Origin of the sequence: Bacillus cereus group sp. BfR-BA-01356 (genome assembly GCF_022663635.1) — a bacterium.
GTDB classification, from domain to species: domain Bacteria; phylum Bacillota; class Bacilli; order Bacillales; family Bacillaceae_G; genus Bacillus_A; species Bacillus_A cereus.
Genome location: NZ_JAKUFX010000032.1, coordinates 1 through 46431, shown reverse-complemented (window position 1 = coordinate 46431; position 46431 = coordinate 1). Strand labels below are relative to the sequence as shown.

The window sequence follows — 46431 nt, the reverse complement described above, 5'->3', positions numbered from 1 at the left end:
CTCACCATTCTTATAAACACGCACAAACAAATCTGGAATAGTATCCTTACCTCGCTGATTTATATATAAACGAATGCATTTCTGCACCCGGTGATTGTAATATAATCTAAATTTCTTACCACGTTTTCCTCGTACCACATTTGTATAATATTGTTCTGTCAGTCCTTCTTTTTGAACTTGGTAAACTTCATTTTTTCTCGCTGCACTAAAATATGATAGTGCTAAATACGTAGCTAACATATATCTTTCCTTTGCTATTAACTCATCGATTAACCACTCAATTTGTTCTTCAGCTATAAAAGTTATTTCTTTAACTGGATTCTTAGGTAAACCACGAACCCGTGAACCTACATTAAATTCATAATCATAGTCGTCATCATCCGCACAAAATTCTAATGCTGATCTTAAGGCACTCATTAATCCATTTACACGAGCATTAGACATTCCCATCTCTTGAAAGATAATAGATAAATTCCGAATATCTTTACGTGTTAAATCAATAAGCTTCTTATTTTCGAAGTGTTCATGTATCAGAAACAGAATAATTCGTAAATCCCAATTGTATTGCTGTAAAGTGCTGGCCGCTTTTCCTTGTGCTTTCTTTTCAATGAGAAAATCTTTGACTAAATTTTTATTTTCTTGGCTAACATGCTTTTCATGAATTGCTTGGTCTACTATTCGTTTCACACTAATCATCTCCTCAAAATAAAAAGAGCAGCGATATCGCCCCTCTTGATCTATGATTTGAATTTATTCAAAGCCGTAATTTATACAAAATAAACAGCTTATGGCTGCTTTGGTTCCTCATTTATTAATTGTTGTACTAATACCTTTAATTCATAAATTTCAGCTTTCATTGAAACTTTCTCAAGTTTTTCTGCTTCAAGTTGTTCTTTAAGAGTGTCAACTTCCTGCTTCAACATACCGTGGTCAAATTGAAGATTTTTAACTTCAAAGTCAACTTCTTGTATTGCTTGAATAGAAATTGAAACCGAGCTATAAAGTGTTACAGCGTCTTTCTGTGGTGTGGTGAATACATCGTCAGAGTCCTCCGCAATCATACCGTAATTAATTGGAAGTATAATAGACTCCCCTGACTCGAAGCGTTCAACATCTCTTATAAAGTGATACTGTTTAATGTTTACAGAGTTGATTTTATCTAAAGCAGAGAATGGAAGGTCTTCTATGTCCGTTTTAAGCTTACGAGAAGAATTAGGGATAAATTCTTGCGCCCACATACGCCCTGTAGCGCTAATATTCTCTTGCGCTCGTAATGTTCTTAATTCTATATCTTTCCATCCCTTACCCATCATATCTTTAATCTGCAAGCCATTGTTATAACCTTGTACAAAACTTGACCTTATCATTGCATTACCCATAATTAAATCATGATCGGTGGCGCCGTTTACGAAATGTATTTTATAGTCACTGCCTTTTCTTTTGAAAGTAAACTGCCCAGCGTTATTTGTAAAAATATGTGGTTCAGTTGTAGTTACAGAGAAGTAACCATATCCTGGAGCCCATCCTTCAGATTCAAAAATAATATTATTCAAGTTTTGAAAACGAAATTGTCCATCTGAATATACGCTCAGATGTCCACCGTCATTCTGCATTTGAATATAATTTGACCAAATATTAGTTCCTTCTGCATTTTCTCCTTTAGAAACCCCAAATTTTGCATACGCTTTAGAAGGTTGATCAACTCCATTAATTCGCGGCATGACTTGATAAATATAAAATGATCCTGTACCAGCGTATTTTCTATTATCAGAACCAAGGACTAATGAAGGTTGAATACTTCCATCATTTGTCTCCATAAATCCTATATAACCACGTGGCTTATCTAAATCGAAAATCTTCATGTCTTGTTTATTTATTTCAACAAATCTGTTTCCACTCGTTTTAAGTGTTACTCCTTCTAAAACTTTTCCTTTGATATGATTTGCTGTAATAAAACCTACTAAGTTAATTCTGTTCGCATTCAAAGTAATGTTTTCTTTACTCATATTGAATGCGGCGATTACATCATTTTCTTTTACAGATATACTAACGCCTTTTTCAGTTAACTGAAGACGGGTTTCCATATCTCTTACATAAGATGATGTGGCAAATTGCCCATTTGCTTGCTCTTTTGTATATACCTCTGTCTTTTTGGCTGAAGCATTTATACCCTGTTCATTGATAATAAAGCGGTTATCAATCAAAGTCATTTTTTGATTAAATTGCTCAGTTGCAAGTTTGTTAGCTAATTCGCCCAACAAATCTTGTTTATTTTTATCAACTGTTTGCTTCAACTCAGGTATCTTAAATCCAGCAACATAATCCTCTACTTGTTTAAGTTCAACTTTTGCTCCAATTGCTGTTGCTTGTTGTTCGAGTTTTGTATTTGCATCAGTAAGCTTTTTCCCTTGATCTGATACTACATTATTTAAATCGCTCACTGTGGAAGATAATCCAGTTGCTGTTTGTTCTACTGTAGTCATGCGTTTTTCGAATCCGGCTTGGCTATCCTGCACCTTAGTTACAGTAGATTTTACACCATCCACACTTTGCTCTAATTCATATGTTGATTTGCTGAAGTCTGTTGGAACAGATCCTTTTTCGAGTTTAGCTTTCTTGAAACGGAACCTTTTCCCTTTAGATGCTTCATTTCTAGCAAAACGAATTCTAAATCCCCAACCAGTAGCACGAACATCGATTTTAAACGTCCATGACTCACGACGCCAGTCTTTAGCTGGCACAGGCTTTTGTACTGACTCACTCCACGATCCGTTGATGTATTGGAATAAAATAAAATCTAAAAGCACATCATTTTGAATGTCTAAAGATATTGTTATATCTTTCCCTTTTTCAAAGTCTCCTATCTTAGTGTTATCTAGATGGAATTGATAAAAGGCGTCTGTATGATCTTGACATTCAATCGCTACGTATTCGCCAGGCTGAACAAATGATGTAACTTTATTCAATACCGCGCCACCGATCATCCCGATTGTTTGAGGTCTTTCGTTTGGACCTGTATTAATTAGCCAGTTTTCAACGCCTATAGTACGAGCCTCAACCTGTTCTAACTTTGTCGAGATTTTCCCAGCTTCTGCTTTAATTTCAGTTGTAACTTTGATAAATTCGTTACTGTCTGCCTGGTCTTCAGGGGCAGGTCTCCACGGATAAACTTTTTTAGTTAGGGATAGCATAGGTGAAGTTTGTTGGTATAAAGCACCTTTAGGTATTGATTCAGCTTCGAATCTATATACAACATTTGAATCAGTGGCATCAGAGCCGACTGGAATTGTTACCGAAACCCTTTTCCATTCTCCATTAACTGTTGTTTTACCAGCACTATTAGGAAAGAATACTTGTGTAGATTCCCCACCTATCATTCTAGCTGTTACAGAAAATGTTACAGTATCACCAATTTTTATTTTCCCTTGCTTAATTAATTCACTGGGTTTAACGGCTATACCTTGCCATTCTGTATCTGTTTGCGCGATAGCATTTCCATTGTACGTGTCTTTGATGACAGATAGGCGCCCACCTTTCAAAGATAACTCTTCGTTAGTAGTTGTTAAAGTCTTAGTTCCTCTTACAAGGTTGATAACATCACCATCAAGGTTATTTACATTCTTTTCGATTCGTTCGATGGTTTGCTTTGTTCCATTTGCATCTTCTTCAACTTTATTTAACTTTTGAACTGTTTGTGATGACGTTTTGTTGATTTGTTCAATGGAACTGGAAATACCATTAATGTTTTGTTCTGTTTTTACTACACGGTCTGTAATACCGTTTTGATCTTTTTTGATATCGGATACAGTATTTTTTAACCCTTCAACGCCTTTTGTAGTCTCAACGATCGTTTTGTTCATATCTTCTTGAGTACCTTGTATACTTGTGATAGTTTCTTTAGTTGCCTCGTCACTTTCTTCAAGCGCCTTAGTTACCTGACTGACTCTTTCTTGTTCTCCTTTAACAGCATTGAAATCTTTTTGTAGATTGTCCGCTTTCGTTTCAGCTTCTTTAACCCTAGCATCTAACTTTTCCGCACTAGCATTAATCTCTTTTGTCACCTGTTCCAAGGTTTCTTTCTTAACTGATTCAACATCAGGTACAACCGACTCCCAAACGGTACCTGTCCATATTTTTAAAATACCAGGCTTTCCATTGCTAATATCACGCCAAAGTGTTTTATAAGGTTTAAGTCCTGTTGTCGGTGGATTCTTAGCTTCAATGATGTCTACCGTGTTATTTTTAAGATTCTCTTGAACCTTTTCAGCCAGTGTTTTCGCTGCTTCGGATTCTTTCTTAGCATTACTAGCTGTTTCATTTGCATCTTTCACTAATTCATCTAACTGATTTATCAGTTCTTGTTTACTACCTAGTGAACTAAGAATACGATTATATATCTTTCGTAGTTCTTCATTTGGATCCGTAATTTCGCGATAATCACCAAATACATATTTATCTTGTGTAGGATCTGTAAAAGATTCATCACCAGCAATTACACGTGCTTCCAGGTATAACTTAGGCGTGAACCCTGTATCTTTGATTCGGATTGTGTCACCCTCGTTAATTAATTCATGTGCTAGTCCGAAAATACGTCCAATAGATTGTGCCTCTACTTCATAAAAAACGGAAGTATTAACGCGTTTTCGTAATTCTGTTTTCATGAGAGTCATAAGCCGCTCTGGAGTCATATCTTGGTCTGATGTTTCTGGTGTATAGAAACCAAATTTATGTTTTCCTCGCTGATTCCATCGCTGAAATGCATCATTATCGACGATGTAAGGTAGTCCCTTATTTATGCTCTCAACCGTGATAAGTTTGTCACCTTCACCTCGTACAAAACCAACAAGTGCTGTGCAAATATCCCTGGAATGTTCAATCCGCCTAACGCCTACTAAGTCTTTTCCCAGGGTTACTTCCTTCCCTGTTTCTCTCCCTCGTTTATTTATCATATCGACGTACCATCCAGTAATTTGAGAACCAGATACTTCAACACGATATTGTATTTCCAACTCAAACAAAGCCGCAATTTTCTTTAAAAAAGTGAGGGGATCGATGAATTCATCAATAGTCATCGTGTGGAATGAAGAATAATCCGTTATTCCACGTTGCCATTTTGAATCGGCAAGAGCGATATCAATAAACGTATTAACTGTTTCGCTCTCTATACGTTGAGGTTTAATAATCCCATCTTTGGCAATTTGAACCCAGGCACCAGAAGAGTGTACAGTTAATGATCTATCCTTTGAATCTTTTTCTACTTCATTATTAATAACATACGGAACAATTCGGCCATCACGTACTTCCTTTAAAACCAAGTTCTGCTGCTGTAATGTAACTGCATGTGGAGTGCCGTCAAAAGTTTTGAAATCAAATGTATCAATGTTACTTTTGATTTCCCAATGACGGTTATCAGCCCAGTAGTCCTTTGGTTGAATAGCTGATATAATTTGATCTGTTTTAAAATCAACAACATGAAGTAATCCGCTTGGTGTTCTCATCTAAAACGCTCCCTATATGTAACCTTTGCCGTGCCAATATCAGAAGGCATGATTTCTAATGTATTATTCCCTTTATTAATGACAGGGAAATTACTGAAAAACTCTTTAATATTAATCGCGTTCTTCCCTTCAATTGTTACATGACTATTTTCTGTATCAATTACAACTTTATCACCAACATCAACTATATAAGGCGGTGTATTTGAAGTATTTAAATTTACTTTCCAAAATTTCAAATCAGAAACTGTCATCGCTTCTACTGGTGGAACATCTTGCCACTGCATAATGCTAATCTGAATTTGTGCTGCTTTTTCCATATGCTTATTGTCTTTATCAATCCATCGTGCAAAGCGCTCTGAATCATCTTTTTCTGTTCCGGGAAGGAATTTCGAAATATACGCTTCCCATACATTTCCGGTCCTAGCTATCCACACTCGTCCAAAATACTGATTCCATGTATTCGGGTAATCGCCACTCTCATAGATCAAACCTATTTTGCCAGGCTTATTATCGTATCCAATAACCATCGTTCCGAAATTTTGTTCGGCTTGCCAATAGAGATCGTTCATAGCGATTTTTGAAAGTACCTTACTATTTTCATCGAGTATTGCTATCTCAACTCGTCCCATTTCATTAATTTTCTTGCTCTTACAAGTAACGTAAGCTTGCATGATAAAATCTTCTACTGGGCCACCAGGGATACTTTTTTTGACAGCGGCGCCATGCCATCCTTTACCTGTTCCTGTACCAAAATCAGAACAATAAAATTGATATTTATCTGATTTCATTTCGCCGACTGGCTCACCATCTTCCATTGAGCTGACTTTACTCCATCCAACAGTAGTAGCCATTTCATCCCATACGATACGTTGATTCCTTTCTACAGGCTTTTCCACAGTTTTTAGTGGCATCCCGATACGAAAATAATCTCGATCGCTTAAAGATACCCCACCAAACCACACATCTAAAAAAGTGTTTGGCTTCGTAATTTCAATCTCAACAATAGGATTAGAATGAACAGTTCCTTTGTTTTGAACATTTGCTATTAACCCACGTCCATCCATTTCAAATTCTACCGTTTTAGTAGGACCTAACTTATATGGCATTTCACAAACAAAAGTAAGGACTCCTTCTCCTAAATTCACTAATTGCTGTGGGTCAAAAGATTCATCAATCACAGCCAAATACGTGCGATCTTTTTCATCATCAAAGATCAGTTCCTGAGGTTGGTCTGTAATAAGCCAATTAGCTATTTCTTCCTTTAACTTTTCTGCCTCTTCCATAGATTCATAAAATAATGAAACTGGTACAATTATTTTTCTCATTTTTGTCTGTGTTCTTATCAAACGTCCACCTGGATAGTGAGGAACTTCCAAAAATGTACGTTCCAAAGGAGCCCATGCAGGGCGTTTTTTACCCTGCAATGGGATTACATTCGGATTTCTTTTCCCGTTAAAACTAAAGAAACTAATTCCAGTCATATCATCACCTACCTAAAATACTCTCAATCTTTCTTTCTCGCTTTCTTGAAACTTGCTAACATCTGAGTAGATTTCTTTCGCTATTTCTCTGCCGTTCAAATTAACTTGCAAGATAGTTGGGCCTTGTGATGCATATTGTTGCGCTCCAGCTTGTTGAGTTAATGGTAGCGACCCCATTATTCCATTAGCAATTGCATCAAAGGTTTGTTTGCGCAGGGGTAAAACCGTTTCGTCATATCCTCGCGCATCCCCAACCCCGATTAACGTAGGGTTACCAGGTTTAATTAAAGCGCCGTTCGCAGCCCACTTAACACTGAAAGATGGTAAACCTTCACTTGCCCAATTAACAGGATTTAGTGATCCATTTACACTAATCTTTGGAACAGGAATGTGAATACCACTAAACATATTTGCTACGCCGTTTTTAATTTTATCAATCCATCCCATAATCCCATTCCAAGCTTCTTTAATAGGATTAATCAGTTTGTCTTTAATTTTCATAGCAGCTTCGCCTATATCAATTGCCATGCGAACTACAGAGGCAATCGGTTCCTTGATAAACGTCTTGAAATATCCAACGACAGTAGACCACATTCCCTTAATTGCTGATCCGAAGGACATCGCCAATCCTTTCGCTGCTCCTAAAATCTTAGTTACAAATGATAAATTAATAAGCCCCCAAATTAATTGGATAGCTCCACTGAAAATTTGTTTCGCTGCATCCCACATACCGCGGAAATCACCTGTCAATAGTGCAGCAAAAAATTTAATAATACCCATGATGATATTTACTCCGCCTTGGATAATATCTTTAATAGCGTCCCATGCACTTTTTACAATCATCATGACAACTGGCATTACAACAGAAATAATAGATTGAATGATCGAAAATGCATTTTTTACAGCTTGAACAATTTGATCTCCGTTTTCTTTCCAAAACGAAGTGATTTGAGATATAATCCCGTTTACAAACGACATTACGTCTGTCAGTAAAGGCATTAAATAAGGAGCGAATGTATTGAATACACCTTTAATAAATTCCCAAGTAGCTCCGATTATTCCCATAATTACAGGAGCTGCTGCGGAAATTAAAGATTGTATATTCGCTATGAAATTACTAATTTGTAACTGAACATCTTGAACAAACATTTGTATATCAGCTATTTTCTCAGGTGAGAATCCTAATTTTTCTAGGAGATTATAAGCCGAACCCCAATCACCAGCAACAAGACCTTTTATGGTTTCTATACCAAATCTTACAGCTTCAGTGATACTCTGTATTGTTTGAATCGCATTAGCAGAGAAACCTAATTTAGTAAGAATATCGTAACCTTCCACCATGGCATTCCTGTCTCCGGCTGCAGCTTGCCACATAGCTTTTAATGCTTCAGATATTCTTCCTACATTTTCTATATAAGAATCTAAAGGAATGATAGATTGAATGAACATATCTATACCGTTTACAGCATCTATCGCACCTTGAAGAATCGCATATAAGGCAGGGGCAATAATGGTGAATATAGTAATACCTAAACCTTCTAATTTAGATTTAAATTCATCCCATTTACCAGAAAGGTTGTTTGACATTGTATCTGCCATTTTCTTAGCGGCACCATCGGCATGAACAAGTCCATCTGTCATCCTCCCTAACTCTTCACCGCCAACTTTCATTAATGCGGCCCAGTTTTTAAATGCTTCTGCGCCAAATAGTGTCGATAATGTCGCTGCTTTCTGTTGATTCGTCATACCTGCTGTTTTCTGTTCTAATTCACTAACAAGTTGGGGTAATGGTTTAATTTTCCCTTGTGAATCAAAGAATTCTAAATTCAATTCACCCATAACTTTCTTCATCTCTTTTGTTGGCTTCGCTAAGCGGTTTAATGAAGTTCCCCACGCTTGCCCTGCAACAGAACCTTGTAATCCAGCATTCGCCATTGCCATCATTGCAGCAGATGTTTCTTCCATCGTAAAACCAACAGTTGAGGCTGAACCAGCAGCATACTTCATCGCTTCACCCATTTGTTCTACATTTGTATTAGAGCTAGAAGCAGCTTTTGCTAACACATCAGCAGAATGAGTCGCTTGATCAGCTTTTAATCCAAATCCCGACATGATATTTGATGTAATATCAGCAGCTAATCCTAAATCTAATTGACCAGCTGCGGCTAATGACAGCATGCCCGGCATAGCTTCCATGATTTCGTTCGTTTTAAAACCCGCCATACCAAGGTATTGCATGCCTTCAGCCGCTTGTGATGCACTGAATTTCGTTTCCGAACCCATCTTCTTAGCAAGTTCAGACATTTTTTTCATGTCCTGACCAGATGCACCTGTTACAGCTTGTACAGCCGACATTGTCTTTTCAAAACCTGCACCAGCCGATACAATCCCCGCTAAAGCAGCACCAGCTCCTACCGCTATTCCCGCCATACCGCCAATAGCTAAAGCAGAAGAACCAACAGCAGCTCCCATAACTCCAGCTGCTTGTCCCATTCGGCTAAAACCTCTATTTAAAACGCCGGTCGTACGCTGACCTTGCTGTTCTGCTTGGTTCAATCCCCTTCGTAATTCATCATCACGTAAGAATATTGAACCGAACATACGAAATAATTCCATTTATTCACCCGCCTTTCCGCGGATTTTCGCAACTCGAGCAAACACTTCTTCTTTTGTGAGTTTCTTTTTCTGTGATGGTTCTATTAAGTTGTTATACTTTTTAACTTGTTCACTCGTTGGATTCATACGTTTATGTTTGAAAGTTGGAAACGCATCCTCACAATACGGTTGTAAAGCGCACCATTCTTCCCATAAAAGGCGATCAATCTCTTTTTCTTTCGCCTTTTTAAACATTTCCATGCCTATGGATATTGGAAGGTTCATAACGTACTCCAAATCTCCATATCTACTTGCAAACGTGTCGTAGAATTCTATTTCGTCAACCCAACGAGTTTCGAAAAAACTGGTTTAAAACTTGTATCAACGTTTTTGAATTCCATTACGATGTCATATAACTCGCTTAAATCTAAATCTTTAATTACATCTACATCGATACTGGATAGATCAGCCAATAGTTGATATACTTCTTCTTCCGCTTCGCCTAATCCAGCAAACACTTCTATAAATAAATTGATACCTAACGCCTTTTGCTGTAGACCTAAGTTTTTTAACTCATCTAGCATCTTGAAGTCAGGTTTTATATCCATTTTCTTTACAATGCGTGATAAACGAGGGATGTCTCTTGTTTTGATACCTCGCACTACGTATTCTTGACCTTTAATTTTGACTGCCATATCGATTCCTCCTTAAAATAAAAAGAGCAGGGATTGCCCCTACTCCTTAACCTTCTGGTATTAATTTTGCTGCTTCTGTCGCTGTTAAAATACGTTTTTTCCATGGTACTTTTCGAATGTTTTCTGGATCACGATGTCCAGTGAATGTTACTTCTGGAACAACTTCACTTTCATTTTCAAATCCTAATTCTAATGAACCGTCAGATAATGCGTTATATACGATAATTTCAACGATATCACCACCTAAGGTTTCGCCAACCCATGCTACATTTTTCAAATAGCTATCTTTAGTTAGACGTTCTGTCGCTTCAATTACATCGTATTTGATAGTTTTTCCATCTTTCGTAACAGTCTCTTCTGATACTTTCAATCCAGCAATAAAGTTTTTAATTTTATCTTTATCAAGGAATTCAAGCGTTTTAAAACTGATTTGAGTTTTTGATTTTGTAATACGTTTCATCCCCATAGTGTCACCAGGAGAACCATCATACTCAATTTCTTTAAATTCTGGTTCATACTTAAAGGAACCACCACCTTGCGTAGCACCTACTGGTAATTCATCAGTTTCTCCGTAATTAAAGAAGAATGCCCCCCAATCTCCGAAGAGGACATTCTCTGGTTTTGGTTGTGGAGCTGCCATACAATCAACCCTTTCTATTGTTTAAAATAAGTTCGTAAAACGAACCGCACTTCTTTGCGTCTTATATTTGGATCTGGATCAGGTACTTTCTGACTCGAAAGATAAGAAATAGCAGCGCCAAATTCAGCGCTGCTTAATCTCTTTCTATGAAGGTTGTTTTCTAAGTCTGTAATTAGTTGATCAATCTTTGCTATATGAGCAGAAGTACCATAAATATCAATTGTAAGCATGATATTCTTTCTTCCCCACGGTTCTTTATCATCACCAACCGCATATACCAAATACGGCATAACGGCTTTAGTAGTTGCATTTTCATAGTATGTTTCTTTATGAATCTGTTTTAATTCACTGTGTACTATATTTATAAAATCATTCATGCTATCTACCTCATTAATGACGAATATGTTCGTGTGCCAACTTGTGTAATTTGTGGTTTGTTATTCTCCGCTGCTGGTCTAAGGTAAGGTTGTGCGTGTTGCCCTTGCGTTTTAACCATCTTCCCACTTTTTGGGTCACGGTACATCCATGGAGTTTTCCTCCCGTCACCATCAACCGCATAGATTCCTGTACCTTTCTCAACGTAAATTCCGTAATCAGAAGATGTACCAATAACAACCTTTTCTTGTTCTGCTTTAGAACTAATACTTCGTCTTAAATTTCCAGTATCTACAGCAGCGAGTAATTTAGCTTTAGATGATACAAACTGACCAATAGCGGTATGAGCCGCTTTCTTAGCTGCCATATGTTTAACCATCACTTGAGCTCTATTGGACCTAAACTGCATGCTCATAAGGTAACATCTCCAATTCTATTTGTAGGAATCTTCCTGCATTCATTGGATCACCAGGATAAGTGACACTGTATACCCTCTTATCAATAACTAATCTATCTTGAATTGTTACATCAAATGGGAAGCAGTAAAAGAAATGCGTACTCTTCTCTTCTACCTTCTTATTACGAGCGTCCTTTGTTCCTTGTATAGCATCTAGTACACCTTTAACAGTGTTAATTTGTTCCCATTCTTCTTTTGGATATGGTCCATCATCAGAAGCAGAATTACGAAGTACTGAAGCATCTTTGCCAAACTTACGAATCATCGATTGAATCATAAGACACGCATCCTCACTTTCAGTCCTTTCGTAACACTTGCAGGATAATCTCCAACATCGTCATAAGTAACAGAGTAATTTCCTAATGATTCACTTTTCTTCCCTTCTCTTTCATGCTCCTTATACTGATGAACCACCATTTTAGCGATGATACCAGGATAAGCAGGAGGGAATTCAGGAATAGTTCTATTGGTGTACTCAGCAACCATCAACATTGTATCTTCAATGTCTATTAATAAATTCTCAGGGCTTATATTAGGCAGTTTAGTTTGTACACGTTTCAGAATTTCTGCTTTCATATCCATTTACTCACTCGACTTTGCAGGGGTTTGTCTTTTCTTTTTAACCACTTCTTGTTTTGGTTCGTCTACTTCTTCATATATAGGATCATTCTTGCAACGTTTTACATGATCTGCATCCGTCACTTCCCAAGTAACCCCTGTATTTGTATTTAAAAACCAAGGCATACTATCTCTCCTTTCAAAAGAAAAGAGGAAAGGCTTAAGCCTCTCCTCCTGCTGGTGGTGTAGTTGGTGCGATTGTTGCTGTAAGTACCGCTAATGACTCTTGACGTAGTACGCCAGCACCATAAACCATAAGGCCACGAACCCCATCTGCAAATGAATTTTGAAGACGTTGTGCTTCCGTTTCATTTAATTGTTTACCGTGACCAATTGCTGATTTGTGAAGTCCAAGAATTTTGTATTTACCAGATGTATTTGGCGTTTCTTCTGACACGACTATTTGAGACCCATTGATAACTTGTCCTTCAACAACACCATTCTCTAAGATGACAGGTTGTTTAGTGAAACGGTCGTCTTTAGATAGTAATCCAAGTACTTGAGAATTGATGATTGTAAAACGCTCAGTTTTAGGCACTTTTTTCATATTTAACTTTGTATTAAGGTCAACAATGTAGTCGTATGCATTCTTAGGTGATAATTCAATTGGAGCAGAGTCAGTTCCGATTATGTTGTCTTTATGAGCACCTGTATAAAGACCTAACACAAAAGTATCTACTGTTTCTTGAAGTACTGAACCAGCTTCTTGTGTATGCGGGTCAATTAAATCCCCAGCAGCTTGTGCAGCATCTACATCATCTACCTTGAAAGCAAAGTATTTCTTTTGGTCCATGTTAATTTCTACTTTAGAAGGGTTTGTATCATCCCATTCAACTGAACCGGAATAGTCTTTTACATTTACAGCTCCAACACGGTTAAAGATAATTTTGTTACCTTCGATTTTTGTTGGTTTTGTTGTGATTAAATCAGCGATAGAACGCTTGTGGAAGTTCGCCATTAAGCGCGCTTCCCAAATTGTTGGAATAAAAGTTACTACTGACATATATTAGTTCCTCCTTAGTTTGTCCAGGTACGCATGTCCTTTTGAATCTGCGTCCAGTTTTCATTAATTTCAGATTGACTCATTGATGCTACTTGTTGGCGTGTGAATACAGCACCAGTACCACCACTAGCATGAATTTCGCGCCCAGCTGCTTTAAATTTCTCAGCTACTTTAGCTTCTAATGAAGTATTGAATAACTCATTAAGCTTCGCTACACGCCCTTTTGTATCATCTGCATCAGCACCAATAACAAAGTCTACAAATTTGAGATCTAATCCTACTTCGGATAGCGCCTCAGTTGCAGCCCATTGCATTTCTTTTTGGTGTAATACCTTTTCTCGTTCATCGTTTTGCTCCTGGAGTTGCTTCATTTCATATTCCGCTTTTTCTTGAGCGGTCATAGAAGCAGTACGGAAGCTTTCTAACTCTTTTTTAGTAGCGTTCAATTCTTTCGTATATCTGGTACGTACTTTGTCTTCTGCTGATTGAACCATTTTCTCGATAAATGCTTTTGTCGCTTCATCTAACTGTGGTTCTTTTGTATCATCAACAGGTGGTGTTTGCTCATCTGGTGGTGTATCATCTGCAGGTGGCGTAGGATCAGAAAAGAATTGCAGATTTGATAAACGTAACGGTAATTTCGTTACTTCCTTTTCTTTGAAAAACTGCAACTGCTTATGTTTTTGTAAAATATTCATCATTTTTCCTCCTTTGAGTTCCTATGAATACGCCCTATTTAGTTCGTAATCTATAAGCCCTCAAGTGTTTTGTTTTTATCAATTTATAAATTATCGTTTTCGACTGTTCCTCCGGTTGAAAATACTTGTATAGATTGAATTTCATCAACACAAATAAACAGGTGACCGACATTAATAAAGGATTCTGTTATTAAAGAATTTGACAAACAAGAAAAATACTGTTCTCTATTTAGCTTTATCATGTTTTCTTCTACTTCTAGGTATTTACCATCTTTTAGAGCAATGAATACTTTGAAACTGTTCATTCTAAACCATCCTTCCATTCTTCATAACTAACTGCTGTAATAACTTCATTTCTGCCTGTTGTTGGATTCCTAGCCCTTCTCTCGATGAATGGACTAACATCCGCTACTTCAGTAATGAATGTACAGCGGCAACGCACAACTTCTTTAGCAGGTAAATTACTGTCATGTGGATATTCACAGCTATAACCACCAACTTTAAATAATCCTTTAAACGGTACTTTCTGATGATCTGCTGCTTGATGAGTAGGACGTGTACGTTTATCTAATGTAGAAATCCAAATTTTCTCCATTGATACGCCTTCATCGAAAGCTTGAGATGCACTGTCATAAGTACCTAAGTTTTGCACCCTCGCACTTTCTGTCCATGCAACCATTTGTGCTTTCTTTGCATCACCATCTAGAATCGGCTTAATACGATTAGCCATTACCGCATATCCTTCACCTTTTCTAAGGCCAATGGATAATTCTTTACGTATTCGGCTAATTATCTGCACTCGATGCGCACTTAACCTTTGATTGAGTGTCATTTTATCGATTGGCATTTGTACCGCACGTTTAATAACGTTCGGGTCCAGAAGACCATACGAAAGAGCTACACCAACTTCTTGCTCTATAAGGTAACTTGTATAATAAAAAGACTCCCCATATTGTGCGGAGAGCTTTTCGTTGAGAGTTTTCTTTTTCTCATATGTTATTTCATTAATAACTTGTTGTAGCTCACTTTGCAGGTTCTTATATCGATTGAATCGACGCATTTCCTGCATGCTCAACTGTTCATTCACTGCATATTTCGCATAATAAAAAGCCAGTATTCCTCTGACTTCTTCCAAAGCATCTTTATACAGGTAGAGAATCGCCTTTTCCAGCTCGTCCTCTATCTTTTGAAGGTGTTTCTGCTTCTTGTCCCATTCCAATATCTTCACCGCCTTCATTTACAGCGTCAAGATCGATAGAATCCGCTTCTTCTTCCTTCATCTTTTGTAATTCTGCTTTTGGATCATGAATAGCAGAGAATAAAGATAAACGAGTTTCTTCGCTGATTAAACCTTGTAGTTTCGCCTGCACTTCTGCTTCATCTGCTAAATTAACAGGAATATTTCGTGTGAACTGGAATGTCATGCAAAGATAGTCTAATTCTTCTTTATTCGAACGTAAATTCCATGCATCAAATAGTAACTTAAATTGTTGACGCAATGACTTAGTAAACTTAACTTCTAATGTGCCAGATTTCGTTTCTAACGCTAGTAATTTGTAGCGAATAGCAACACCAGTGAGGTTACCTCCGAATGATTCATCAGAAAGATTGACGTGCTTTGTGAAGCGGCATATATTCTTTTCTAATCTGTCGAGATGGTGTTCCAATATGTTGTCATTAAGGTCCTTAGTTAAAAAATTAGCCTCGCCATTCTCGCCTACATCCAGAGCTCCAGTTTGTTTTAATTTCTCAATGGTATCATCATCTATATCGACACCTTTGAAAATCATATAAGCCAAACGAAACTGCTCAATCTCACTATTTACATCAGAGATAGCTCTATCATATCCCTCGATAAGAGAAATAGCTTTATCTACATCACCTTGTAATTCCTCATTATTAGGGAATCCAATGAGCGGTACACCTTTGTATAAATTAGTGATTCGATTCGTTTCTTTCAACTTATCTAAATCTTCACCTGTGTACTCAATGATTTGCGTATCATTGTAAAATTCCACTTTATATCCATCTTTAAAGTCATCACCGTCAATTACTTTGATGGGATAGCAGCGGATGGCGTATTTAGGCTCTGCAATGCTTGAATTCGTAAGGAAGATAGCTTCATAAGGTTTTATATTCATAACCTTTTCTTCACCATCTTTATCATGATACAAAAGCCTTGCCCCGTAACCACAAATAGAAGCAAACTTTCCTGTCTCTGCATCAGCATCTTCAGTATGATTCGCTTTTAAAAAGTCCTGAATACGTTTCAATACTTCATCATCTTCATGATCTAAGCTGTATGAGATAGGCAACCCGAACATATAACCGATTTTTGTATCGATAATTTCAGAAAAGAAATCATTATTTAACTTATTGTTCACCTTATCTTTATTACCATCACCTTTAAACTCACGAGTAAAGATAGGTACACCTTTTTCGCTTGCTTTGTATCGCTCGTACCTGTTAATCATGCGTTGTTTTAATGGTTCAAACTCATCAATAATCTTTTTGAGCAGCTTTGGTGTAGGTTCTCCATTTTGTTCATCCAGTAACGGAATGTAGTGTTCAAACATCGTCTCACCTCCTTAATAGATTGACTTAACAGCTTTCGCTTTGTTGTTACTTACAACAACTGTATTTACAAAATAACGATCACCATCCATCTGGTGGTCATTTTCTTTATTCGGTTTATCTTCACCACGAGCTGTAGCTTTTTCATCCCAAGTATAAGAAGCGTATTCACGAAATGTTTCTTTGCAGCAGTCGTTATATTTTATTTTCTCTTCATTTAGTAGTCTCGCTACATTACGTATACCATCTATAACTTCATTCTTAGCTTTAATAACTTTGAAACGATTCTTCTTTAATAAAGCGATAAATGAAGCTGCTGAAGGGTCAACTATAATCCCACGAATAGAAATATCTCCAACAAATTCTTTTAGATCATCCAGATACTCATCATCTGTCTTTTGTCGCGAGTTCTTACGACCGTCATAATGATACTCTTTTGTTTTGTACCATATGCCATCACATAAGCCCCATAATCCATATGTCATAGGGTTTTGTGTACCATAGTCACAAGATACATAATACTTCTCATATTCTCTTTCTAGTGTTTCTACAACATGCTTTTCTTTATTAAACATGTCATATACAATACCTTCTGCAAGCACCCACAGTCCTAAAATGAATCGTTGGAAGAAAACTCCGCTATACATGCGATAATATCTTTGCTTCACTTTTTCAGATAAAGAAAGATTATCGTCCATTGTAAAATGAATATGTAGCAGGTTCTTATCTTCCTTGTTATCTATCCATTCAAGTTTAAACCAATGATAAGGGCCCGCTGGGTTGCAGTTAAACCAATACTTCGAACCATCAATAGAACAACGTCCTGTTGCTTGGTTTACAAAGCTCTGCGGCATAAGAGCAACTTCATCAAAAAACATACCAGCTAATGTAATACCTTGGATAAGTTCTTGTGATGATTCATCCTTACCACCGAATATATAAAAATGATTTGTGCGGCCATCTTTGCTAATGGTAAGCATGTTATCCGATAAGTGATCTTTCACTTTATATTTACGTGATTTCAACATTTTCTTTAATGGAGTAATAACGTTACGTCGCAGGGATCCAATCGTTTTACCTGCCATGCCTAAGTTTTCTCCATTAAATGTTTCTGTTCCCCACATAACATAAGAAAGAGCCATCGATACAGTTTTGCCCGCACGAATAGAACCATCGCATATAATGCCGTCATGGTCCTTCACAGGTGAATCTTTTCTCCACCAAGTAAGCACTTGTAATTGTTTCTTAGAGAATGGTCTGAATTTAAAAGGAGCAGGTTTAAGTTTCATCTTCCCACACCTCTGCTGTTTTACCTTCTAACGCATCGATAAATCCATCATCTTCATACTCCTCACCTTCATCACCTTTAATGCGAGAAGTATCTGCTTTAATTTTATCAATTTGAGCTTTTTGCACTTCCATCTGCATTTTGTGGCGTTCCTCTTCGATTTTCCGTTTGAAGTTGTCAGGTACCAAATCAAAGTATTGTGATAGTTTGTCCAGTGCTTTCATCTTGTCAGCAAGCTTAACTGATACACCGTCTTTCCCTTGTTTAACTTCGGTAATAATAGAACCATCTACCAAATCTGCCTCTTGTAAATCAACGAAGTTCATCATTCTAGTGAATTGATTTCCTTCATCATCTTGAAACTCAACTTCTCTTTGACCAAATGTCACATAGTTAGTAATATCAGCAAAAGCAATCTTAATATACTCTTTCAACACATCCATTGCTTCTACAAATACATTCTCGACTAACTCACCTTTAAGTTCTTTTATATAAGAGGAAACGCGTTCACGCCTTAATAATCGGCTAGCTTGTACATGAGCACCATCTTTGGAGTAACCAGCCTTTAACGCAGCTTGTGTACCATTGAAGTATTTCACGAAATATAAACAAAAGAGCCGTTCCTTTTCGGTCAGCTCTTCATCTTCTAAAATCTCTTTTAATTTTTCTTTCGTTTTGGGATTTTTAACATTAGTAACGCTCCTTTTCGCAATAGTAACGTTACCATTCATTTGTTCATCCCATTTGTCTTGTGATTTCCACTTTCTGATTTGCGAAGGTTTGAGATTTAACTCTGCTGCAATATCAACTAATGGCTTCTCACCTTTACTCGCTTTATATATTTCAAATGCTTTATCTCTGTCTGGGCTACGTTGTCTAGCCATAACCACCACCTCGCGGTAATCCCTAATTTATTTTACAAAAGATTCAAATTACTCTTTTACAAATATGTCCAAGTTGTTATAATAGAATTAACATTGCCATCAGGAAAAGTAATTCGTCCCCAATACGAGTTACTTTTCCTTTTTTTATGGCTACTTTTCCAAGAATTCATCCAATGTTTTACCTAACAAGCTGATCATCGCTTCTCGCTTTTGCTTTGGTGTTGTATTATCTTGCATTTCATTAAAAATAGGAAGTACACTTTCTAATTTCTTTTTATCAATGCGTTCATTTACAACGTCCTGTCCTAACATTGAAATGAATGTACCAATTACAACAGCTTGTTCTTGTTTATCTAGTTTCATTTATCTCACTCCCTTTAATTACGCCACATTTGATTGAATCGGCTGTATGTTCAACTATAGATTCCGCTACAACTCTTCCATCTAATGAAACTCCAACTTTACAATCCATAGAAATAGATTTACTATCGTTAATCTTCTTAATTATTTCAGATTGTTTATTTGTCAATTGAACATGAGTTATATCCGCTTTCGTTGCTAATCCCTTTTCTAACATACTAACCTTTTCACCTAATGCTTCTACCGTCGCTGAAACATGAAGTAATGTTTGTTTTAAACCATCATTATCTCTTTGTAAATCGTTAACGCTTTTTTCTAAATTAGCAATTATTTTTGTTATAGACTCCATCCTTCATCCTCCTCCAAAATAAAAAGCACCTATTCCAGTGCTAACATTTCTTTCTCGTATTCTTCCATTAAGTAGAGCAATACACAATAACAATGTCCGCCTACAAGCTTATGAGCGAAGGAAGCTTTCTCTGGTTTGCTTAGTTTCCTCATCACATCGTAAATATCTGCCTTTACTTGCGAGTAAGAAGCGTCGTCTTTTCGTTTATAAAACATTTTAGTTATTATAATTCGGAAATCACACATAACCATTTCGTCATCTATTCCAGAACTGATAATTACCTTTTCTATATCCCGCCCGACTTCATCCATGTTGATATTAAAGTGCATGCATAATGCTCCGAGATATTTAAAAAGTGATTCTCTGAAGTGTTCACTTCCAACTTTAACTAGCATTTTCTTCAAAGCTTCACCAGCTATTTCACCTTGAGTTCGTTTTATTTGTTCCATACTCACACCACCTCACACGAAATAAAAAACAACGGATTTGCTACTTAAGATGTTTTTCGTGTATCCTATTAATTAAATCTTCATATTTCATTTCTTTATATTCATCGAATGGTATCGAGAATGATCCCGATAAGAACGAACCCTCTTTGGTTAAATCAAATTGAATTCTTACTGTCTTTGGTTTTGAGCATTGTTCGATATCTCCTAATCTTGTTATGTCAACGTATTCAAAAGTAACTTTAATTTCAACCTTCAAAAAAATCACCTCAAAGGATCTTATTTTAAAAATCCCATAACAAAACTTGTTGTATGCATGGGAAATGAAATAATATTCATAATTAGTTTACATAATTATTCCTATAGGAAGTTGTAGGTTTGGGAAATCGTTGATAACACTGGATTTCCTAACTATCAAAAATTATCAAATATACACGTTTTTATACATTGGCTTAAAAACGCCATTTCCAGCGCCTGATCACCGTTATTTCCTGCATAAACTTCATCTTGTTAACTATCTCTATTTTTACTCAGTATCAGGAGCAGTTTTATCGAAACAAGTAACTAATCTTCTTGGCTCGCTTTTTGTATCGATATGCACACCAGGGACATAAGTTAGTGCTTCTGCAACAGAATAACTTCCATCCGGATTCTTTTGTTGTGTTGTTACTTGCATTACGCAGCCACCAATCACATTACATACTTTTGTAGACTTCATCCATCCTTGTTCTTGAGAACTTGCTTTGCAAAGTAGAGCGAATGTATCCCCATCCCCGTATACTTGCAAGTCAGAGATATTCTTTTTAGCTCCACGTACTTCTGAAATATTTAAGTCTTTTTCTTTCATTATTATTTCCTCCTCTTTTTTCATTCGTTGTGTTCGTTTGTTTTGTAACATGCAACACGTTTGCGCTTATCTTTCCTTAACAACAAACAAGACGCCACCCAGATCACGGAAGCGCCTACGATAATTGCTATTGGTTTAATCAAAAATGTCTCGTTCGAACAGTACCAGCTGAGATTATTCCTCCACTCGCTAAACCAGAAAACTTATTTGTTAATCTCTCCAAGGGGTACGGCAACGATTCCTTCTTTTTGGAGCCACTTACAAAACTAAAATAAGAATCTGTACCAAAAAGATTTTTTTGGTACAGATTCTTATGTAGAAATATTAGTTTTTATTATTAATATAAAATGTCCATTTTGTTCAAATCTACGTTTAATGTGTAATTTCTATATAACAAAGAAAAAAGCACCCGTTATGGATGCCTTCTCTTAAATATCTTCTTCAATTGCTCCAGCAGAAATACAAACCGAATTGTATTTGCCGTCTGCAGGTATTAATATTTTGTCTACTTTAGCCATCCCAGGAATCACTTTATCTGATTTTTTAGCAGCAATGATATATTGAACTAATACATCAGCATCTTTATTAGGGATTTCTTGTAGATGTTTTATTAACTCGCTTACTTTCATACAATCCCCTCCTCTCCCACTCTATCTATTCGACAGAAAAGAAGAATATCCTACAAAATAAAAGAAGCCATCAACGAAATGACGGCTCTTTTACGGCTTATAAAAATATTAAAGGGGATGGGAGAAATTCACGTTCGAACATAGGGGATATGTCTATGTGAATCGAATGTCAAGATCACTCTTAACATTCTCTCAGCCACTGCATTTCCGTATTCTTAGCTACGCGCTTTACGTTCAGTGACTGAAAGAAGACTAAGAATAGTCCTCTCTCTGAATAGGAATGGTCAATACTTCGGCTGTCGCATGGCCTTCGCTGACCGCTATCGAATTATAAAGGATTTATATCAAGACGCTTGCACTTCTTCCGACGCCTTTTTTTAATAGGTGGCAGGATTTTTATTCCTTACTACATGAGAATCACCTCCATAATTAAATGATTTGTAACAATGAGATTCGCAACATCCCATCGCACATTGTGTATTGAAAAAAACGTTCCTATAGAATCTATATACGAGCAAACACCGGGTCACCCAAAACAGATACCACCGGAACAGGTCTCGGTAACCTTTCATATATAGGGGGCATTTGTACCACAAATTTCGACATTTTTCGCAGAAAAAAATTAAAGCATGCAGAAAATACTTTCATTTAATCTTTTTCCAATCTTCTTATCTGCTCTTTCTAAATGATTTTGAATAGTAGTTTTTTTCACTCCTAAATAATTAGATATTTTTTCCATTGTTAAACCATGACCTCTAGACATTACATATATTTCCTTTTCTCTATTTGTTAAAGTTGATAATGCATCTTCTAACTGCATACGGTCCCATTCAGAGATAACACTTTCTTTTGCTGCTGTATCCCATTCATATACTGGCATTACAGTACTACGCACATATCTTTGCATTAATAATGGGTCGCATGGTTTCTCACGTTCATACGCCGCCCTACGTTCAATCCCTCTTTTTTTCCCTGGCTGTTTAGCAGTACGCATCCATTCTAGAGCGTAATTAATATCACTAATCATTCCATTGATAATACTTATATCCTTTTCTGTTGCACCTACCTTAGAATTTTCTAATTCTTTTCTTGTCTCTATATACTGCTGCATTAATTTTTTCATCAGCCAGGTTCCTCCTTTTATATAAAAAGAGGACGCTGAATTGTATATAGGAAATGAATTTTTCCTATATACAATCAACGTCCTCTGAATGCGGACTAATACTTTTATTTTTTTATTTATTATTTTAATACGGTATGTGAAATTTTAAATTAACCCTCTTTTTTTCAGCTGCTCCGCTACTCTTTTCCCCTCTGCCATACCAAAGAATTTAGCTATAGATGTGTATGTCATTCCATCCTCTCTCATAGCTGCAGCTTTCACACAAATTCTATCCCATTCTTCTTTCGTCTTCCTTTTTCGCTTTTGCGCTTCTTCTTTGCCACCTAGAAATACACCTAGTTTTATTATTTCTTTCCCTATAGTGCAATTTGAACTACAATGATCCAATTGCTGATACCGATACTCACAATTTTTACAATGCTTATCCTGTTTATTTAGAATTTGGATACGCGCCTCTTTAGCATTCATATCTTCACCTTCTATTAATTTAACTAATACTTGGCCATTCTAATTTATCAACATAATACAGGTAATCTACTGGTGCACGGTTTGTTTGTTCTACTATATATGCACGTTCCTCAAATGCTTTTCTTGGAATGGATTTACGGCCACCATCATATAGCATAGCTTCATAATATTCTGCTACTAATGAAATAGGGACGAAATAAATAATATGATCTGTTCTGAATTCTATTAAGAAGAAACATATCGCTCCATGTTCTAAAGTGTCCTTTAAATAATCGATTTGATGTCTGCTTATTTTGTCTAATGGAAAATTAGTAGTTTCCTTTGTAGACTTAGCTTCGAAATATACTGCTCTTCCCTTATATACACCGTCGTAATCTACTGTAGATTTACTGCTCCAAGCACTTTTGAGAATATTACCTTTCTTATCTGTTTTTATAACTTTTATCGGCGTAGGACGTTTATTGAATACTCCTACATTCGCTGACTTATACATTCGACACGTATTGTTTAACAGCAATTCAAAAGCCATTCCTCTATTTCCGTAACCCATGCTGTTCCCTCTCTTTCCACTAAATAACTCCACGTTTTTTAAATATATTTATCCATGCTGCATCCACTCTTTGTTTTTCGAATTGTTTAACTCGACGTTGAATATATTTTCTGATTTTTTGCTTCTTACGATTAGCCATTCTTTTAACCTCACTTTCTATATTTATCAATTATTTCTCTAAATAACGGATTAAATTTGAACATTCCTACACAACAAAATGCCGCTACAACTATTGAGGATGCTCTTACTTCTTGACCTGTTATAATATTGAGCGTAATCATGGCTAATAAGCCCGCCGTTGTTGCAATCTGAAATGCATATATCTTATCCATGTATTCACCTCACTTTCTATTAAAAGGATTATTTTGTTGCGTTTTAAATACTTTCATTGTCACTCCTGCGACGACGTTTTCATATGTTATTGTATGGCTTCTTCCTTGCAGGAGCGAGCTTATTCATTTTATTCCTTAAAAACCTCTTGCAAGTCCATGCAATATGCACTTCCGGGAAAGAGCACTGTTCGAAGGTGCTCTTTTTATTTTTTGCAAATCTGAATATCCTTTCATACATAGCACATACTATACATGGGCGATAAGCCGGAACTCAAATAATCCTCCCTTGTATTTCTTCACTTCTTTTTAATAGCAGTTAGCTTTTTGCTAACTGCTTTTTTAGTACAAGCACCCATTTACCAATAGATGAATAGACTATTTCGAACCTTACTTTTCGACTCATTTAATTGTTCATGACTCACAAACATAACATAATAAATGACGTCATCTTATAAAACGGGCACTCTGGCACAAGTGCTCGTTTTATTTTGTTGATTTTCTACAAAATGAAACTTTTATAAATTATTTCTCAACAATTAACACATAGAAATCTCAATCCATTTTTGGTAATATACAGTTAATCTCTATATGCTTAGTATATATGCCTAGCTTCATTAAAAGGACCCACCCCCTCAACGTGGGTCCTTCTTTTTAAATTTTCCCACTAATTAACATTTATTAATATATCTCCATAAGTCATCAATCTTTTCATTTTGTATATCCAGCATTTCCTTATAAATGTCTAAACGTTTTTCTAAGTGTTTTAAATCCATCTTTGTACAAACAATTTGGCCCAGTACAATGAAGATAACTATCAAAAAAACTAGTTCCATCCCCTACACCTCACTTCCACCCAAATGAACGATTTGGTTTAATTATTTAAAACCTGTCCAATCGCAAACAATATAATCAAGAGAATAATCATCAATCCTTCAATAGTGGATTTCATTTTTTCTTCTCCAATCAAAATAAAGATTTTGTTTAGTTTTCTAGTAGCTCTGGATTGTCATAAATATTTTTATCAAATGCATCCAGTCTGTTTACGTAGAAATCATTCAAAGGTATTTCCCAACTAGAAGGCTCCGTTGATTTATCTATCGGATCTAAATACCAACCATATGCTCTATCGATAATTTTGCATGTTTCATGACACCTAACTGGAAATTCTCCTTTTTTTACAATGTAAAATCCATCACTGTCACCTTCGAAAATTTCCTTGCTATGTTTATCTTTCAAACCTGTATATTGTCCTACCGATTTTTTATCTACAACATAACCAAGTAATTGATTTGAAATTAAATTTTGAGGAACAATATAGTGTAATCCCACTCCTGTTTTAGCATAGCTTCCATACATCCAATTCCCTTCACATTTACCTCTAAATTTAGTTTCTTCCATCGCCCATTCTCTCCTTCGTTTTAAAATAAGAATTTTGTTTAGTTTTCTAGACTATCCCTAAGTTGTTTAATCCATTTATTTCGTAAGTTTACACGCTCAAGTTCCTTTTCGTGTTCTTCACGGTGATATTTAATGTTTTTTTCGCACATTGCAATTTTTCTTTCAAGCCATTCTTCAGGACTCAATTTAACTACCGAATCCGGATCACAAAACTTTAAATTACAATCCCATTGAATACTTTCTTCTAGCTGTTTTATAGCGAATTCTTTTAACTCTTTATGTTCAGAAGAAGGAATACTCCAAGCTTTTACTTCATTCAATGTTTTCTCATACCTGGCTTTCATCTCTAATGCTCTTTTTCGTTGTTCATGAGCATTACTGACACTTAATAAGTAGTCGTTCTCAGCTTGTTTTTCCGCTTCTTCTAATGACATATTTCTATAATTTTTTAACTGTTCTTCATCTTGCTTGATGCTTTCTAAATGATAAGAAGTTGGTTTGAGTTCATCTGGTATTGGCGTGTTTAACGGCTCGTCCCTCATTTGAACTAACGCACCAAATGCTCGTGCACATTTCAGAACAAAGTCCTTACCAGAAACCTCTTGACCTTCATAAATATCACTTGTATAACCTGTAGGCATTCTACATCTCTCCCTTTCTATTCAAATAACGCTTTGGTTGTATTCGATAAACTTGCACCTTAGATAAAATAATTTTTCCGAAGTATTTTTTGGACAGTTTTACCAGGTCTGTTATCAGAAATTTCATGTTATTATAAATGTGTTGGATAAACTTCCATTCATTCAACAAATGCCCCGATACGCATATTCCATATGCATATCACGATAAGATACCTTAGCTATGATTCTCTTGCCATAGTTAGGGTATCTTTTCATTTTCTATAAAATTCAAATTTGGTCTGACTTTAAGCTCAGGTTCAACTCGAACTTACCTTTTTCCATTCAACTAAAATGTCGAGACCTCTCCCGAAATGAATTCTTTCCCAACTGGATTTTTCTCTCGCCCTTCTCATACATTCCATTAGCGATAAAGGCGGTTTAGTAATCGCATCTTCTTTGTTCCATCCACCTTTTCTATATCTATAAAGTGCAGTTTGATATTGAATCCCGTTTGAAGTAGCTATTCTTAACTCTTCATCCGTAAATACTCGTTTGTGCGCTTGTGCTGTCCTTCCTTTTTGAAAAATCTGTTCCTTCTCCATAACTGGCCTTGTAGCAGCATCAAATGGTTCCAAACCTCTCTTCACTCGATGATAGTACGTTTGGTAACCAACCCCATGTTTTTTCGCAACTTCTTTCCATCTTGACCATTGACTATCCTTATGCGTTAACGGCTCTGTAATTGCTTTTTCTTTATCCCACATGGAAACACGAACTCTACCATTTAATGTACATCTACTAATCCCGTTCTTTTCTGCTCTTTTATATTCATCTGGCGTAATATAATAATCATATGGCGATTTCATAAAACCCATCCTCCTCTTTACTCAATATCCGATCGCCTGACGTTCAGAGTTCTCCTTATTTTTATCTTTGTAGGCTTGTACAATATCTTCAAATTTGTACCCATACAAATAACACAGACGGAAGAAAATACCGAAAGCCTTATGCAAATGTGTTAGAGTTACGTTTAAATCTCTATACTGGCACCACGCACGTTTAGCAGTTAAAATATCCTGCATATACCATTCAAACAGCATGTTTACGCTTAATATATTTTTCTTCATAATGTATTGCTCGCGAAACATTGCTACGATTCTGCGCTTTAAGGTATAACGATCTAGTTCAATTACAATGTTCATGAGAAAATGGAATCCATCAACTAATTCCACTAATAATCCATCTTTAGGGGTCCCAAACCCTACACTCCACATTTTGAACGCTCTCGTTTCATTCCATGCCTCACCAATCTCAACTAACAACGCACGAAACAACATGTCTAATTTGTCATTACCTTTATAACCAATACGTCTATCAAGTTCCTTTTGCATTTCTATTAATTCACTAATATCAAATGTTTGGTTCGTTTCTTCTTTAGTAATAATATGCAAGTTAGTTACATGTCTCATTGTGCATACACTCCTTTACGATAATCTTTAATGATGTCACCTTTTTCATTAAAATAAGCAATTTCCCAATATGGATTAAATCGGAACTTATCCGGATTACCATCTAAAATAACGTACAAATCATTTTTACAATTCCCCACGATCGTCCCCATTCTTCCCTGTACTTCGACACGCATCCCGCGTTTAGCAAATGGTATTCTTCTGTAGTTACACATTTTCCGAAATGGCGCTTCTTGTCCAAAAAGTGTACTAATATCTACTACTCCTAAATACTTACAAGATATGAATCTTTCAAATTGTTCATAAGGCATTTCAATAAAATGCTGCTTTTTAAATTGTTTATAATAGTGGTATTTTGCTTTCTCTTCACTTTCCTTAAAAACAATATGATCACATCTCCACTGCGGGAAAACTGTTGAAATATGATACTTGTATGTAGGAGCAGCAGCCATTAGTTTCCCTCCTGTTCAGCAAAAGAAACTTTCGACCAATCCATTTCTGTTTCTTCTTGATTAATCATCTCTAAAGGTACTTCTAGCAAGAAGCGCGCTGTTTTGTTGCAATTCGTGCATTTTACATGAATAGCTTTTTCTTCTGCGCTTACCATGATTCCGCCGATTCCGTTATCTTCAGTCGCGATAATTGGCAATACAGATGCAACTGGACCTTCATTTTCAAATTCTTTTTCAACCAAACTAGCCAGTATATTCATTCCACATAAGCAAGTAATTTCAAATCTCATATTATTTATCCCCTTTAATTGTTTTATATTTATAACGATTAGCAAGACCGTCAATTCTAGCTCGTCCAATTCCCACAATTGACGGTCTCTGAGCCTATAACACTTCAAATCTATTAATCGATTTATTATCCTCTGTTTCTCCAATTGCTTTGTTCACCTGCTGTTTACTTTTGAATCTTATCGAATACCCTAATTGCTATAGCTATAATAAGACTGAATATTACAAAAACAATTAATGTATCCTTATCCATAATGGATTAACCCGCCATATCTTCTGCGAAAAAGTAGATTTCTAGTTCTTTAGGATCTATTTGGAACCTCTCGTCTGAATTGTTAACTAGTACGGCCACAAGTCCCGATTCAGGATCTTGATGTTGTACAGTTAAAACCCGTTTATCGTTACTAACGAAGTCACCAGGATGGAATTCGTTGTTTCTTCTACCTTTAACAGCAAATATTCTGCGGCGCTCTTCCCAATACTGCTCATCCTCTGTTGCTTTCCGGCATTGATCAGCAAACTGCCAGCCTTTATCTCCTACGCTCATAACCGATTCATTACCCCAAGTTCCATATACCACAATACGACCGCCCCAAGCATTAATAGCGAAATCCTCTACTTCTGCAAACATTGTGTAGTCTTTACCTTCAAATGCTACCCATTCTCCCGCTTTAAATGGTGGCATAATAATTTCCGTTACATTTATATCCACTACAGTCATTTTCATATTTAATTCCTCCTTAATTTTTACTAAACCCAAAAATCTACACTTTGTTCAAATTGAACATCCATTTCCTTACGAGCATATTCATGTTTCTTATTATTAAATTTAACTAACTGATAAAAACCGTTCTTACTAACTCCCCGTACTCTGTCTATATGTTGGTACTGGAATACCTTGAATTCTTTCGCATATTCACTTGGATCTTCATTCTTTCCACAATTACTCCAACCGTTCTTTATAAATTGTCCAGGATCATCACATACTGCATAAATTTCTTCTTTCTTGTTAGCAATTAAATAGATATCATCCCAATATTCTAAAGTTTTCATCCCTATTTTGATTGCTCTTACTGCATCAAGAATACTTTTAAATTCAGCTTCCATAGTAATTAACATCCTTTCGTTATTTAAGATATTTAGTTACATATTGCGGTCTAAATCCACTATCTAAATAGATTCTTATCTGCTGTGGCTCTTGCGACTCCCTTGCCGCGCAGCAAATCCTTTCTGCGGAATCCCAATGAAAATTTTCGTCTTTGCTTCTCTTATAACGCCATATAGCAGTGACATAATCCATGTACATATCAAAGTGATTATCCTGTTTTGTAGAGCACGGCAGCTCGTCCGCGCTCCGGACATCGCATGGAATAATAGCCATGACATCTACAAAGCTTGACAATCCTCGCCTTTGTTTTACATTCGCCTTCTTTATATCAAAAGGAGAACTTTCCAATATATCTGGTTGTTTTATAGAATCATTCAGTAACAGTGTCAGTTGTTCCGTCATGGTGCTCACCTTCTAACTGCATTTGCAGTGTTGCAGTGAATCCACGTTCTAATACTGAGCCGATAACTGCATTCATCCATAAATGAGTTCCGATCTTCCTTTGTAAAAGTGTTATAATTGTTAGTATTTCTTTTGTAGAGAGCGAGACAAATTCACCTAATTTTTCTTGGTTAAATTGCCCACCACGCTTTTCTATGCTTAAAGTAATGTTATTTTCTTTCACATACTGTTCTGCCTTAATTAGATCAAACTGACGAACCTTATCACGTCCATATTTGGTAATTAACGCCTTTAACATATCTACTAAAACATTGACATCTACCACTTTTAATTTGGTTTCTATCTCACCTCGACAGGATTTACATAACGTTTTTTCGCATCCCTCAATATGCATATTTGTGACATCGGATTCTGGTATTACATCACCGCAAATATCGCACCATTCGCTATTGTCAAACAACGCACTGAACATAAATTTCATCTCCCAACCTTTAATTTTTAATCGCTTATATTTAACGCACTTATTGCATGGCCGCTAGTGCGTTTATGTGTACTAATGTGTTATAATTGCAAATGTAAATTCTTTCTTAACTACCCATCTCGCAAATGGGTAGTTTTTTATACACTTTTTTTGATTTCTTCTACTATCTTCGAACTTCCACTAACCTTTTCTAGATGCTTAGCAACCTTCAAAACTTCACTTCTTTCTTTAGTTTTATTCTGTTGATCACTTTTCTGCTTTTTCATGTACAGATCCATAAGTTCCGATTCAATCGCAACTGCTTCACTAGATTGCTTGTCACATAGTGTTTTTAATTCTTGAGCAGCTGTAAACTCACCATAATTCATTGCTCTTTCACATTGAGAGAGTAATAACTTACGATTCATCATATATTCCCGAAGCTTCCCCTCTAAGAGTTCAGCTCTTTGTACATGCTCAGGAAGCACTCTGTCTCTTAGTCCCAATTACATTCACTTCCTGTTCTTGTTTGCGATCAGCTGCATCGAGTTTTCGCTCGATGTAGCTGCCGCCTTTGTATGCTGCTAATGCTAGTAATCCAAGTCCTAAACCAAAAATACAAACGGCACTGGTACTCTCAACTAAGACAATGTCCATTTTATTGAACCCTCTCTCCTACATGGTCTAATACTTCTCCTTCTGTACTAATAAACATCTGGCCTTTAACTCCGGAAAGCAGTTCTTGTCCAATTACATTGCCACTATCATCATGATTAATTAAGATTTTTGACTCAACTTCATCCGCTGGTACTAGAGTCGATTTAGTTTGTACTTTACATGCGCACACATCACGTTTGTCATTACCTGTAATCGATAATGTAATGACAATTTTTCTTGCCTTTTTTGGATCGGTATTAATATCCGACATATTTTCCATTACTTTTTGAAACTCACTGTTAAATTGTTCTGCTAAAGCTCCATTAGCAAATGAATTTAAGTCAATCATCTTTCTTCCTCCTAAGCGGTTTTACTACCGTTAAATAACGGACGCCATCCTTCTATAAAACTGAGAGCTTCCCCAAAATCTTTTTGAAGTATATTAGGATAAGCATTCACTTGGTAAGCATCTTTTAAGTTTTTCCATAAAGCGGAGTACACTTTTCTTGTAGTAACGTACAATTCCTTATCTATCTTGTTTTCTTCCCATAGCTTATGCACTCGTTTGTTTACAGCGTTTCTAATTACTTGCTGCTGTCCATAATCAAGCGTGATACGTTTATCTATATCACTTCTCATTTTCTCTACATCTTTTTTCAAACTATCGATTTCTCCATTTAACTCAATAGTCATTTTCATATTGGCCAGGATACTTTCTTTTGCGTTCATCGCTTTAGGTTTGCTGCGAATATATTCTTGCATCCTTTTAAACTCTTGAATAAACTTAATCTTTATTTGAACAGCTTCTCTTGTGTTGTAACTCATAACAACTAATGTAAAGGCTTCTTCTGTCATATCAATTTTCGGATAATAACGTCCTCTGTTCTCATAAGTTCGCTCCGCAAAATTGCTTAGTGAAAATTCGTAACCTGCATATTCCATTTGTTTTCTAATATCTCTTAGTACGTCAGCGTGATTTTTACAAAACACCTCAGCAATCGTTAAACTATTTGTTACTGCCTTTCCATTAACTTCAAATACTAACTCAGCATGTACTGGCGTTTCATTTACTGCTGCTAATTGATCCATTTTACTCTCCTCATCATTCGTTTTTTGAGACGTCTCTTTTTGAGACCTATAAGTCAAAAAAATATACTACTTCATCAATTCATCGATGGTTACTTCATACAGATTAGCTAACAAAGACAATCTATGTAAGTTAGGTTCACGTTTTCCTGTTTCTACTTGAGAATATGAATTCCTATTTGTGTAACCTATTGTTTCAGCTACTTCAATCTGTGTGAAACCTTTAGAAAGTCTAAGTTCTCTGATCTTTTCAGTGTTTAATTTCATTCGGTATCACCCTTTGTTCATTTCGTTAAATTGAGTATATCACATGGGTCTCTTTTTGAGAACCACAAAATTATAAAAAATAAAAGTTTTTAAAATTGTTGTCATTTTGAGAACATATTTGTTAAATTTAAGATATAGGAAATGTATTTATATAATTATTTTTAGTGTTAGTAAATAAAAATTACCAATAAATATTAAGGGGAATATAAAGTATGGATTACAAATTAATTAGTAGACGTGTGAAAGAAATAAGAACTGACATACTGCGACTTAGTCAAAGGGAATTTGCTGAAGCTTTAGGGATACAGAGTAGATCAGCTGTTTCGATGTGGGAAAATGAAGAGAGTACAAAATGCCCATCTAAAAAGATGAGCTTAGAAATTGCAAAACTTGCTAACGTATCTGTTTCTTATGTACTAGGCGAATCAGATGAGAAGAACCCTGACGTCGCTGCAAAAGACGAATGGGAAAAACTTATGATGCAAGTTAAAACAAAATCACCTGAGAAGCAAAAAGAACTTTTAGATCTTATTACTAACTTAGTTAAGATATCCGGCGATTGATAGCTTTAGTTGCTACCAACCGCTTTTTTTATTTCTGTTAGTATATCAAAAGATACTGAATCCCCTTTCTCAGCACTGTTCATTACTTCTTTTAGTACGTCCCCGAATTTATCTACTACAGTTTTGTTCTCTAATTTCTCCATCCCTAAATCCTCCAATGTAATCTTTATAGTTTGTGAATCATTCACATACTTTCGAAGTTAGTTTTTCACAATAAACTTCGAACGCCCTCTAAAATCAAGAAATGCGATTACCCCTTTTGGATAATCGCAACTCTACATTTTATATTAAATTTTACCAGCCTCCGCCACCGGGTTCGGACATCATAGCAACTTTAGGCTCAGAAATTGTATATTCTTTTTGATCTATCTCGTAATTAATATTAAAAGTAATCATACCCACAAAAGCTAATATTGGGAGAATTATTAAGTATTTCTTCAATCAATTCACCTCTTTCATATAAGATTATTATACCATTTTTTGAATATTAACCCAAGTATATTTTAGCGAGATTTGCATAAAAAAAGCTCTTTTTTTCGATAAACATTCTATGTGAGATTTCGATTAATTCTCGGTCATTTCTTGCTAAACCTAAGAAGAGTGTCTGAAACTCATTAAGATAACCTTGTGTTTCTTTCATTTTCAGTAAAATAGACTCTGACGCTTGATAGTTACCTCTCTTAAATTCTAAATAGGCTTGATCATCATCATCCAAAATATCAGGCAATGTATCTAAGTCTCGGTAATGATGAATCTTCAAGAAAGTGATTGTGCTTTTTATTCTTCTCTTCTTTCTTTCTATGTCTTTATCACCTTCAGAGAAATTTTTTTCCAGAATTAAAAGTGATTGTTCAAGATGAAATTTCGCTCTTGAATAACTTTCAAATAAAAAAGACTCTCCGATATTGTATAAAGAATTGGCTTTTTGAATTATAAAGGCAGGATTTTTGTCGCAAATTTCTAATAGATCATTACAAATAACACGTGCCAAATCAACTTTATTTTGCATCATATAAGTTACAATTAAACCCTCTTTAATTCTCGCTAAGTAACTATCACGTTTGTAATTGTTAAATATTTTTTTAACTTTAATTTCGATAGGAGTTATACGCTTGAATAACCTTTTATATTCTTTCATTTGGTATAAAGCTTGGCACATCAAAATACCAATTAGAATTTTCATCTCATTTGTTGTAATTTCATTTTTACACGATTCAAGATCATCATAAAAATCTGCCGGTTCATATTTTTCATTAACTTTAAAATGTGTATATATAATATCATAAACCTTCGCGCACTCTTTGTTTGCGATTGTTGGAGAATTTTTTTCTGACTCTATAAGTTCTTTCAAAGAATCGAATTGTCTTTGAAATGCAGCATATTCAAAAGCTTCCCGTTTATTTTCCGGTTTTGCAAATGCTAAATAGTCGGATATCATCTGTTCTTCCATTGATACAAAAGATTTATCATACAGTTTCATGATGATCTTTACTAGATAAATAAAACTAATTTCTGTTTTTCCATTTAGTATGCTTGATAAGGTACTTTGAGCTATTCCTAAATACAAAGCTAACTCACAGTTAGTAATTTTAGATGCGAATAAATCATCATTGATTTTTTTTAATAAGCCCTTCATAGTTTGCTCTTTTGTTTTTACTATTGTACTTTCTTGCATCCCTTTTGCTCCTCCCATTGGAACAAAGACTTCGCTCGTTTTCTCAACTTTTTAAAGGAAAAATAATACCACAGTAATGATTTAGTAATATCGGCATGTTATAATGTAAATGTTACTCGTGTAGTGACCGAAAAGAGACTTATGGCAGATGTTCCCCTCGTGAGTCGGGCGAACGGTGTAAGAGTGGGCCAAATCACTTTTACACACGCTGTGAGTCTTTTTTTCGTTCCGTTTTTTATTGTTTTCATAATACCACAAATTTCCCAAAATTCTGTCGCATAATAGTCTGAAAACTATTGAGAAAGTTGGAGAACCGCTATACAACAACGTTTCTAAAGTTAAACAGAATGAAATATGCAATTATGCATTTCGTTGTTTTTCGAACCTATATCAATATTTTACCACGATTACGAACTTTTGTTCTTATTTTTTGTATATTGTTGTATTTAACAACATAAAATTATTTAATGTTTAATTTATAATCGTTTTATTTAAATATATGTAATAACCCCCTCGATTTCGACTATAATTATCGAAGATTAAAGAGGGCGGTGTAACCATTGTTAGGAGAACAATTAATGTACTTGCGTAAAAAACAAGGTTTAACGCAAAGCGATATTGCTTATCGACTAAATGTAGCGCGTTCTACCTATACAAATTGGGAAGCTGGACGAGCTGAGCCCGATCTTAACACCCTAATAGAAATAGCTAATATTTACAACGTTTCGTTAGATAACTTAGTGGGCAGAAAATATAGGATACCTCCACAGTTCGAAGTTATTTTAGATCAGATATCCGATTTAGATACAGAACCTAAAAAGAAAGCGCTCAATCTTTTAGTCGAATATACTTACCTAATTAAAAAGTATTTCATGTAGCTATCACACCTTTCATTTTCGCTTGTAAGCAATTTTAAATTCATAAATGATTAAGTCCATAGAGATAATGCAAAGACAAAATTTATAGCCTTTTAAACTCTTGTATTTAAAATCAGAAGCATTCACATCTTAGAGAACATTACGCTCTCTTTTTACATATAACCCAAAAATGTAACTATTTGGATTATTGTATTTGATTATATAGTACATTTAGAATTTAACATAGACTAGCGGTAAAATATTCTTGCAAAGTCAGAAATTAGTGAATTTTCAACTGTTTCTATTGATTTTATGCGGTTATTTGGAAATATGCAATATTACATATCCATTAATTGTAATGCAAACCATGTTTTACTCGTATCAACCGACAAAAGTAAATGTTATAATCCGCTTTGACTAACTGCTACGAAAGCTCATGCCATTGCTAACGTTTGCAGTTTATCATCCACAACTAGGGCGACTCCCTAGATTGCGGTACTATTCCGCAGCCCTTAACAATTTGTTAGGGGCTTTTTTAATTCTTTTTCGACAAAATATGACAAGATAGTTGTAACTGAATTTGTTATGCTTGAATGAGAAATCTTATATTTTGGAGGGAATAAAGAACTATGTCAAAGAAAAAGGAAGAAAAGAAACCTAGTGAAGATAAACTCGCTAAACAAGCAATAGCTAAGAAATATCAAAAAGAATTCAATACAACTCCTATAATCATCAGAGCTGGATTTAAAGAAAATAAATTTGGGTATGCAGCTATCACAAAAGACCACATTCAATTGTTTGAGTATGACAAAAATATTGATGATGTAATTAGCCTTGCTACTCATCAAATATCTGATTACGAAAATGTAGTTATCGACCATTATGCTATAAAATCAATATTACAGTTCAAAGGACTTAGCAAAAACTTTGAACTTATTGTGAAAGAAAAAGGGAAAAAGATTGAATCATTCATTCAAAATAATATTGATATTGAAATCCAGAAAGTACATAGGAAATTACGTAATAAAATATTAGGATTCCGATCTAACACAAAGTGGAAGATGATTGTAGCAAGTGCCATATATCTATTTATTACAGTTGCCGTTGTTAGTGGAATTATAGATAAAAAAGAGAATAAAGTTGCTTCTAGCACTCCAAAACAAGAAATTAAGACAGAAAATAAATCTGACAAAGATTTCAAAACTCTTGTCGCTGAATCTGACGAAAAAGAAGCTAAACAGAAAGCAAGCGAACCATCTTCCAAAACAAACAGCAGTACTACTCCGTCTATCTCAGACACACCGAAAATGGCGGTAAGTGAAGATGCTAAAAAAATAGCATTAGAAACTATTAGCCAAAACCCACATGTTCGTGACGCACATATAGAAATTCGTGGAAATAAAATTATAATGGCTGTTATTGTTGATGCAGCAGTAAACAAAAGTACTGCAAAAGAAATCGGAGATAACTTCGTGCGTAATTTAGGAGCATTTGCTGGTGGAAAAGCACCTGAAAAACATTACTATGGAGAAATATTTGATAACTACGATCTACAAATAGGTGTAGGAACTAGCCCTGATAACATTGTCGTACAAGGCGCTAAAGTTGCAAGCGGAAAGAATATTATGTGGTAAATACCATATTTATCAAACAATAAAATAGAGGAATATGGTAAAATAATATTCGTATGGTGATCCATCATATATTATTAAAATTAAAGTGGTTATCAAGTCGGAGGAAGACACCTTAGGGTGTCTTTTTTTATAAAATTTACAATACATTGTTACAATATAAAGGATCAACTCAATACTTTTAGGTGTGAAATAACAAATTCAGCTTGTGGATAAGTAAGGTTATCCACAAAAAAGACCGTCATTTGATATTATCCCCTTTAGGTAGACAGTGTGAAAAAGACCATGTATACACATGGATGTTACACTATTACTTGGAGGGGATTTTTCATGGCCAAAAAAGGTACCACATTTAATACATACTCAAATGAGATAAAGTTATCAGCTGTTCAAAGTTATTTAAACGGTGAAGGAAGCTACAATATGATAACGGAGAAATATCAGATTAGAAGCTCTACACAACTTAAAAATTGGGTAAAAAAATATAAAGAATGTGGTGAAATTATAGATACTCGTGGGGAAAATAATAAAATGAAAGGTATACCGAACCCTTTAAAAGGCAAACGGATTCATTTTAAAACTGTTGAAGAAGAGCGTGATTACTATAAGGCTCAGGTTGAATATTTAAAAAAGCAGTATCCAAATCTGTAAATGGGGGCGTACTAAAATATAAAGAACGATATCATATCATTGAATTACTAAAGAGAAAATATCCCGTTATATGGCTTACTAATTTTGCGAGTGTACATCGCTCAAGTTACTATAAGTGGGTTCATACAAAAAGTATGAACAACATACGACTAGAATCCGATAAACGATTAAAAAAGGTAATTCAATCTATTCACCTAAAGCACAAAGAATATGGTTATCCACGTATGAAAATTGCTTTAGAAGAAGAGGGTTATTTTATAAATCACAAAAAGGTATATCGATTAATGAGTGAGCTTAACATTCAGTCTATTATTCGGAAGAAGCGTCGCTTCTTTAAAGGGAATTATTCTAATACTTTTCCAAATGTTTTAAACCGTGAATTCAAAAATCGCCAACAAAATGAAGCACTTGTTACAGACATTACCTACCTACGATTTCAAGAGGGCTTCCGCTATCTTTCTGTTGTACAAGATATTTATAATAACGAAGTTGTTTCTTGGAAAATTTCCAAGCGTAATGATAATGAACTTGTATTAGATACAATTGAAATGTTGGCACAAAAAAGAGATGTGCGTGGAACCATTCTCCATTCAGATCAGGGGTTCCAGTACACATCTCATGCCTACAACAAACGACTTTTAGATTTAGGTATCATTGGCAGCCACTCTCGCAAAGGAAACTGCCATGATAATGCCTGTATCGAGTCATTTTTCTCCCATTTTAAATCGGAGATGTTGTATTTGAATCGTTTTAAAACAGAAGCGGATTTAATACAAGCAATTGAAGAATATATTTACTTTTATAACTATAAACGTTTCCAAAAACGACTCAACCATCGAGCTCCGATAGAATATCGAATCTCGATGGCTGCTTAGTCTTTTTAATACTGTCTACTTGACAGGGATAAGACCACATTTATCTGACGGTCTTCTCTTTTACTCTTCTTTTTTCAACAAAGTTCTGCTATCATAAAGTGGTAGATATATAAATTGCAAATGTAAATTTTTCATATAAATTAAAAACAAATAGAAAAACCCCGACGAGATTTTCAAAGGTTGATGTAAGTTTGGCCGCCTACTAAACCGATGAAAATTAGAAACTGGAGATCGAGGTTTGTATAAACATATTTAAAGTTGTATTGCTTCTTTTATGATAGCATATACTTTAAAAAATGTGAACTACAATCCTCTATTTTCCTATACCCATTTTTGGGCGGGGTGGAAATTGGAGGATTTTTTATTATGTCAAACGTTAGAACCATTAAAACAAGCAACTATGTCCAACTACATAACAAAGCAGGTCTTGATAAAGAGTTATCAGCAAAAGCTAAAGGTGTATTATACGCCGCTATGGCTCTTCCACCAGAATACGAGATTAATAAAACAACATTCCATAAGCATTTTAAAGATGGCAGAGATGCGATCAAAGGCGCTATTGAAGAATTAGTTTTAGCTGGATATGGATTTCACGAGCAAAAGAATGGTAAAGGCGGATTTGATGCTGTTACTTTAATTTCAGATGTAAAACTTACAACACTTGCAAAATTGGATGAGGACGAATTAGAAACATTTGTATCGGATGTAAATGAGGATTTACTTTATGCTTTAAAACGAATTCGTGAAACAAGTAAAACTTATATCGGCGAAGTGCATAATGCAGCAAGAAAAAAGAAGCAAGCCAAAAAAGATGCAGAAAAACAAAATAAAACTGACGCAACTGAAAATCCGTCACGTGAAATCAGTCCCGAAAAATCCGTCACGGAAAATCAGTTAGAAATAAATATGTCTCTTCAAAACGTAATTCAAGATTTTGAAGAAGAAGAAGAAAATAATACTCTTTGTGTTACTGAATCTATAATTCTTAATTTAATGAATCAAAAGATTAAAGAACGAGAGATTACAAACCAAAAAACTATTAAAGCTATTCACGATGTGGTATCTAAATGTAAAGCAATTGGAACTACTGATCTAACTGCAGCAGAAAACTACGTTATAAAAGTTGTGGAAGAAAAGATGTCTAAACTTGGCCAGAAACAGAAAGTTAGAACAGGTAAAGCAAATGTACAAGGATCTAAATCTGTACGTAGTGAAATGGTTCCTGATTGGGTTAAAGAAGATAGAGAAGAACAAGAAGAACACTCTTATACACCAGAAAAACGGGAATTAAAAAACTGGGATGATTTATCACCAGAATTCAAAAATGTAATTTTTCCATCGATTACGAAAGCAATTAACAATGATAAAGATGACGAAAGTATTTCAGCTGTATTTGCGATTGTTCCTCAAGATATTGCTGAATTACGTAAAACTATAACAGAGGAAAATCAAAAACGTTTAAATGAACTATTAAATAAGCATAAAAAAGATTGACTACATATAGGTACTAAGGAGCTGTATAGATATGCCAAGAAAGTTCAAATTTACTGAAGAAGAACAAATGCGTTTTAATTACTTTGTTACAACAGATGAATTTGCAGAAGTATTAGCTATCGCCTGGAGATATGGTTCCAAACGAAATGACAGTTTCTCAATAAGAAGTCAGAGAAGATGGATTGTTGCTCGTTTTTCAGAGTTAGTTGAAAGAAGTTGGTCTATAAGATATTGCGAATATGGAGGCGATGAACCTTATTGGGAAGGAGCAGTATGCTTAAATCACCCTTTAGTGAACATGCTAGTAGAAATGGGATGGTCCCAAGTTACTAAAGAGGAGCGTTCTTTTCCGATAGGTGATTTTAATGAAATAGTATTCGTAAAGACTTTTATTCTACTATTGCACGATTTAGGAACAATTCGAGAAAAAAGAAAAGGTAAAATAATAGTCCGTCCACGATTACGAATTCATGGATCAGTTGATGTATTAAACAATATTGGTCGGGTCCTCCACAATGAATTAAATGTTGGATTTAAAAAATTGCAAAGTGATCAAAAGGTTCCAAGAGCAAAGACAGTTTATTTTCAATCTAAATTTGAAATACCCAAGATTTTAGAATTTGTTGGAGCCACAGAATCGTTAGATAAATTCAATTCGCTTGATTTAGGATCTAGAGAATTAATGACAGTGTAAAATTTCACACACCGTACTATTTTTATATATTTTTAAAACTCAGTATATAGGGGATTTCAACGAATTTTAGGGAGGACAAGCCTATAGATTCCCTGCTTTGCAACATTCATTTTTATAGATTTTGCGAGGTTATTGCGAAGACTAACGACCTCGCAACACACCGTCCAATGATTAACCAATGATGATTTATTGTTTTTGACATATTTCATTGAATTTAGGCATAAGTATCTGTTAGAATCAAAATTACCAATGATTAATCAATGGCAATGAAAGGGGAATGAATATGTTATTAGGAAATCCATATGCGATTGACTTAGGAAATGGCTTTACAAAGCGTGCTTCAAAGAAAAACAAATCACTAGAGGCAGATGTTATTACAGAATTATCTGTATTGGCTCCTGTAGACGATTATTACAATGAAGCTAGTTTCACGAAAATTGAACTAACAAACACTGACTTCCCATACTACATAGGAGAAGAAGCTAGGAAATCAAAGCTTCCATTAATCCGCGCGCTTGGCGAGAACAAAGCGAAACGTTACGAAGATCCAACGTTTAAGAAACAACTATTCGGATTCATTGCAAAAGACTTTAAAAAGAACGTTACTATTCCATTACTTGTTACAGGACTTCCAGTATCTCACTTTGGTAATCAACGTGAATCAATTCGAAAAGTAGCTATGGAAGAAACGGCAGTAAAAGTAAACGGTGAATTAATTACAGTTAAGGTAAAAGAATGTTTAGTAATTCCTCAACCAGTAGGAACACAATACTACCTGGTTAAAAAGGACATTATCAAAAAAGAAGATCGTATCCTTATTATCGATGGTGGTTTTGGTACATTTGATGTTACTGATATGTCTGGTAATGCTGTTATTGATCGTTTAGGAACTGAATTAGGCTGTGAGAAAGCATTCATGGCTATTGAACAAATTGTTCGCGATAATATCGGAGAAACTCCTGATCTAAGCGTTTCTAACATGCATTATATTTTAGAGAATGGTTATAAGTACAACGGCTCTCTATATGACTTATATACACATAAGGACGTAGCAGAAAAGGTTGATGCCGAATTACAACGCCATTTCGAAGCAGCACTACGTGAAGTTTCTCAGAAGTTCAACTTAGCTGTATACGATAAAATTGTATGGACTGGTGGAATGGCTGCTCTACATCAGAAGCGAATTGAAAAGAAAAAAGAGCAATTCCCTACATTTGCGGTTCTAGAAAATGGTCAAGAAGCTAACCTATTAGGATACTACTATTTAGGATGTGATGTTTTTGACAAACTTACAAAAGAAAAAGCTGCAAATTGAGCTTAACCCTAATAACGATAAGGTTCTTTATAACTTTGTAACTCGATTAGAGGAACAGGGAAAAGGCCAAAAAGGTTACGTAAATAAGCAGATTAAAAAGAGATTAGAAATGTACCAGGTACTTGCTGAAGTTGCAGGAGAAGAAGATCCACTTCAATTAGTTAAGAAGTTACTAATCAATATAAATACTCATGGCATACAGAACGATGAAGGAGTAGAAGAAAAACCTTCTGAAGATGCTGTTGATAATGCTATGGATTTGATTAATAACATCAATAATGGTAGCTGGTAAATAATTATTTAAAGAAAATACCACTCCTCCCTCTCTCTCAACGCTTTTTCATGGAATGATGGAATTTTGGAAAAGTGGCCCTGAGATAAAAGAGAGGGAAGGGGTGATTTTTCGAAAGAGGGGAGCTTCATGAGTGTAATCAACCCTATGTTCGAACGAAAACAATCTACTACAATAACAAACCAACAACCTCGTAAAACCCGATCAGATAAAAAGAAAGATATAAAAATTCCAGTAAATGAAATTCAACGACAGTTAATAAGATCCTCAGCCTTTAAAGAAGGAATAACCACCACACAATATATGTCCAAATTAATCACAGAACATCTCAAAATCGATTATATACGCGAAATACATGCATACGAATATAAAGACACCAAAAAGTACATTCACGCGAAATTGGAGCAAGGAGCGCACTCTAAGCTTGTCCAATTAGCAATCGAATGGGGAGTGTCACAACGAGCAGCAGCAACACGTATCCTTTGTTTTGCATTACGCACAATGTGAGGTGACAGCATGTATAGTAAATACGACGTTATGACTAAAGAAATACAACTTATGAGCGCTAACAGTTGGTGGGAACGAACGAAAATTGAATGGACCTTAAAAGAGAAATACCGATTTGAAGTAAAGATGCTCAAGATTTACTTATTCCGGATGAATATTATCATTGAGGATATGGAAGAAGAGGATTATGAATGTAATGCAAGTGATTTAGCTGAGATACTCGTGGAGGACTTCCTGGAACATATAAGATCCAAGAATAGTATGGAGCAGCTATACCAAATTCTAGAGAGTAAGAAACACTATACAGACTATGAATTAGAATTTAATGAAAACGATGAACGATACGGAACAATTGACGTGAAGATTGATAGAAGGACATTGAGAAGGATTGAAGTCTTTTTTTCGGATATGGCTCACACATTTCCTATGCATGGTTATACCGCTGATAAACTAATTAACATTTTGATGTCTGACTACATGCAGCATTACGCCACAGAACCTGGGAAAAAGTTATCTTTGTTAAAACGGAGATTTTCATAATGTTTAAGATTCCTATTTTCGGGATGTTTAAAAAATGAAATCTTTGACCACTCTTGTACTAAGAACTTAAAACAGGAGTGATAAAATGGGATGGCTTATTTCTGGTAAAGGGAGAAAGTCGAAGCTCTCCAATTTTCTGGAGAAAAACAAAATTACTCAACAGGAATTAGCGGAAAGAAGCGGAGTAAGTAAATCGACTATTAGTCGTGTATGCCAAGGAGATAAATTTTCGCCAACCATGAAAAATGCACAAAAGATTATAAAAGCATTGAAAAAATTAACTAACAAAGATGTACATTATGATGACTTTTGGATGTAGCTCCGTTAAAAACGGAGCTATTTATTATTAGGAGTAATTATTTTGTTTTTGGACATTTTTTTACTATGAAAAAATGTTAGGGTAAAAGTGTCAGCCCGCCCTAACAAATTTTAAAAAATTAAAACCCCTTAAATACAGGTTATAAATGAGCAAAAAAGTAAGAGTTTGGACCCCAACTTCAGCGTACATATTTTACTATCATAATTAATATAATTCATCTCTTTATTTTTGTTAGGATGGCCTAACAAAAGTCCCCCCAAAAAAAGGGGGAATGTTCGTTTTCCTACTGTATGTTATGATGAATATGCGGTTCTTATTTGTTCAACAATCCAAGTAGAGTTATCTAAACCGCACACTTTCTGAATGGAGCACATCCTTACTACTCATGAGGTATGCTCCGCCTTTGTATAAAGATAAATAGGAGGAGATAAACGATGCGTGATGTATATCCGGTCAAATATTATAGCAAAGAAGGATTTGTAGAACGAAAAATAGAGATTAATGAAGAAGATTTACAAAAAATCATTGAAGATTATTTAGATAGGCATGCGGACTTTGATTTTGATGAACTTGAGGTTGTAAATAACCGTCCTATGAATATTTGGTTATATGCAAAGTGTAGAAAGTATGTAGATGAAGAAAATCCTGAAGATGATTCAGCTGTACATGAAGCAGAGTTGGAAATCACAGGAGAATATGACGGAAATGGTATTTTTTAAAGGAGTACAGCAACTCTTCCTTTTTTGGGGGTCACTCACAAAGTATGAATATATTTAAACATTGTATTGGGTCATTGCTATACATACCTCGTATTTTATAAGAAAAAGGATACGTTATTTGATTAACGTACCCTTTTTTTATTTGTTTTTTTCTATATTTTTCTTGCTCATAGATACTAGCTGCCATTCCAGCTCGAAATAAAATAAATGCTCCATGAACTACTAATGAGACTACGCCACCATTTGTTTTAACTTACTTTACATACACATAAGCTTCACTTGCTGTGATATAGTATGTTTTACCTTTGCTATTGTGTACTTTATATTGCGGTGAACCATTTACATTTACTTTTGCATCAATTGTAAATCCTAATCCAGCATCTACAGAGCCAGCAACATCTTTATCCTGCCAAGATGGAGTATCATAGAAACGTAGATTGTTAACTTTAGAAACAACACGCTTTCCAACAATAGAAGAATCTACTGTGCTTTTCTTATTAAATTTTACATACGATGGATCGTTCTTAATCCACTGATCTCCACCAAGATTTAACCAACCATCCTTTTCCGCCCACACAATATAAGATTCTGGTTTGTTAAGTTGACGAATTTTAGAATAGCTTGTACCTGGTCCTTTACGTAAGTTAACGTTGTAACCTTCAATATAGGCGATACCGTCTGTTACTGCTGTGGGTACTTCTGCTGGTTTAGATGGCTTTTCAGGTACAGAAACATCTACGCTAGAATTATTGTATGCTCGTTGTACGTCTGCTCTAAATTGAGCTTCTGAAACGCCGTGAGACTTTAAGTAATCAATTGGATCTTCATGATCTGTACCACCAAGGTAATGAGTTACATCACTATGTGTCCATAATCCTTTTTCTACAGATAACCCACGGTCACGTAAGATTTTAGCTAGTAACTTAACATATTTGTCATAGCTGCGTTTGAATTTTGTATAGTCCGCTGTTTCGCATAACTCTACATGTACAAATCGTTTATTAGCAGCAGGACCGCCACCATAAGCAATGTATTTTGTATCAGCAATTTGGATTGTTTCGTCCCAATCGACTGCATAGTGAACAAATGCATTTCTCCATGTTCGAGACTCATATTTTTGAATATTAATAGCTGGAGCTTCTGGAGTTGCTGTAGAATGTGCTACAACGCCCTCATAAGCGCCTACACCATAACGGTATGGTTGTTTTGGTAAATCAGGAATAATAAGTGTTCGATCAGCAAAAGCACTTGTAGCAAAAGAAGCAGCAAGTACTAGAATCATAAGGAACGAAGTAATATGTTTCATTGTCTTTTTCATTTAGCATCAACATCCTTTTTTATAATTTTTGTATGGTCAAATAATCCACTTGCTGATAGTCCAATGATGATTCCCTGGAATACATTTGTTTTGATATCTCCGGCCATAAATAAAACGCCTAGCATAATGCCAAGCGTTAAATTTAGTAACGGAACATATTTTGTTTGTAATCCAATTGTTTTTCCAATCTGTGAAAGACCAACTACAATTCCAATCATTACAGTAATTTCAAACATTACATACCACCTCCCTTCAAAAAGAAAGTGAGAGCTGCTCCAACAATTCCACCGAAAACAAGTCGTAAAATCCAAGTAGTATTGGCGCTGATTTTATCTAGTTGTTTATTGATATTATCAATATCTTTCTCGTTACCGGTTGTACGCATTTCCAAGCTTTTGATATCAAACCTTATTTCTTTGATTTCTTGATTCATTTCTTGTACATCATTTTTTACATCTTGTAATCCTTCCACTTTAATCACCCCATCTCAAAATAAAAAGGAGCATAATTATGCTCCTTTACGCTGCAAAATAACTTGGGTCCATTCCAAATATTTCTGCAATATCTTCCTCACTTCTATCTTTCAAATAAGATTCAGTTGTGGAAATGTCAGAATGATTAGCGAGTGATTTTAATTTTTCTAACGGCACTCCCTGTACTTTTAAATTGTCTAATCTGCTGTGACGGAAACAGTGAGGATTCATTTTAAATTCCTTCCCTTCCTTTTCATTCAGCATCTTAGCAAATATGTCGCACCAATAATTAAATACACTCTTGTTCAATCTTTTTCTCTCACCATTCTTATAAACACGCACAAACAAATCTGGAATAGTATCCTTACCTCGCTGATTTATATATAAACGA

The 46431-nt window shown here is 35.3% G+C and carries 63 protein-coding genes; 12 read left to right on the top strand and 51 right to left on the bottom strand.

Annotation, left to right across the window (positions count from 1 at the left end; genetic code table 11):
- From MR168_RS13745 to MR168_RS13530, 44 genes are all read right to left on the bottom strand, one after another.
- On the bottom strand, positions 1 to 687 hold a 687-nt coding region (locus tag MR168_RS13745), incomplete at its 3' end, for a site-specific integrase (RefSeq protein ID WP_242291387.1).
- Between the two features lie 98 nt (positions 688 to 785).
- On the bottom strand, positions 786 to 5498 hold the full coding sequence (locus tag MR168_RS13740) for a phage tail spike protein (protein ID WP_242291386.1): 4713 nt from the start codon (positions 5496 to 5498) through the stop codon (positions 786 to 788).
- Positions 5495 to 6979: a distal tail protein Dit gene (locus tag MR168_RS13735; protein ID WP_242291385.1), complete on the bottom strand. Its 1485-nt coding sequence runs from the start codon at positions 6977 to 6979 to the stop codon at positions 5495 to 5497. Before MR168_RS13735 ends, MR168_RS13740 begins: the two co-directional genes overlap by 4 nt.
- 12 nt (positions 6980 to 6991) lie before the next feature.
- The gene (locus tag MR168_RS13730; protein ID WP_242291384.1) at positions 6992 to 9595 is read right to left on the bottom strand and encodes a phage tail tape measure protein; all 2604 of its coding nucleotides are present in this window, start codon (positions 9593 to 9595) and stop codon (positions 6992 to 6994) included.
- Positions 9596 to 9859, bottom strand: a complete 264-nt coding sequence (locus MR168_RS13725; RefSeq protein WP_242291383.1) for a hypothetical protein — start codon at positions 9857 to 9859, stop codon at positions 9596 to 9598.
- 47 nt (positions 9860 to 9906) lie between these two features.
- Positions 9907 to 10269 (bottom strand): hypothetical protein, encoded by a 363-nt coding sequence (locus MR168_RS13720; protein WP_242291382.1) that lies wholly within the window; start codon positions 10267 to 10269, stop codon positions 9907 to 9909.
- A 46-nt stretch (positions 10270 to 10315) separates the two neighbouring features.
- Positions 10316 to 10909 (bottom strand): hypothetical protein, encoded by a 594-nt coding sequence (locus MR168_RS13715; protein WP_086389637.1) that lies wholly within the window; start codon positions 10907 to 10909, stop codon positions 10316 to 10318.
- 14 nt (positions 10910 to 10923) lie between these two features.
- On the bottom strand, positions 10924 to 11286 hold the full coding sequence (locus MR168_RS13710) for a gp17 family tail completion protein (RefSeq protein WP_242291381.1): 363 nt from the start codon (positions 11284 to 11286) through the stop codon (positions 10924 to 10926).
- A 5-nt stretch (positions 11287 to 11291) separates the two neighbouring features.
- Entirely contained in the window at positions 11292 to 11699 is a 408-nt protein-coding gene (locus MR168_RS13705) for an HK97-gp10 family putative phage morphogenesis protein (RefSeq protein ID WP_242291380.1), read from the bottom strand.
- Positions 11683 to 12018 (bottom strand): head-tail adaptor protein, encoded by a 336-nt coding sequence (locus MR168_RS13700; RefSeq protein WP_242291379.1) that lies wholly within the window; start codon positions 12016 to 12018, stop codon positions 11683 to 11685. Before MR168_RS13700 ends, MR168_RS13705 begins: the two co-directional genes overlap by 17 nt.
- Entirely contained in the window at positions 12015 to 12323 is a 309-nt protein-coding gene (locus MR168_RS13695; RefSeq protein WP_242291378.1) for a head-tail connector protein, read from the bottom strand. The genes MR168_RS13700 and MR168_RS13695 overlap by 4 nt, the downstream gene beginning before the upstream one ends.
- Positions 12324 to 12485, bottom strand: coding sequence for a hypothetical protein (locus MR168_RS13690; RefSeq protein WP_001145765.1), 162 nt, complete (start codon positions 12483 to 12485; stop codon positions 12324 to 12326). It lies immediately after the preceding gene.
- 34 nt (positions 12486 to 12519) lie between these two features.
- Positions 12520 to 13362 (bottom strand): phage major capsid protein, encoded by an 843-nt coding sequence (locus tag MR168_RS13685; protein WP_024086059.1) that lies wholly within the window; start codon positions 13360 to 13362, stop codon positions 12520 to 12522.
- A 14-nt stretch (positions 13363 to 13376) separates the two neighbouring features.
- Complete coding sequence (locus tag MR168_RS13680) at positions 13377 to 14060, bottom strand: capsid assembly scaffolding protein Gp46 family protein (RefSeq protein WP_242291377.1); 684 nt, start codon at positions 14058 to 14060, stop codon at positions 13377 to 13379.
- An 83-nt stretch (positions 14061 to 14143) separates the two neighbouring features.
- Positions 14144 to 14365: a hypothetical protein gene (locus tag MR168_RS13675; RefSeq protein ID WP_001084010.1), complete on the bottom strand. Its 222-nt coding sequence runs from the start codon at positions 14363 to 14365 to the stop codon at positions 14144 to 14146.
- A complete protein-coding gene (locus MR168_RS13670) occupies positions 14362 to 15129 on the bottom strand; it encodes a phage minor head protein (protein WP_242291389.1) in 768 nt (255 codons plus the stop codon). Before MR168_RS13670 ends, MR168_RS13675 begins: the two co-directional genes overlap by 4 nt.
- Positions 15130 to 15202: 73 nt before the next feature.
- A complete protein-coding gene (locus MR168_RS13665; RefSeq protein ID WP_242291376.1) occupies positions 15203 to 16636 on the bottom strand; it encodes a phage portal protein in 1434 nt (477 codons plus the stop codon).
- 12 nt (positions 16637 to 16648) lie between these two features.
- The gene (locus MR168_RS13660; RefSeq protein WP_242291375.1) at positions 16649 to 17923 is read right to left on the bottom strand and encodes a PBSX family phage terminase large subunit; all 1275 of its coding nucleotides are present in this window, start codon (positions 17921 to 17923) and stop codon (positions 16649 to 16651) included.
- A complete protein-coding gene (locus tag MR168_RS13655; RefSeq protein WP_242291374.1) occupies positions 17913 to 18806 on the bottom strand; it encodes a terminase small subunit in 894 nt (297 codons plus the stop codon). Before MR168_RS13655 ends, MR168_RS13660 begins: the two co-directional genes overlap by 11 nt.
- A 150-nt stretch (positions 18807 to 18956) precedes the next feature.
- The gene (locus MR168_RS13650) at positions 18957 to 19169 is read right to left on the bottom strand and encodes a hypothetical protein (RefSeq protein ID WP_000762692.1); all 213 of its coding nucleotides are present in this window, start codon (positions 19167 to 19169) and stop codon (positions 18957 to 18959) included.
- Positions 19156 to 19515, bottom strand: a complete 360-nt coding sequence (locus tag MR168_RS13645) for a hypothetical protein (RefSeq protein WP_000443962.1) — start codon at positions 19513 to 19515, stop codon at positions 19156 to 19158. Before MR168_RS13645 ends, MR168_RS13650 begins: the two co-directional genes overlap by 14 nt.
- A 29-nt stretch (positions 19516 to 19544) precedes the next feature.
- Positions 19545 to 19964, bottom strand: a complete 420-nt coding sequence (locus tag MR168_RS13640; protein WP_000435079.1) for a hypothetical protein — start codon at positions 19962 to 19964, stop codon at positions 19545 to 19547.
- Between the two features lie 523 nt (positions 19965 to 20487).
- Entirely contained in the window at positions 20488 to 20808 is a 321-nt protein-coding gene (locus MR168_RS13635; RefSeq protein WP_242291373.1) for a hypothetical protein, read from the bottom strand.
- A gap of 428 nt (positions 20809 to 21236) precedes the next feature.
- Complete coding sequence (locus MR168_RS13630) at positions 21237 to 21437, bottom strand: hypothetical protein (RefSeq protein ID WP_000868466.1); 201 nt, start codon at positions 21435 to 21437, stop codon at positions 21237 to 21239.
- 622 nt (positions 21438 to 22059) lie between these two features.
- Complete coding sequence (locus MR168_RS13625; RefSeq protein ID WP_242291372.1) at positions 22060 to 22560, bottom strand: sigma-70 family RNA polymerase sigma factor; 501 nt, start codon at positions 22558 to 22560, stop codon at positions 22060 to 22062.
- A gap of 144 nt (positions 22561 to 22704) precedes the next feature.
- The gene (locus MR168_RS13620) at positions 22705 to 23028 is read right to left on the bottom strand and encodes a hypothetical protein (protein ID WP_086395367.1); all 324 of its coding nucleotides are present in this window, start codon (positions 23026 to 23028) and stop codon (positions 22705 to 22707) included.
- A 19-nt stretch (positions 23029 to 23047) separates the two neighbouring features.
- Positions 23048 to 23578 (bottom strand): Holliday junction resolvase RecU, encoded by a 531-nt coding sequence (locus MR168_RS13615; RefSeq protein WP_242291371.1) that lies wholly within the window; start codon positions 23576 to 23578, stop codon positions 23048 to 23050.
- A 19-nt stretch (positions 23579 to 23597) separates the two neighbouring features.
- A complete protein-coding gene (locus MR168_RS13610; protein WP_179191707.1) occupies positions 23598 to 23717 on the bottom strand; it encodes a DUF3983 domain-containing protein in 120 nt (39 codons plus the stop codon).
- A 10-nt stretch (positions 23718 to 23727) separates the two neighbouring features.
- Positions 23728 to 23910, bottom strand: a complete 183-nt coding sequence (locus MR168_RS13605) for a hypothetical protein (RefSeq protein WP_242291370.1) — start codon at positions 23908 to 23910, stop codon at positions 23728 to 23730.
- A 981-nt stretch (positions 23911 to 24891) separates the two neighbouring features.
- Positions 24892 to 25308, bottom strand: coding sequence for a YopX family protein (locus MR168_RS13600; protein WP_228492124.1), 417 nt, complete (start codon positions 25306 to 25308; stop codon positions 24892 to 24894).
- Between the two features lie 38 nt (positions 25309 to 25346).
- Complete coding sequence (locus tag MR168_RS13595; protein WP_060852462.1) at positions 25347 to 25949, bottom strand: hypothetical protein; 603 nt, start codon at positions 25947 to 25949, stop codon at positions 25347 to 25349.
- Positions 25950 to 26245: 296 nt separating this feature from the next.
- A complete protein-coding gene (locus MR168_RS13590) occupies positions 26246 to 26794 on the bottom strand; it encodes a hypothetical protein (protein WP_242291369.1) in 549 nt (182 codons plus the stop codon).
- 21 nt (positions 26795 to 26815) lie between these two features.
- Entirely contained in the window at positions 26816 to 27397 is a 582-nt protein-coding gene (locus tag MR168_RS13585; RefSeq protein ID WP_242291368.1) for a dUTP diphosphatase, read from the bottom strand.
- Complete coding sequence (locus tag MR168_RS13580) at positions 27394 to 27849, bottom strand: hypothetical protein (RefSeq protein ID WP_242291367.1); 456 nt, start codon at positions 27847 to 27849, stop codon at positions 27394 to 27396. The genes MR168_RS13585 and MR168_RS13580 overlap by 4 nt, the downstream gene beginning before the upstream one ends.
- Complete coding sequence (locus MR168_RS13575) at positions 27849 to 28139, bottom strand: hypothetical protein (protein WP_242291366.1); 291 nt, start codon at positions 28137 to 28139, stop codon at positions 27849 to 27851. The genes MR168_RS13580 and MR168_RS13575 overlap by 1 nt, the downstream gene beginning before the upstream one ends.
- A gap of 257 nt (positions 28140 to 28396) precedes the next feature.
- Complete coding sequence (locus MR168_RS13570) at positions 28397 to 28864, bottom strand: hypothetical protein (RefSeq protein ID WP_242291365.1); 468 nt, start codon at positions 28862 to 28864, stop codon at positions 28397 to 28399.
- A 23-nt stretch (positions 28865 to 28887) separates the two neighbouring features.
- Positions 28888 to 29244 (bottom strand): hypothetical protein, encoded by a 357-nt coding sequence (locus MR168_RS13565; RefSeq protein WP_242291364.1) that lies wholly within the window; start codon positions 29242 to 29244, stop codon positions 28888 to 28890.
- A 19-nt stretch (positions 29245 to 29263) separates the two neighbouring features.
- Positions 29264 to 29647 carry a cell division protein SepF gene (locus MR168_RS13560; protein ID WP_242291363.1) on the bottom strand — a complete coding sequence of 128 codons (384 nt, stop codon included), beginning with the start codon at positions 29645 to 29647 and terminating at the stop codon, positions 29264 to 29266.
- Complete coding sequence (locus tag MR168_RS13555) at positions 29616 to 30119, bottom strand: hypothetical protein (RefSeq protein ID WP_242291362.1); 504 nt, start codon at positions 30117 to 30119, stop codon at positions 29616 to 29618. The genes MR168_RS13560 and MR168_RS13555 overlap by 32 nt, the downstream gene beginning before the upstream one ends.
- Positions 30120 to 30265: 146 nt before the next feature.
- Positions 30266 to 30613 carry a hypothetical protein gene (locus tag MR168_RS13550; RefSeq protein ID WP_282093716.1) on the bottom strand — a complete coding sequence of 116 codons (348 nt, stop codon included), beginning with the start codon at positions 30611 to 30613 and terminating at the stop codon, positions 30266 to 30268.
- Positions 30585 to 30764: a hypothetical protein gene (locus MR168_RS13545; RefSeq protein ID WP_242291360.1), complete on the bottom strand. Its 180-nt coding sequence runs from the start codon at positions 30762 to 30764 to the stop codon at positions 30585 to 30587. Before MR168_RS13545 ends, MR168_RS13550 begins: the two co-directional genes overlap by 29 nt.
- Before the next feature lies 1 nt (position 30765).
- Complete coding sequence (locus MR168_RS13540; protein ID WP_024086094.1) at positions 30766 to 31113, bottom strand: hypothetical protein; 348 nt, start codon at positions 31111 to 31113, stop codon at positions 30766 to 30768.
- An 11-nt stretch (positions 31114 to 31124) separates the two neighbouring features.
- The gene (locus tag MR168_RS13535) at positions 31125 to 31853 is read right to left on the bottom strand and encodes a Rha family transcriptional regulator (protein ID WP_242291359.1); all 729 of its coding nucleotides are present in this window, start codon (positions 31851 to 31853) and stop codon (positions 31125 to 31127) included.
- A gap of 66 nt (positions 31854 to 31919) precedes the next feature.
- A complete protein-coding gene (locus MR168_RS13530; protein WP_016090392.1) occupies positions 31920 to 32117 on the bottom strand; it encodes a helix-turn-helix domain-containing protein in 198 nt (65 codons plus the stop codon).
- Positions 32118 to 32329: 212 nt separating this feature from the next.
- Here MR168_RS13530 and MR168_RS13525 point away from each other — a divergent pair, with 212 nt between their 5' ends.
- Positions 32330 to 32680 (top strand): helix-turn-helix domain-containing protein, encoded by a 351-nt coding sequence (locus MR168_RS13525; RefSeq protein ID WP_242291358.1) that lies wholly within the window; start codon positions 32330 to 32332, stop codon positions 32678 to 32680.
- A 5-nt stretch (positions 32681 to 32685) separates the two neighbouring features.
- Here MR168_RS13525 and MR168_RS13520 read toward each other — a convergent pair whose 3' ends face one another.
- The 3 genes from MR168_RS13520 to MR168_RS13510 form a co-directional block, all read right to left on the bottom strand.
- Positions 32686 to 32823 (bottom strand): hypothetical protein, encoded by a 138-nt coding sequence (locus MR168_RS13520; protein WP_242291357.1) that lies wholly within the window; start codon positions 32821 to 32823, stop codon positions 32686 to 32688.
- A 151-nt stretch (positions 32824 to 32974) separates the two neighbouring features.
- Complete coding sequence (locus tag MR168_RS13515) at positions 32975 to 33121, bottom strand: hypothetical protein (RefSeq protein ID WP_179191702.1); 147 nt, start codon at positions 33119 to 33121, stop codon at positions 32975 to 32977.
- 46 nt (positions 33122 to 33167) lie between these two features.
- Complete coding sequence (locus tag MR168_RS13510) at positions 33168 to 34355, bottom strand: AimR family lysis-lysogeny pheromone receptor (RefSeq protein WP_242291388.1); 1188 nt, start codon at positions 34353 to 34355, stop codon at positions 33168 to 33170.
- 560 nt (positions 34356 to 34915) lie between these two features.
- On the opposite strand from MR168_RS13510, the gene MR168_RS13505 reads away from it, so the two are divergent.
- The 11 genes from MR168_RS13505 to MR168_RS13455 all read left to right on the top strand — a co-directional run bounded on the left by MR168_RS13505 (position 34916) and on the right by MR168_RS13455 (position 44249).
- Positions 34916 to 35233, top strand: a complete 318-nt coding sequence (locus MR168_RS13505; protein ID WP_173479947.1) for a helix-turn-helix domain-containing protein — start codon at positions 34916 to 34918, stop codon at positions 35231 to 35233.
- A 608-nt stretch (positions 35234 to 35841) separates the two neighbouring features.
- Positions 35842 to 36846, top strand: coding sequence for a hypothetical protein (locus MR168_RS13500; RefSeq protein WP_242291356.1), 1005 nt, complete (start codon positions 35842 to 35844; stop codon positions 36844 to 36846).
- 327 nt (positions 36847 to 37173) lie between these two features.
- Positions 37174 to 38369 (top strand): IS3 family transposase gene (locus MR168_RS13495; RefSeq protein ID WP_374050075.1). Its coding sequence is split into 2 segments (ribosomal slippage): positions 37174 to 37468 and positions 37468 to 38369, totalling 1197 coding nucleotides; the frame shifts between segments, so codons are not numbered across the junction.
- Between the two features lie 366 nt (positions 38370 to 38735).
- Positions 38736 to 39863 (top strand): hypothetical protein, encoded by a 1128-nt coding sequence (locus MR168_RS13490; RefSeq protein WP_242291355.1) that lies wholly within the window; start codon positions 38736 to 38738, stop codon positions 39861 to 39863.
- Positions 39864 to 39894: 31 nt separating this feature from the next.
- The gene (locus tag MR168_RS13485) at positions 39895 to 40557 is read left to right on the top strand and encodes a hypothetical protein (RefSeq protein ID WP_242291354.1); all 663 of its coding nucleotides are present in this window, start codon (positions 39895 to 39897) and stop codon (positions 40555 to 40557) included.
- Between the two features lie 283 nt (positions 40558 to 40840).
- Positions 40841 to 41872, top strand: a complete 1032-nt coding sequence (locus MR168_RS13480; protein WP_242291353.1) for a ParM/StbA family protein — start codon at positions 40841 to 40843, stop codon at positions 41870 to 41872.
- Entirely contained in the window at positions 41832 to 42164 is a 333-nt protein-coding gene (locus tag MR168_RS13475; protein WP_242291352.1) for a peptidylprolyl isomerase, read from the top strand. The genes MR168_RS13480 and MR168_RS13475 overlap by 41 nt, the downstream gene beginning before the upstream one ends.
- A gap of 129 nt (positions 42165 to 42293) precedes the next feature.
- Complete coding sequence (locus tag MR168_RS13470) at positions 42294 to 42671, top strand: hypothetical protein (protein WP_242291351.1); 378 nt, start codon at positions 42294 to 42296, stop codon at positions 42669 to 42671.
- Between the two features lie 9 nt (positions 42672 to 42680).
- Positions 42681 to 43211, top strand: coding sequence for a hypothetical protein (locus MR168_RS13465; protein WP_242291350.1), 531 nt, complete (start codon positions 42681 to 42683; stop codon positions 43209 to 43211).
- 85 nt (positions 43212 to 43296) lie between these two features.
- Entirely contained in the window at positions 43297 to 43530 is a 234-nt protein-coding gene (locus tag MR168_RS13460; RefSeq protein ID WP_000539769.1) for a helix-turn-helix transcriptional regulator, read from the top strand.
- Between the two features lie 434 nt (positions 43531 to 43964).
- A complete protein-coding gene (locus tag MR168_RS13455; protein WP_086395338.1) occupies positions 43965 to 44249 on the top strand; it encodes a hypothetical protein in 285 nt (94 codons plus the stop codon).
- 253 nt (positions 44250 to 44502) lie between these two features.
- Here MR168_RS13455 and MR168_RS13450 read toward each other — a convergent pair whose 3' ends face one another.
- The 4 genes from MR168_RS13450 to MR168_RS13435 form a co-directional block, all read right to left on the bottom strand.
- Entirely contained in the window at positions 44503 to 45567 is a 1065-nt protein-coding gene (locus MR168_RS13450) for an N-acetylmuramoyl-L-alanine amidase (RefSeq protein ID WP_242291349.1), read from the bottom strand.
- The gene (locus MR168_RS13445; protein ID WP_242291348.1) at positions 45564 to 45803 is read right to left on the bottom strand and encodes a holin; all 240 of its coding nucleotides are present in this window, start codon (positions 45801 to 45803) and stop codon (positions 45564 to 45566) included. Before MR168_RS13445 ends, MR168_RS13450 begins: the two co-directional genes overlap by 4 nt.
- On the bottom strand, positions 45803 to 46039 hold the full coding sequence (locus MR168_RS13440; protein ID WP_242291347.1) for a hemolysin XhlA family protein: 237 nt from the start codon (positions 46037 to 46039) through the stop codon (positions 45803 to 45805). Before MR168_RS13440 ends, MR168_RS13445 begins: the two co-directional genes overlap by 1 nt.
- A gap of 46 nt (positions 46040 to 46085) precedes the next feature.
- Positions 46086 to 46431: site-specific integrase (locus tag MR168_RS13435; RefSeq protein WP_242291346.1), on the bottom strand; the 346-nt coding region annotated here is incomplete at its 5' end.

Excerpts from the sequence above, each read along its gene's own strand:
- MR168_RS13740 (WP_242291386.1), bottom strand. The coding sequence starts at position 5,498 with ATGAGAACACCAAGCGGATTACTTCATGTTGTTGATTTTAAAACAGAT.
- MR168_RS13735 (WP_242291385.1), bottom strand. The coding sequence starts at position 6,979 with ATGACTGGAATTAGTTTCTTTAGTTTTAACGGGAAAAGAAATCCGAAT.
- MR168_RS13730 (WP_242291384.1), bottom strand. The coding sequence starts at position 9,595 with ATGGAATTATTTCGTATGTTCGGTTCAATATTCTTACGTGATGATGAA.
- MR168_RS13725 (WP_242291383.1), bottom strand. The coding sequence starts at position 9,859 with ATGAACCTTCCAATATCCATAGGCATGGAAATGTTTAAAAAGGCGAAA.
- MR168_RS13720 (WP_242291382.1), bottom strand. The coding sequence starts at position 10,269 with ATGGCAGTCAAAATTAAAGGTCAAGAATACGTAGTGCGAGGTATCAAA.
- MR168_RS13715 (WP_086389637.1), bottom strand. The coding sequence starts at position 10,909 with ATGGCAGCTCCACAACCAAAACCAGAGAATGTCCTCTTCGGAGATTGG.
- MR168_RS13710 (WP_242291381.1), bottom strand. The coding sequence starts at position 11,286 with ATGAATGATTTTATAAATATAGTACACAGTGAATTAAAACAGATTCAT.
- MR168_RS13705 (WP_242291380.1), bottom strand. The coding sequence starts at position 11,699 with ATGAGCATGCAGTTTAGGTCCAATAGAGCTCAAGTGATGGTTAAACAT.
- MR168_RS13700 (WP_242291379.1), bottom strand. The coding sequence starts at position 12,018 with ATGATTCAATCGATGATTCGTAAGTTTGGCAAAGATGCTTCAGTACTT.
- MR168_RS13695 (WP_242291378.1), bottom strand. The coding sequence starts at position 12,323 with ATGGATATGAAAGCAGAAATTCTGAAACGTGTACAAACTAAACTGCCT.
- MR168_RS13690 (WP_001145765.1), bottom strand. The coding sequence starts at position 12,485 with ATGCCTTGGTTTTTAAATACAAATACAGGGGTTACTTGGGAAGTGACG.
- MR168_RS13685 (WP_024086059.1), bottom strand. The coding sequence starts at position 13,362 with ATGTCAGTAGTAACTTTTATTCCAACAATTTGGGAAGCGCGCTTAATG.
- MR168_RS13680 (WP_242291377.1), bottom strand. The coding sequence starts at position 14,060 with ATGAATATTTTACAAAAACATAAGCAGTTGCAGTTTTTCAAAGAAAAG.
- MR168_RS13675 (WP_001084010.1), bottom strand. The coding sequence starts at position 14,365 with ATGAACAGTTTCAAAGTATTCATTGCTCTAAAAGATGGTAAATACCTA.
- MR168_RS13670 (WP_242291389.1), bottom strand. The coding sequence starts at position 15,129 with ATGCAGGAAATGCGTCGATTCAATCGATATAAGAACCTGCAAAGTGAG.
- MR168_RS13665 (WP_242291376.1), bottom strand. The coding sequence starts at position 16,636 with ATGTTTGAACACTACATTCCGTTACTGGATGAACAAAATGGAGAACCT.
- MR168_RS13660 (WP_242291375.1), bottom strand. The coding sequence starts at position 17,923 with ATGAAACTTAAACCTGCTCCTTTTAAATTCAGACCATTCTCTAAGAAA.
- MR168_RS13655 (WP_242291374.1), bottom strand. The coding sequence starts at position 18,806 with ATGGCTAGACAACGTAGCCCAGACAGAGATAAAGCATTTGAAATATAT.
- MR168_RS13650 (WP_000762692.1), bottom strand. The coding sequence starts at position 19,169 with ATGAAACTAGATAAACAAGAACAAGCTGTTGTAATTGGTACATTCATT.
- MR168_RS13645 (WP_000443962.1), bottom strand. The coding sequence starts at position 19,515 with ATGGAGTCTATAACAAAAATAATTGCTAATTTAGAAAAAAGCGTTAAC.
- MR168_RS13640 (WP_000435079.1), bottom strand. The coding sequence starts at position 19,964 with ATGGAACAAATAAAACGAACTCAAGGTGAAATAGCTGGTGAAGCTTTG.
- MR168_RS13635 (WP_242291373.1), bottom strand. The coding sequence starts at position 20,808 with ATGAAAGAAAAAGACTTAAATATTTCAGAAGTACGTGGAGCTAAAAAG.
- MR168_RS13630 (WP_000868466.1), bottom strand. The coding sequence starts at position 21,437 with ATGAAAGTAAGCGAGTTAATAAAACATCTACAAGAAATCCCTAATAAA.
- MR168_RS13625 (WP_242291372.1), bottom strand. The coding sequence starts at position 22,560 with ATGAAAAAATTAATGCAGCAGTATATAGAGACAAGAAAAGAATTAGAA.
- MR168_RS13620 (WP_086395367.1), bottom strand. The coding sequence starts at position 23,028 with ATGAATGCTAAAGAGGCGCGTATCCAAATTCTAAATAAACAGGATAAG.
- MR168_RS13615 (WP_242291371.1), bottom strand. The coding sequence starts at position 23,578 with ATGGGTTACGGAAATAGAGGAATGGCTTTTGAATTGCTGTTAAACAAT.
- MR168_RS13610 (WP_179191707.1), bottom strand. The coding sequence starts at position 23,717 with ATGGCTAATCGTAAGAAGCAAAAAATCAGAAAATATATTCAACGTCGA.
- MR168_RS13605 (WP_242291370.1), bottom strand. The coding sequence starts at position 23,910 with ATGGATAAGATATATGCATTTCAGATTGCAACAACGGCGGGCTTATTA.
- MR168_RS13600 (WP_228492124.1), bottom strand. The coding sequence starts at position 25,308 with ATGGAAGAAACTAAATTTAGAGGTAAATGTGAAGGGAATTGGATGTAT.
- MR168_RS13595 (WP_060852462.1), bottom strand. The coding sequence starts at position 25,949 with ATGCCTACAGGTTATACAAGTGATATTTATGAAGGTCAAGAGGTTTCT.
- MR168_RS13590 (WP_242291369.1), bottom strand. The coding sequence starts at position 26,794 with ATGAAATCGCCATATGATTATTATATTACGCCAGATGAATATAAAAGA.
- MR168_RS13585 (WP_242291368.1), bottom strand. The coding sequence starts at position 27,397 with ATGAGACATGTAACTAACTTGCATATTATTACTAAAGAAGAAACGAAC.
- MR168_RS13580 (WP_242291367.1), bottom strand. The coding sequence starts at position 27,849 with ATGGCTGCTGCTCCTACATACAAGTATCATATTTCAACAGTTTTCCCG.
- MR168_RS13575 (WP_242291366.1), bottom strand. The coding sequence starts at position 28,139 with ATGAGATTTGAAATTACTTGCTTATGTGGAATGAATATACTGGCTAGT.
- MR168_RS13570 (WP_242291365.1), bottom strand. The coding sequence starts at position 28,864 with ATGAAAATGACTGTAGTGGATATAAATGTAACGGAAATTATTATGCCA.
- MR168_RS13565 (WP_242291364.1), bottom strand. The coding sequence starts at position 29,244 with ATGGAAGCTGAATTTAAAAGTATTCTTGATGCAGTAAGAGCAATCAAA.
- MR168_RS13560 (WP_242291363.1), bottom strand. The coding sequence starts at position 29,647 with ATGACGGAACAACTGACACTGTTACTGAATGATTCTATAAAACAACCA.
- MR168_RS13555 (WP_242291362.1), bottom strand. The coding sequence starts at position 30,119 with ATGTTCAGTGCGTTGTTTGACAATAGCGAATGGTGCGATATTTGCGGT.
- MR168_RS13545 (WP_242291360.1), bottom strand. The coding sequence starts at position 30,764 with ATGGACATTGTCTTAGTTGAGAGTACCAGTGCCGTTTGTATTTTTGGT.
- MR168_RS13540 (WP_024086094.1), bottom strand. The coding sequence starts at position 31,113 with ATGATTGACTTAAATTCATTTGCTAATGGAGCTTTAGCAGAACAATTT.
- MR168_RS13535 (WP_242291359.1), bottom strand. The coding sequence starts at position 31,853 with ATGGATCAATTAGCAGCAGTAAATGAAACGCCAGTACATGCTGAGTTA.
- MR168_RS13530 (WP_016090392.1), bottom strand. The coding sequence starts at position 32,117 with ATGAAATTAAACACTGAAAAGATCAGAGAACTTAGACTTTCTAAAGGT.
- MR168_RS13525 (WP_242291358.1), top strand. The coding sequence starts at position 32,330 with ATGGATTACAAATTAATTAGTAGACGTGTGAAAGAAATAAGAACTGAC.
- MR168_RS13520 (WP_242291357.1), bottom strand. The coding sequence starts at position 32,823 with ATGGAGAAATTAGAGAACAAAACTGTAGTAGATAAATTCGGGGACGTA.
- MR168_RS13510 (WP_242291388.1), bottom strand. The coding sequence starts at position 34,355 with ATGCAAGAAAGTACAATAGTAAAAACAAAAGAGCAAACTATGAAGGGC.
- MR168_RS13500 (WP_242291356.1), top strand. The coding sequence starts at position 35,842 with ATGTCAAAGAAAAAGGAAGAAAAGAAACCTAGTGAAGATAAACTCGCT.
- MR168_RS13490 (WP_242291355.1), top strand. The coding sequence starts at position 38,736 with ATGTCAAACGTTAGAACCATTAAAACAAGCAACTATGTCCAACTACAT.
- MR168_RS13485 (WP_242291354.1), top strand. The coding sequence starts at position 39,895 with ATGCCAAGAAAGTTCAAATTTACTGAAGAAGAACAAATGCGTTTTAAT.
- MR168_RS13480 (WP_242291353.1), top strand. The coding sequence starts at position 40,841 with ATGTTATTAGGAAATCCATATGCGATTGACTTAGGAAATGGCTTTACA.
- MR168_RS13475 (WP_242291352.1), top strand. The coding sequence starts at position 41,832 with ATGTTTTTGACAAACTTACAAAAGAAAAAGCTGCAAATTGAGCTTAAC.
- MR168_RS13470 (WP_242291351.1), top strand. The coding sequence starts at position 42,294 with ATGAGTGTAATCAACCCTATGTTCGAACGAAAACAATCTACTACAATA.
- MR168_RS13465 (WP_242291350.1), top strand. The coding sequence starts at position 42,681 with ATGTATAGTAAATACGACGTTATGACTAAAGAAATACAACTTATGAGC.
- MR168_RS13460 (WP_000539769.1), top strand. The coding sequence starts at position 43,297 with ATGGGATGGCTTATTTCTGGTAAAGGGAGAAAGTCGAAGCTCTCCAAT.
- MR168_RS13455 (WP_086395338.1), top strand. The coding sequence starts at position 43,965 with ATGCGTGATGTATATCCGGTCAAATATTATAGCAAAGAAGGATTTGTA.
- MR168_RS13450 (WP_242291349.1), bottom strand. The coding sequence starts at position 45,567 with ATGAAAAAGACAATGAAACATATTACTTCGTTCCTTATGATTCTAGTA.
- MR168_RS13445 (WP_242291348.1), bottom strand. The coding sequence starts at position 45,803 with ATGTTTGAAATTACTGTAATGATTGGAATTGTAGTTGGTCTTTCACAG.